This window comes from Vreelandella titanicae (assembly GCF_014697095.1).
Lineage (GTDB): Bacteria > Pseudomonadota > Gammaproteobacteria > Pseudomonadales > Halomonadaceae > Vreelandella > Vreelandella titanicae.
In genome coordinates this window covers 4,305,227-4,362,897 of record NZ_CP059082.1, presented here as the reverse complement: position 1 = coordinate 4,362,897, position 57,671 = coordinate 4,305,227, and the positions used below count along the sequence as shown (strand labels likewise).

Annotated in this window: 52 protein-coding genes (1 of these 52 cut by a window edge); 26 read left to right on the top strand and 26 right to left on the bottom strand. The window is 54.1% G+C overall.

The genetic code is table 11. The features are described 5' to 3' along the window. Positions 1-383: 383 nt before the first annotated feature. The 3 genes from istB to HZS52_RS20170 all read right to left on the bottom strand — a co-directional run bounded on the left by istB (position 384) and on the right by HZS52_RS20170 (position 2,983). On the bottom strand, positions 384-1,190 hold the full coding sequence (istB, locus tag HZS52_RS20180; RefSeq protein ID WP_141224426.1) for an IS21-like element helper ATPase IstB: 807 nt from the start codon (positions 1,188-1,190) through the stop codon (positions 384-386). Beyond that, a complete protein-coding gene (gene istA, locus HZS52_RS20175; RefSeq protein ID WP_190372911.1) occupies positions 1,187-2,368 on the bottom strand; it encodes an IS21 family transposase in 1,182 nt (393 codons plus the stop codon). The genes istB and istA overlap by 4 nt, the downstream gene beginning before the upstream one ends. 153 nt (positions 2,369-2,521) lie before the next feature. Beyond that, positions 2,522-2,983, bottom strand: a complete 462-nt coding sequence (locus HZS52_RS20170) for a hypothetical protein (RefSeq protein ID WP_190373488.1) — start codon at positions 2,981-2,983, stop codon at positions 2,522-2,524. Between the two features lie 227 nt (positions 2,984-3,210). Here HZS52_RS20170 and HZS52_RS20165 point away from each other — a divergent pair, with 227 nt between their 5' ends. Both HZS52_RS20165 and hutC read left to right on the top strand, forming a co-directional pair. Further along, positions 3,211-3,519, top strand: coding sequence for an Arc family DNA-binding protein (locus tag HZS52_RS20165; RefSeq protein ID WP_035539112.1), 309 nt, complete (start codon positions 3,211-3,213; stop codon positions 3,517-3,519). Positions 3,520-3,906: 387 nt separating this feature from the next. Next, positions 3,907-4,620 (top strand): histidine utilization repressor, encoded by a 714-nt coding sequence (hutC, locus tag HZS52_RS20160; RefSeq protein WP_190373487.1) that lies wholly within the window; start codon positions 3,907-3,909, stop codon positions 4,618-4,620. An 85-nt stretch (positions 4,621-4,705) separates the two neighbouring features. Here the strand turns inward: hutC and HZS52_RS20155 are convergent, their stop codons facing one another. After that, positions 4,706-6,028: a YjiH family protein gene (locus tag HZS52_RS20155; RefSeq protein ID WP_190373486.1), complete on the bottom strand. Its 1,323-nt coding sequence runs from the start codon at positions 6,026-6,028 to the stop codon at positions 4,706-4,708. Positions 6,029-6,342: 314 nt separating this feature from the next. On the opposite strand from HZS52_RS20155, the gene hutI reads away from it, so the two are divergent. The 5 genes from hutI to HZS52_RS20130 all read left to right on the top strand — a co-directional run bounded on the left by hutI (position 6,343) and on the right by HZS52_RS20130 (position 13,297). Next, the gene (gene hutI / locus HZS52_RS20150) at positions 6,343-7,557 is read left to right on the top strand and encodes an imidazolonepropionase (protein WP_190373485.1); all 1,215 of its coding nucleotides are present in this window, start codon (positions 6,343-6,345) and stop codon (positions 7,555-7,557) included. Continuing rightward, positions 7,547-8,494: a formimidoylglutamase gene (gene hutG / locus HZS52_RS20145; protein ID WP_190373484.1), complete on the top strand. Its 948-nt coding sequence runs from the start codon at positions 7,547-7,549 to the stop codon at positions 8,492-8,494. Before hutI ends, hutG begins: the two co-directional genes overlap by 11 nt. A gap of 83 nt (positions 8,495-8,577) precedes the next feature. Further along, a complete protein-coding gene (gene hutU, locus HZS52_RS20140; RefSeq protein ID WP_190373483.1) occupies positions 8,578-10,257 on the top strand; it encodes a urocanate hydratase in 1,680 nt (559 codons plus the stop codon). Positions 10,258-10,322: 65 nt separating this feature from the next. Next, a complete protein-coding gene (hutH, locus tag HZS52_RS20135) occupies positions 10,323-11,858 on the top strand; it encodes a histidine ammonia-lyase (protein WP_190373482.1) in 1,536 nt (511 codons plus the stop codon). A gap of 92 nt (positions 11,859-11,950) precedes the next feature. Further along, a complete protein-coding gene (locus HZS52_RS20130) occupies positions 11,951-13,297 on the top strand; it encodes a Na+/H+ antiporter family protein (protein WP_190373481.1) in 1,347 nt (448 codons plus the stop codon). Between the two features lie 1,616 nt (positions 13,298-14,913). Here HZS52_RS20130 and HZS52_RS20125 read toward each other — a convergent pair. Further along, the gene (locus HZS52_RS20125; RefSeq protein WP_223827975.1) at positions 14,914-17,490 is read right to left on the bottom strand and encodes a bifunctional diguanylate cyclase/phosphodiesterase; all 2,577 of its coding nucleotides are present in this window, start codon (positions 17,488-17,490) and stop codon (positions 14,914-14,916) included. 221 nt (positions 17,491-17,711) lie between these two features. Between HZS52_RS20125 and HZS52_RS20120 the strand changes: the two genes are divergently transcribed. Then, complete coding sequence (locus tag HZS52_RS20120; protein ID WP_190373480.1) at positions 17,712-19,445, top strand: PilZ domain-containing protein; 1,734 nt, start codon at positions 17,712-17,714, stop codon at positions 19,443-19,445. 18 nt (positions 19,446-19,463) lie between these two features. Here HZS52_RS20120 and HZS52_RS20115 read toward each other — a convergent pair whose 3' ends face one another. Next, the gene (locus tag HZS52_RS20115) at positions 19,464-19,646 is read right to left on the bottom strand and encodes a hypothetical protein (protein ID WP_190373479.1); all 183 of its coding nucleotides are present in this window, start codon (positions 19,644-19,646) and stop codon (positions 19,464-19,466) included. Between the two features lie 235 nt (positions 19,647-19,881). Between HZS52_RS20115 and HZS52_RS20110 the strand changes: the two genes are divergently transcribed. After that, on the top strand, positions 19,882-20,370 hold the full coding sequence (locus tag HZS52_RS20110; protein ID WP_190373478.1) for a CreA family protein: 489 nt from the start codon (positions 19,882-19,884) through the stop codon (positions 20,368-20,370). A gap of 15 nt (positions 20,371-20,385) precedes the next feature. Here HZS52_RS20110 and HZS52_RS20105 read toward each other — a convergent pair whose 3' ends face one another. Both HZS52_RS20105 and HZS52_RS20100 read right to left on the bottom strand, forming a co-directional pair. After that, entirely contained in the window at positions 20,386-20,961 is a 576-nt protein-coding gene (locus tag HZS52_RS20105; protein ID WP_022524075.1) for a CAP domain-containing protein, read from the bottom strand. Beyond that, positions 20,942-21,430: a pyridoxamine 5'-phosphate oxidase family protein gene (locus HZS52_RS20100; RefSeq protein ID WP_022524074.1), complete on the bottom strand. Its 489-nt coding sequence runs from the start codon at positions 21,428-21,430 to the stop codon at positions 20,942-20,944. The genes HZS52_RS20105 and HZS52_RS20100 overlap by 20 nt, the downstream gene beginning before the upstream one ends. Before the next feature lie 258 nt (positions 21,431-21,688). Between HZS52_RS20100 and HZS52_RS20095 the strand changes: the two genes are divergently transcribed. Then, positions 21,689-21,943, top strand: coding sequence for a putative hemolysin (locus HZS52_RS20095; RefSeq protein ID WP_022524073.1), 255 nt, complete (start codon positions 21,689-21,691; stop codon positions 21,941-21,943). 46 nt (positions 21,944-21,989) lie between these two features. Here HZS52_RS20095 and HZS52_RS20090 read toward each other — a convergent pair whose 3' ends face one another. From HZS52_RS20090 to HZS52_RS20060, 7 genes are all read right to left on the bottom strand, one after another. Next, positions 21,990-22,307, bottom strand: a complete 318-nt coding sequence (locus HZS52_RS20090; protein WP_190373477.1) for a hypothetical protein — start codon at positions 22,305-22,307, stop codon at positions 21,990-21,992. A 117-nt stretch (positions 22,308-22,424) separates the two neighbouring features. Continuing rightward, positions 22,425-22,706 carry an amphi-Trp domain-containing protein gene (locus HZS52_RS20085; protein WP_161463505.1) on the bottom strand — a complete coding sequence of 94 codons (282 nt, stop codon included), beginning with the start codon at positions 22,704-22,706 and terminating at the stop codon, positions 22,425-22,427. Beyond that, entirely contained in the window at positions 22,703-24,037 is a 1,335-nt protein-coding gene (locus HZS52_RS20080) for a metallophosphoesterase (RefSeq protein WP_223827974.1), read from the bottom strand. Before HZS52_RS20080 ends, HZS52_RS20085 begins: the two co-directional genes overlap by 4 nt. A gap of 27 nt (positions 24,038-24,064) precedes the next feature. Next, positions 24,065-24,757, bottom strand: coding sequence for a histidine phosphatase family protein (locus HZS52_RS20075; RefSeq protein WP_190373475.1), 693 nt, complete (start codon positions 24,755-24,757; stop codon positions 24,065-24,067). Further along, the gene (locus HZS52_RS20070) at positions 24,757-25,866 is read right to left on the bottom strand and encodes an HprK-related kinase B (protein ID WP_190373474.1); all 1,110 of its coding nucleotides are present in this window, start codon (positions 25,864-25,866) and stop codon (positions 24,757-24,759) included. The genes HZS52_RS20075 and HZS52_RS20070 overlap by 1 nt, the downstream gene beginning before the upstream one ends. Next, a complete protein-coding gene (locus HZS52_RS20065; RefSeq protein WP_190373473.1) occupies positions 25,863-26,789 on the bottom strand; it encodes a GAK system ATP-grasp enzyme in 927 nt (308 codons plus the stop codon). The genes HZS52_RS20070 and HZS52_RS20065 overlap by 4 nt, the downstream gene beginning before the upstream one ends. After that, a complete protein-coding gene (locus HZS52_RS20060; protein WP_190373472.1) occupies positions 26,782-28,242 on the bottom strand; it encodes an aminoglycoside phosphotransferase family protein in 1,461 nt (486 codons plus the stop codon). Before HZS52_RS20060 ends, HZS52_RS20065 begins: the two co-directional genes overlap by 8 nt. 258 nt (positions 28,243-28,500) lie before the next feature. Here HZS52_RS20060 and HZS52_RS20055 point away from each other — a divergent pair, with 258 nt between their 5' ends. The 3 genes from HZS52_RS20055 to HZS52_RS20045 all read left to right on the top strand — a co-directional run bounded on the left by HZS52_RS20055 (position 28,501) and on the right by HZS52_RS20045 (position 31,841). Beyond that, positions 28,501-29,736 carry a GAK system CofD-like protein gene (locus HZS52_RS20055; protein ID WP_223827973.1) on the top strand — a complete coding sequence of 412 codons (1,236 nt, stop codon included), beginning with the start codon at positions 28,501-28,503 and terminating at the stop codon, positions 29,734-29,736. 34 nt (positions 29,737-29,770) lie between these two features. Continuing rightward, a complete protein-coding gene (locus tag HZS52_RS20050; protein WP_051052095.1) occupies positions 29,771-30,760 on the top strand; it encodes a GlxA family transcriptional regulator in 990 nt (329 codons plus the stop codon). Between the two features lie 97 nt (positions 30,761-30,857). Further along, positions 30,858-31,841 (top strand): ABC transporter substrate-binding protein, encoded by a 984-nt coding sequence (locus HZS52_RS20045; protein WP_190373471.1) that lies wholly within the window; start codon positions 30,858-30,860, stop codon positions 31,839-31,841. 68 nt (positions 31,842-31,909) lie between these two features. Here HZS52_RS20045 and HZS52_RS20040 read toward each other — a convergent pair whose 3' ends face one another. The 4 genes from HZS52_RS20040 to HZS52_RS20025 are packed head-to-tail and all read right to left on the bottom strand — an operon-like array spanning position 31,910 to position 35,068. Next, on the bottom strand, positions 31,910-32,728 hold the full coding sequence (locus HZS52_RS20040) for an alpha/beta hydrolase fold domain-containing protein (RefSeq protein ID WP_190373470.1): 819 nt from the start codon (positions 32,726-32,728) through the stop codon (positions 31,910-31,912). Between the two features lie 14 nt (positions 32,729-32,742). Further along, positions 32,743-33,198, bottom strand: coding sequence for a thioesterase family protein (locus HZS52_RS20035; RefSeq protein WP_190373469.1), 456 nt, complete (start codon positions 33,196-33,198; stop codon positions 32,743-32,745). Further along, on the bottom strand, positions 33,198-34,151 hold the full coding sequence (locus tag HZS52_RS20030; RefSeq protein ID WP_190373468.1) for an L-carnitine dehydrogenase: 954 nt from the start codon (positions 34,149-34,151) through the stop codon (positions 33,198-33,200). The genes HZS52_RS20035 and HZS52_RS20030 overlap by 1 nt, the downstream gene beginning before the upstream one ends. Further along, positions 34,148-35,068, bottom strand: a complete 921-nt coding sequence (locus HZS52_RS20025) for a beta-keto acid cleavage family enzyme (RefSeq protein ID WP_022524059.1) — start codon at positions 35,066-35,068, stop codon at positions 34,148-34,150. The genes HZS52_RS20030 and HZS52_RS20025 overlap by 4 nt, the downstream gene beginning before the upstream one ends. Positions 35,069-35,353: 285 nt before the next feature. On the opposite strand from HZS52_RS20025, the gene HZS52_RS20020 reads away from it, so the two are divergent. Next, the gene (locus tag HZS52_RS20020) at positions 35,354-36,631 is read left to right on the top strand and encodes a PQQ-dependent sugar dehydrogenase (protein ID WP_190373467.1); all 1,278 of its coding nucleotides are present in this window, start codon (positions 35,354-35,356) and stop codon (positions 36,629-36,631) included. 99 nt (positions 36,632-36,730) lie between these two features. After that, positions 36,731-37,048: a c-type cytochrome gene (locus tag HZS52_RS20015; protein ID WP_159176567.1), complete on the top strand. Its 318-nt coding sequence runs from the start codon at positions 36,731-36,733 to the stop codon at positions 37,046-37,048. A gap of 55 nt (positions 37,049-37,103) precedes the next feature. Here HZS52_RS20015 and HZS52_RS20010 read toward each other — a convergent pair whose 3' ends face one another. From HZS52_RS20010 to HZS52_RS19995, 4 genes are read right to left on the bottom strand one after another with little or no spacing between them, the layout of a single operon-like run. Further along, a complete protein-coding gene (locus tag HZS52_RS20010; RefSeq protein ID WP_190373466.1) occupies positions 37,104-38,276 on the bottom strand; it encodes a lipocalin-like domain-containing protein in 1,173 nt (390 codons plus the stop codon). Beyond that, a complete protein-coding gene (locus HZS52_RS20005; RefSeq protein ID WP_190373465.1) occupies positions 38,273-40,774 on the bottom strand; it encodes an ABC transporter permease in 2,502 nt (833 codons plus the stop codon). Before HZS52_RS20005 ends, HZS52_RS20010 begins: the two co-directional genes overlap by 4 nt. Then, positions 40,771-41,436: an ABC transporter ATP-binding protein gene (locus HZS52_RS20000; RefSeq protein ID WP_190373464.1), complete on the bottom strand. Its 666-nt coding sequence runs from the start codon at positions 41,434-41,436 to the stop codon at positions 40,771-40,773. Before HZS52_RS20000 ends, HZS52_RS20005 begins: the two co-directional genes overlap by 4 nt. Before the next feature lie 40 nt (positions 41,437-41,476). Further along, a complete protein-coding gene (locus HZS52_RS19995) occupies positions 41,477-43,030 on the bottom strand; it encodes a sensor domain-containing diguanylate cyclase (RefSeq protein WP_190373463.1) in 1,554 nt (517 codons plus the stop codon). Between the two features lie 355 nt (positions 43,031-43,385). Here HZS52_RS19995 and HZS52_RS19990 point away from each other — a divergent pair, with 355 nt between their 5' ends. The 11 genes from HZS52_RS19990 (at position 43,386) to HZS52_RS19940 (ending at position 55,287) form a co-directional block, all read left to right on the top strand. Further along, positions 43,386-44,117 carry a GntR family transcriptional regulator gene (locus HZS52_RS19990; RefSeq protein WP_022524054.1) on the top strand — a complete coding sequence of 244 codons (732 nt, stop codon included), beginning with the start codon at positions 43,386-43,388 and terminating at the stop codon, positions 44,115-44,117. 106 nt (positions 44,118-44,223) lie between these two features. After that, positions 44,224-45,183 (top strand): C4-dicarboxylate TRAP transporter substrate-binding protein, encoded by a 960-nt coding sequence (locus HZS52_RS19985; protein ID WP_009287701.1) that lies wholly within the window; start codon positions 44,224-44,226, stop codon positions 45,181-45,183. 95 nt (positions 45,184-45,278) lie between these two features. Beyond that, complete coding sequence (locus HZS52_RS19980) at positions 45,279-45,773, top strand: TRAP transporter small permease (protein WP_022524052.1); 495 nt, start codon at positions 45,279-45,281, stop codon at positions 45,771-45,773. Further along, positions 45,770-47,059, top strand: a complete 1,290-nt coding sequence (locus HZS52_RS19975) for a TRAP transporter large permease (protein WP_022524051.1) — start codon at positions 45,770-45,772, stop codon at positions 47,057-47,059. Before HZS52_RS19980 ends, HZS52_RS19975 begins: the two co-directional genes overlap by 4 nt. A 36-nt stretch (positions 47,060-47,095) precedes the next feature. Next, entirely contained in the window at positions 47,096-48,517 is a 1,422-nt protein-coding gene (uxaC, locus tag HZS52_RS19970) for a glucuronate isomerase (RefSeq protein ID WP_223827972.1), read from the top strand. A 30-nt stretch (positions 48,518-48,547) separates the two neighbouring features. Continuing rightward, positions 48,548-49,759, top strand: a complete 1,212-nt coding sequence (manD, locus tag HZS52_RS19965) for a D-mannonate dehydratase ManD (RefSeq protein ID WP_041157987.1) — start codon at positions 48,548-48,550, stop codon at positions 49,757-49,759. 14 nt (positions 49,760-49,773) lie between these two features. After that, on the top strand, positions 49,774-50,796 hold the full coding sequence (locus HZS52_RS19960) for a Zn-dependent oxidoreductase (protein WP_190373462.1): 1,023 nt from the start codon (positions 49,774-49,776) through the stop codon (positions 50,794-50,796). Between the two features lie 86 nt (positions 50,797-50,882). Next, positions 50,883-51,851, top strand: coding sequence for a TRAP transporter substrate-binding protein (locus HZS52_RS19955; protein WP_190373461.1), 969 nt, complete (start codon positions 50,883-50,885; stop codon positions 51,849-51,851). Positions 51,852-51,946: 95 nt separating this feature from the next. Next, entirely contained in the window at positions 51,947-52,525 is a 579-nt protein-coding gene (locus HZS52_RS19950) for a TRAP transporter small permease (protein WP_190373460.1), read from the top strand. A 2-nt stretch (positions 52,526-52,527) separates the two neighbouring features. Then, on the top strand, positions 52,528-53,808 hold the full coding sequence (locus tag HZS52_RS19945) for a TRAP transporter large permease (protein WP_022524046.1): 1,281 nt from the start codon (positions 52,528-52,530) through the stop codon (positions 53,806-53,808). Positions 53,809-53,811: 3 nt separating this feature from the next. Continuing rightward, positions 53,812-55,287: a mannitol dehydrogenase family protein gene (locus HZS52_RS19940; protein ID WP_190373459.1), complete on the top strand. Its 1,476-nt coding sequence runs from the start codon at positions 53,812-53,814 to the stop codon at positions 55,285-55,287. 72 nt (positions 55,288-55,359) lie between these two features. Here the strand turns inward: HZS52_RS19940 and HZS52_RS19935 are convergent, their stop codons facing one another. The 3 genes from HZS52_RS19935 to HZS52_RS19925 all read right to left on the bottom strand — a co-directional run. After that, on the bottom strand, positions 55,360-56,859 hold the full coding sequence (locus tag HZS52_RS19935) for a sodium:solute symporter family protein (protein ID WP_190373458.1): 1,500 nt from the start codon (positions 56,857-56,859) through the stop codon (positions 55,360-55,362). Between the two features lie 157 nt (positions 56,860-57,016). Beyond that, positions 57,017-57,409, bottom strand: a complete 393-nt coding sequence (locus HZS52_RS19930; protein ID WP_022524043.1) for a RidA family protein — start codon at positions 57,407-57,409, stop codon at positions 57,017-57,019. Beyond that, on the bottom strand, positions 57,406-57,671 hold the 3' portion of the coding sequence (locus HZS52_RS19925; RefSeq protein WP_190373457.1) for an N-acyl-D-amino-acid deacylase family protein. 1,222 nt of this gene lie beyond the right edge of the window; the window shows 266 of its 1,488 coding nt (coding positions 1,223-1,488); the start codon falls outside the window, past its right edge — the gene reads right to left on this strand; it ends in the stop codon at positions 57,406-57,408. The genes HZS52_RS19930 and HZS52_RS19925 overlap by 4 nt, the downstream gene beginning before the upstream one ends.

The window sequence follows — 57,671 nt, the reverse complement described above, 5'->3', positions numbered from 1 at the left end:
GATTTTGTGGTATGGGTAAGTGTGTGCTTTCAGGTAATAACTTTCTTCGCTTATATTCTTGAGTTGCTTTCGCAAGCTGAAAGCGATGAGGATTCATGCTCCCAGTACCAAGATCAGGCAAGCCTTTGCCGATGCATTTGATACGGTAGTTCTCGGTCGGCGGGGATTTACCAGCTTTAGGTGTGATGTTGACCGGTTCATTGAATCAGGGCAGGGGATCTATTGCTTGAATGGATGTTGGCCTGTGGAGTTGCGGCTAGCTGCATGCCAGAGCTTGAGCTTGAAAGAGGGGCTGGAGCTTACCTTTTTTCACCGACCTCCTTCGGCTGTCAACGTCAATGAAGGATGTCCGCATTTCATCACTCTAGATTGTCCCGTTTTTATCAGTGCTCTTTTATCGGAACAGCGTCAGGTTCGTTTGAGGTGGTGTCCTCCTTCGTCGTCGGTGTCGTCACTAAGCCAGCACGTCGTTTGTCCTTCAGTCGATAGCTCTCGCCTTTGATGTTCAGGGTGGTCGAGTGATGCAGTAGCCGATCCAAGATAGCCGTGGCAATGACCTGGTCGCCAAAGATCTCGCCCCAGTCCATGAACGATTTGTTCGAGGTGAGGATCGTACTGGCCCGCTCGTAACGCCGGTTGATCAAGCGGAAGAACAGACTGGCTTCTTCGCGCGTCATCGGCAGGTAGCCCATCTCGTCCAGTACCAGCACCTTCGGGTACGTCAGTTGCTGGAGCTGTCGATCCAGGCGGTTTTCCTGTCGGGCACGCATCAGCGTGCTGACCAGCCGGTCTAACGTCATGAACAACACCCGGTGGCCGGCTTCTGCCGCCTTCACCGCCAACGCCACGGCGAGGTGCGTCTTCCCGACGCCAGGCGGCCCGAGCAGCACGACATTTTCACTACGCTCGACAAAGCCCAGGCCAGCCAGCTCACGCACGATCTTGTGGTCGATGCTGGGCTGGAAGCTAAAGTCGAACTGCTCCAGGGTCTTGATCCACGGCAGTCGGGCCTGCTTCAGACGGGACTCCAGGCCCTTCTGATGACGCCCGCCCCATTCCTGCAACAGGGCCTGTTCCAAGAACTCGCGGTAGTTCAGGTCTTGCTTACTGGCGTGCTCACAGAGGCTGTCGAGCGACGCCTGAAGGTGCTCCATCTTCAGGCGATCAAGTAGCTGTTCCAGGGCCATCACAGCACCTCCTCGTAGACGCTCAGGTCACGCTGCTGCACGGAGAGCGTCTGCTGCCACAGGGCAGCATGATGTTCCGGCACGGTGTGCCAACCTGCTTGCGGGGCCTGTAGGCGGTGATAGGCGATGGTGTCACCGGCGGCGGTGTACACCGTTAGCTCATCGTCCAGGCTGAGCCGGATCACCACCGCCTGGCCGCAATAGCCGTCGGGCACGCTGTAGCGGTTGCCACGGACTTCGATGTAGCCGTCCCAGCCGACCTGGCGAAGGTCATGGTAGCGGGTATCGAAGTCGGTGGCCGGTAGCCCCTGAAGGGCCGTCGCTTCAGCCATAAAGCGCTCCAGCGGGATTTGCCGGAACTGCCGCAGTGGCCGCTGATCGGCCACGCGCTCCAGCCACAGCTGGAGCAGCTGGTTCAAGTGGGCGTAGCTCTCGAACGCCCGATAGCGCTGGAAGAAGTGCTGCTTTACGTAGCCCACCATGCGCTCGGTCTTGCCCTTGGTGCGCGGGCGTTGCGGGCGGCACGCCTTGGGCGCGAAGCTGTAATGGTTGGCCAGTTGCAGGAAGCCAGCGTTGAAGATCACGCGGTGGTCCCGGTCATGCTTGAGCACAGCAGCCTTCTGATTATCGACCAGTACGGTGCGCGGTACGCCGCCAAAATAACGGAAGGCCTGTACCAGCGCCTCGTAGGTATGCTCGGCATCTTGGCTAGGGGCCGCCCAGGCATGGAACCGCCGTGAGTAGCCCAAGGTATTAACCGCAAAATTGACCTTGCAGCGCTGACTAGCCACAACGGTCTCGGTCTCGCCCCAGTCATGTTGGAGCTGGAAACCAGGCGGGGTCTCGAAGCGGACGGTCTGCTTGCTGGGCCGCAACGACCGCTTGGGCTGGATATAGCGTCGCACCATGGTGCTGCCACCGGTGTAGCCCTGTTCACGGATCAGTTGGAAGATCACTTCGGCGTTCCAGACATTATCGGCCAGCAACTGATCGATGACGGGTTTGAAGGGATCCAGCTTGCTTGCTCGCAGCTTGGTCGGCCGCCCGGTGTGCGCCTCCTCACGGGCTAGATGGCGCCGCACGGTGCGTTCACAACAGCCAATCTGGTGCGCAATGTCCACGAGATGGGCGCCTCGCTGGTGAAGTTGCTTTATCATGAGAAAGTCCTCTCGGCTTAGCATGGCGCGATCTCTTGTGGTTTGGTCACCAACAAGGAAAGGTCATGCGGGTCGGGGGGACAATCTATTTTGATGATTTACGGACTTATAGCACCGGCGTCGACACGGCCAATAGCAACGACAACCCCATATGACCCAGGGAGGTAGTACGGAAAATTATTCCTTAGGTTTCAAGTCGCCAGTGATGTGGCAAATCGACTCCGTGGTATTTTCCAGTTTTACGGTGTTGTCTTGTATGTGGCCTCCGAGTGGTAGGTTAGTAGTATGTCTGCTGTGCTTAGCCTTACGCGTTAAGCCGTTAATTTTTATGCCACAACTTAGCTGTTGTATTAATAAGACCTTGAAAAGGCTGTTTAGCTTTCCTAGTTGCAACTGTAATTCTGGATAATTACCCAGCACGTTGTAAGCTTTGGAAATCAGCGTCATTGCTTGATCAATATTCTTGATTTTTTCTTCTACTTCTTTTTCTGTGGTGGATTTATTGTCCATTGGGGCAAAGCTAATAGCTATATGTGAAATGGTTAGGGCTAGGTATACCGCCTCTTCGTCGGTAGACATTCCGTTTTGAATTAACTCACACATATTCTCTAGGTCATGAATATAGCTGGCATTATGCATAGCTTTTTTCCTTAAGCTGCTTCATTTCTCGTTCCACCTGACTCACTAGCCATTTCAGGCGAAGCACATGTTCTGAGCTTTGCTCTAAAACCATGGTTTTAGCTCTGTCTCAAGCTGTCTTTTGAATTGTGTAACCTACTGGATTTGCCAAAGGAACCCAATGGGTCCCTAATGGTACCCGATGGGTGCCATTGCTGTAAAGAACCGGTCTGGTTCATCATTAAGAAATGACAACTCACGATACCCACACACAGTACAAACTCCGTATGCCGCCCGAGTTACGGGACTGGTTGAAAGAGGCTGCCGACACTAACCATCGATCCATGAATGCTGAGATAGTCGCTAGGCTGCTCCGCACGGTTGAGCTAGATGGTCGAGAAAAAGCACTCGAAAGGGTGGGGTATGAGGAGAAGGAAACCATGCCGAACAGCGATTATAGAAACCTCAGCGAGGTGAAGCGTCAGCTAGAGGCTGCAATGAGTCAGCTTGATCGGGAGTTGCGCCACCTGGAGGCAAGCCAGCAAAAAGGTGAGTGAGGTTGGTACAAGCTCCACATGTCCAAAGGTTTTGGTTATTCATGCTAAATGATGGAGATAGCGATCTGAGCTTTGTTCAGGTCGCTTTTTATTATTTGGCGTAAAAGCTGAAAAGGTTCAGACGCGCTAGATAATGTGCTTTTTCCCCATTCAAAATAAATGAATGACTCGAAGCTATCAACGATCTCCTCCAGACCGCGAGAACACGTACAGGTTAGCGAAGTGAAGTGAACCAGCTTCATTGTGATGCAGCACAAGCAGCCGTGGGTGGCGTTTGTGCTACACACATGATTGGTCAATGGCGTTGACCTGGCGGCAGTGTGCTTTGTTAACCAAGGCTAGTAAGATGTCTGTATAGACAAACGGTCTTAATCGAAAAGGAGATTCATGACTAGTCCTCCTCTCTACCAGCAGATCCGTCAACATCTGTTGGATAAGATTCAGTGCGGTGATTGGCAACTGAATCATCAGATACCTACGGAAGAGCGGCTGGCGAAGGACTTTGGCGTAAGCCGGATGACGGCCAATAAAGCCATTAGAGATTTAGTGCAGCAAGGGTACCTGGTACGTCAACCCGGTGTCGGAACCTTCGTTACCGACCGTAAGGTAGAGTCCTCCTTGGTGGAGGTATACAACATTGCCGAAGAAGTGCTTTCGCGTGGGCATCGGTACAGCAATAAAGTCATCACCCAAGAGGCGATTGAAGCAGACGATGAAGTTGCACTGCGGTTAGGCGTGAGGCTTGGGAGCCGGGTGTTTCATACCCTCTTGGTGCACTATGAGAATGACATTCCGATTCAGCTTGAGAACCGCTACGTTAACCCACGCTGGGTGCCGGATTATCTTGATACCGATTTTTCACGCCATACGCCTAACGAGGTGCTGGTCGCCGCTTGTCCCATGACGGATATGGAACACATTGTTGAAGCGGTGCTCGTGGATGAGCAAACCGCCAAATGGCTAAGTATCGATACCCAGACGCCTTGCTTGAGCATGGTGCGGCGTACCTGGTCGGAAGAGCATTTGATAAGTTATGCCCGCCTGATCCATCCTGGAGACCGCTATAAATTACGCTCCTCCCTGCAAAGAAAAAGCGCTTAAATTGAAGTTAAGCAAGAGTCCAGCGAGGCCGATTTGTTCGACCTCGTGGCATCTCGTTAATGGGGGTATTCAACTGGACTGGGATTCAACTGGTCAGTGACTGCACCAGGTAGCCTGAGGGCACCGCAAGTAGCAAGCTCAAGGCAACGCGAATAAACCATACGATTAGCATGCGGCCTACTGAAAGCGGAATGCTGGTCGAAAGAATGCAGGGTATGGAAGCAGAAAAGAACAGCACGGCGGAGACTGACACCACGCCAGCAGCGAAACGGGCGACGAATTCGGCCTCGGCCATCAGTAGCGCCGGTAAGAACATTTCTGCCAACCCGGAAGCAGATGCCTGCGCTAGCGCCGCAGCGTCATCCAGCCCCCAAATGGCGACAAAGGGGTAAAACAACCATCCCAACCATTCAAATAAAGGCGTGTATTTGGCGATGAGAAGCCCGAGCAGCCCTACCGACATGATCGAGGGTAGGATGCTGATGGCCATTATCAACCCTTCTTTAAAGTTGAGCGCTACGCTGCGATGAAGGCTGGGCGCGTTGGCGGCAATCTCCGTGCCTGCTTGCCAGGCAGTGCTCAAGCGTTTCCCCGCGATGGCCTCCGGTTCTCCGTCACGCTTATGGTCATCCATGTTTGCCAGAGGCGGCAGCCGCACCGTGATAGCCGTGACGATGAACGTAATCACCAGGGTGAGCCAGAAGTACAAATTCCAAATGCTCATCAGGTCCAGCGTACGGGCCACGATGATCATGAACGTTGCCGACACCGTGGAAAAACCAGTGGCAATGATGGCGGCTTCCCGGGCGGAATACTGCCCCGCTTGATAAACCCGGTTGGTAATCAATAGCCCGATCGAGTAACTACCTACAAACGAAGCCACGGCATCGATTGCCGAGCGCCCAGGGGTTCGCCAAATGGGCCGCATGACCGGCTGAACCAGTACGCCAATCAATTCCAGCAACCCATAGCTGATCAACAGTGCCAGGAAAATAGCGCCGATTGGCACAATCAAACCTACCGGAATCACCAGTTTCTCGAACAGGAAGGGCAACATGTCCGGTTCGTGCAGAAACGCAGGACCCCAACCCGTTAACGCCATGACGGCAACAACGACGCCAATGATTTTCAGCACGGTAAAAATGCTTTCGGTTACTGTTCGCCGCCAATAGCCTTTGTACAGAGGGTAGGCAGCGCCCGCGACGATCATTACTAACGCATAAATGCCGCTGTATTCGCCCATCAACGAGCGCAGTCCGGTGACCATATGATCGAGCAGGATAGTGCTCCGCCCCGCTATTTCGATGGGAACAAAGAAGATCAGGATGCCCAGAGCGCTAGGCACAAACAGTTTAAAGATGGTGGCAGCGTTGGTTCGCTGCTTAGTGGGCGGGTCTACGGGGTGCATGGGGGCGCCTCTCGTTGTTTGGTTGTCATCGCTATGACCTTGGTTTCTTGTCATGTATATACAATAAGCTACCCCTATGTGGCATTTACGTATAGCGCTTTAAAAATAGACATTAGTCTAATTTGGTAGTCGCCATGTACTTCTGATCCGCTTCTTTTTATTCAATTAACCAATTGTTAAATAAATGTTTTATTTTATTTTTTGAGTTTTTGTTAGGTTTTTATGGACGCCTGTTTTGTTGTTTCACTGCTTGACGAAGGATTAGAGGGTGGGCTTAATTGTATATACATTATGTTTGCTCCAAGGAGACCTCCATGGCTAATAACAAACGTCGCTACATTTGGCGCGATATCAGTGTCTTCGATGGTCTGAAAACGTTGCCGGAGCCCATGGCCGTCATTACTCAAGGTGAGCGTGTTGTCACCATGACGCCCATGGATGGCTTCGATGAGTCACAGGCGGATGGTTGCCATGATATGGGGCGGGGCGGCGTGATGACGCCCGGTCTGGTGGATTGCCATACGCACTTGGTTTTTGGCGGCGCCCGCGCGGACGAGTTCGAGGCGCGTTTGGAAGGCGCAAGCTATGAAGACATTGCCCGCCGTGGCGGGGGCATTCTGAGTACCGTTTTGGCGACGCGGGAAGCGAGTGAACAAACGCTCTTCAATGCCGCTTTGCCACGTCTTAAAGCGCTGGTTGAGGAAGGCGTCACTACGGTCGAGATCAAGTCGGGCTACGGGTTAGACGTGGCTAATGAACTGAAAATGCTGCGGGTGGCCCGGCGTCTAGGTGAAGAGTTGCCAGTGCGCGTGTTGACGACACTGTTAGGTGCCCATGCCTTGCCGCCGGAGTATCAGAACGATAGCGACGGCTATATCGAGCTGGTCTGCAATGAAATGATTCCTGCCGTAGCGGCCGAGGGGCTGGCCGATGCCGTCGATGTCTTTTGTGAAAAAATCGCCTTTTCAGTAGCGCAGTGTGAGCGGGTTTTCAAAGCCGCCCAGGCTCATGGTTTACCCATCAAAGCGCATGCCGAGCAGCTCTCAAACTTGGGGGGGGCCGCGATGGCAGCCCGCCACGGCGCATTGTCAGCTGACCACATTGAGTATCTCGATGACGCCGGTATTGCTGCCATGCGCGAAGCAGGCAGCGTGGCCGTCATTCTCCCCGGTGCTTTCCACACCCTGCGTGAAACGCAGCAGCCGCCCATTGCGGGGCTGCGCGAAGCGGGTGTGCCGATGGCTGTGGCTACCGACGCTAACCCAGGCAGCTCGCCGATATTTATGCCCACGTTAATGCTCAACCTGGCTTGTACGCTGTTCCGCATGACGCCCCAGGAAGCGTTGGCGGGGATGACCGCCAATGGAGCTGCCGCGCTAGGGCTGAAAGGGCAGGGGCAGCTTCACGAAGGCGCGGTGGCTGATTTGTGTATCTGGGATATTGAGACACCCGCTGAGCTGGCATACGCGGTGCAGCCAGGCCGCCTACGGCAGCGCGTCTATCAGGGGGAGTTGACCCATGGCCGCTGATACGCCCATTGATATGTCGCTCTGGCAGGGGCGCACTGATCCTGAACCCGATAGTGACCGTTGGCACCAGCGTATTGAGCCGTTAGCCAATAACGCCGTGCCGGGGTGTGCACTGCTGGGCTTCGAAAGTGATGCAGGTGTTGCGCGCAATCAGGGCCGCACCGGCGCTGCTGAAGGCCCTAATGCGTTACGCCGTGCGCTGGCGCCGTTGGCTTGGCATCGCACAGCGCCTGCTTACGATGCTGGCAATGTGCGCTGTGTTGATGATGGGTTAGAGGCAGCGCAACAGACGCTTGCTGATCGGCTGACGTCATTATTAACCGCTGGCCATCTGCCCATTGTGCTGGGTGGCGGGCATGAAGTGGCCTATGCCAGCTGGCTGGGTCTGGCGCAGTTTTTTATGCCAAAAACGGCGCCACCGCGGATTGGCATCATAAACCTGGACGCGCACTTTGATTTGCGCGATCCAGCGCATATTCGCTCCTCAGGCACCCCCTTCGCCCAGATTGCCGATAAGTGCCAAGAGTGGGATTGGTCGTTTCGCTATGCCTGCCTGGGGGTAAGCCGCGCTGCTAATACGCGCGCCTTATTTACCCGCGCCGCCGCGCTCGGAACACTGGTTCGGGAAGATCGCGAGATCGATGCGCTACGCCTTGATTCTATCGTTAGAGACATGCAGCGCTTCATCGCCAAATGCGACCACCTTTACCTAACCATTGACCTGGATGTGCTCCCTGCTGCCGAAGCCCCTGGCGTCAGTGCGCCTGCCGCACGCGGTGTTTCGCTTGCCTTGATTGAGCCGCTGATTGAAGCAGTGCGTGACAGCGGCAAGCTTCGCCTGGCGGACTTGGCAGAGCTCAACCCCAGCCTGGATATCGACAGCCGTACCGCCAGAGCGGCGGCTCGTCTTGTGCATTTGCTGACCTTAGATAACTGAATTTAGAAAGTTAACCCTGAATGACTGACCAGGGCACCGCTCTAGACCAACGAATAACGAACAGAAACACAAGGAATGACGCCATGCCAACCAACGATAAACGTCACGATGCTTCACGTAAGATCATTGCGCCGACCGGCACCGAGCTCAGCTGCAAAAGCTGGCTGACCGAAGCGCCGCTTCGCATGCTGATGAACAACCTTCATCCGGATGTAGCCGAAAGCCCCGAGGATTTAGTGGTGTACGGCGGTATCGGCCGCGCTGCCCGTGACTGGGCGTGCTACGACAAAATCGTCGAAACGTTACAGCGCTTGGAAGATACCCAGACGCTACTAGTGCAGTCTGGTAAACCCGTCGGCGTTTTTGAAACCCATAAGGATGCGCCCCGGGTATTGATCGCTAACTCCAACTTGGTACCCGCCTGGGCTAACTGGGAGCACTTCAACGAACTGGATCGCAAAGGCTTGATGATGTACGGCCAGATGACGGCGGGTTCTTGGATCTATATCGGCTCCCAGGGCATTGTGCAAGGCACCTACGAAACCTTTGTTGAGGCGGGCCGCCAGCACTATGACGGTGAGCTTAAGGGGCGTTGGATTCTGACCGCCGGGCTGGGTGGTATGGGCGGCGCTCAGCCGCTGGCGGCTACGTTGGCCGGTGCCTGTTCACTGAATATTGAGTGTCGGCAGGCGAGCCTCGACTTCCGCTTGCGTACCCGCTACCTGGATGAACAGGCTGACAACCTTGATGACGCCCTGGCGCGTATTGAGCGCTATACCACCGAAGGTAAGGCTATCTCTATCGGCCTGTGTGGTAACGCCGCCGATGTGCTGCCGGAACTGATTAAACGCGGTATCAAACCAGATATGGTCACGGATCAGACTAGTGCCCACGACCCATTGCATGGCTACCTGCCTTCCGGCTGGACATGGGAAGAGTACGTGGCGCGGGGCAAGTCTGAGCCTGAAGCCACCGTGAAGGCGGCCAAGCAATCGATGGCGGTGCATGTGCAAGCGATGCTCGACTTCCAGAAAATGGGCGTGCCCACGTTTGATTACGGCAATAACATTCGGCAGATGGCAATGGAAGAAGGGGTTGCTAACGCCTTTGATTTTCCGGGTTTTGTGCCTGCCTATATTCGTCCTCTCTTTTGCCAGGGCATCGGCCCCTTCCGCTGGGTGGCGCTCTCCGGGGATCCTGAGGACATTTATAAGACCGACCAGAAGGTCAAAGAACTCATTCCCGATGACCCGCACTTGCACAACTGGCTCGACATGGCGCGCGAGCGGATTAGCTTCCAAGGGCTGCCAGCACGCATTTGCTGGGTGGGGCTTAAAGACCGTGCCCGCCTGGGGCAAGCCTTCAACGAAATGGTGAAGAACGGCGAGCTAAAAGCACCGATCGTTATTGGCCGCGACCATCTCGATTCGGGTTCCGTTGCCAGCCCCAACCGCGAAACCGAGGCGATGATGGATGGTTCTGACGCCGTTTCCGACTGGCCGTTACTCAACGCGCTGCTAAACACCGCAGGCGGTGCCACATGGGTGTCGTTACATCATGGCGGTGGGGTTGGCATGGGCTACTCCCAGCATTCTGGCGTGGTGATCGTGTGTGACGGCAGCGATGATGCCCACGCCCGCTTAGGCCGTGTGCTGCGCAACGACCCGGGCACTGGCGTGATGCGCCATGCCGATGCTGGTTATGACATTGCTAAACAGTGCGCCAGTGAAAACGGTCTTGATTTGCCGATGCTTAATCAGTAAAGCCCGCACAAATACAACAGTTGAGAAGGTGGGATGACCACCTTCCTGTCTCTAAAGGCGAATAAATGAAACATCTAGAAATTCAGCCCGGCAAAATGACCCTTGCCCAAGCCCGTCAGATCCACGAAGCGCATGTGCCTGTCACATTACCGGAAAGCGCCAATGCGGATATCCAGCGAAGCGTCGATTGCGTTAACCGGGTCGTCAGTGAAAACCGTACGGTCTATGGCATTAATACGGGATTCGGCTTATTGGCCCAGACCCGCATTGCCAACGAAGACCTTGAATCGTTACAGAGTTCCCTGGTGCTCTCTCATGCTACTGGCGTGGGAAGGGCGATAGACGACGCTCTGGTGCGTTTGATTATGGTGCTTAAGGTCAACAGCCTGGCGAGAGGCTTCTCCGGCATCCGCCGTGAGGTATTGGATGCCCTGGTGGCACTGATCAATGCCGAGGTTTACCCGCATATTCCGCTTAAAGGTTCGGTGGGCGCTTCCGGTGATTTGGCACCCCTGGCACATATGAGCGTTGTGCTGCTAGGCGAGGGCAAAGCCCGCTACAAAGGTGAGTGGATTTCCGCCGAAAAAGCATTAGAAATCGCTGGCCTGGCGCCAATCACGCTGGCACCCAAAGAGGGCCTGGCGCTGCTTAATGGCACGCAGGTATCGACCGCCTATGCCCTGCGGGGGCTATTCGACGCCGAAGACCTGTTTGCGGCGGCGACGGTATGCGGTTCACTAACCGTAGAAGCCACTTTGGGGTCACGTTCACCCTTTGACGCTCGGATTCATGAAGTGCGTGGCCAGCGCGGCCAAATTGACGTGGCCGCCGCTTATCGCCATCTACTCGGTGAAAAGAGTGCCGTCGGCGACTCCCATGCCAACTGCGATAAAGTCCAGGATCCCTACTCGTTGCGCTGCCAGCCACAGGTGATGGGTGCTGTATTAACCCAGATCCGTCAGACAGCCGAGGTGCTCGCGGCGGAAATCAACGCGGTTTCTGATAACCCGCTGGTATTTGCCGAGCAGGATGACATTATCTCCGGCGGTAATTTTCACGCTGAACCGGTGGCCATGGCCGCTGACAACCTGGCGTTAGCTATCGCCGAGATCGGTTCTCTTGCCGAGCGTCGTGTCTCTTTGATGATGGACAAGCACATGTCGCAGCTACCGCCATTCCTGGTCGAGAACGGCGGGGTCAATTCTGGATTTATGATCGCCCAGGTTACCGCTGCGGCGCTGGCGAGTGAAAATAAAGCCTTGGCGCACCCCCATAGTGTCGACAGCCTGCCTACCTCGGCTAACCAGGAAGACCATGTCTCAATGGCGCCTGCTGCCGGTAAGCGGTTGTGGGAAATGGCGGAGAATGTGTGCGGCATTTTAGCCATCGAATGGCTGGGGGCGTGCCAAGGGTTGGACATGCGCCAGGGCTTGACCACTACCCAGCCGCTAGAGCAAGCCAGGCAACTGCTACGTGCGCGCGTTAGCCACTACAAGCAGGATCGCTTCTTCGCGCCCGATATCGAAGCCGCTAGCGAACTGATACGTGAGCGTACACTAACCCCACTGGCGCATCCGCATACGCTGCCAAGCCAGGTTTAAGGCGTTTTATGCTTCCCTATGGCGCTAGGTTGTGACGACCCAAGGCCATAGGGAACGCACTATTTACCATCTAACAACAAAGTAGGCTTTTCATGAATGCTATCGTTCTGGCTATCCTGGTGATGGTCGGCTTGAGTCTTGCGCGCGTTTCGGTTGTGTTTGCGCTTATCGTTGCCACGCTGGTCGGTGGGTTGTATGCGGGCATGCCTATTGGCGAGATCCTGGACGCCTTTAATGAGGGGCTGGGTAATGGCGCCACCATCGCGCTCTCTTATGCAGTGTTAGGGGCGTTTGCCGTTGCTTTATCCCGTTCTGGTATCACCGAGCTGCTGGCCAGCCGAGCCATTAGGCGTTTCCAGTTAGACGAGTCCGGGGGGAGCCGCCGCACGGTTACCTATACGCTGCTTGCAGCGCTGTTAGCCGCGGCAGTCAGCTCGCAGAACTTGATTCCTGTCCATATCGCTTTTATTCCAGTACTGGTGCCGCCGCTGCTAAAGCTGATGAACCATCTGAAGCTTGACCGGCGACTGGTGGCTTGTGTGATTACCTTCGGTATCACGGCGCCCTATATGTTATTGCCCGTAGGTTTTGGGGCGATATTCCTGAATGACATACTGCTCGCGAACCTCAACGAAAGCGGCGCGGCGCTGGGGTTGGAAGTGACCCGTCAAATGGTGCCACTGGCGATGGCGATTCCCATTGGAGGAATGGCATTAGGGTTAGCGGTGGCGGTGTTTTGGAGCTATCGCAAGGGGCGTGACTACCAAGATCGTGAGCTGGCCCATGGTGATAAATCGCCCCAAGAGGCCGCGCTTTCTCTAGCCGGATGGCAAAAGGCCATGCTGGTTATTTCCCTGGTAGGTACGGTTACCGTGCAACTGATGACGGGCTCGATGGTACTTGGCGGCATCTTTGGGTTTGCCTTGCTCTCCATGAGTGGCGTTTTCCGCTGGCATGAGCAGGACGGTATCTTTACCGAGGGGATGCGCATGATGGCCCTGGTCGGCTTTATCATGATTTCAGCGGCTGGTTTTGCCAGTGTGATGCAGGCCAGTGGCGAGGTGGAAGGGCTAGTGGCGAGCTCTGCCGACCTTATCGGTGACAATAAAGGGCTGGCCGCATTGATTATGCTGCTGGTCGGTCTTTTTATCACCATGGGCATTGGCTCTTCGTTTTCGACCATTCCCATTATTGCTTCGCTCTATGTGCCTTTGGCATTGAGCTTTGGCTTTTCACCCATGGCGACAGTGGCATTGGTAGGCACGGCCGCCGCCCTGGGCGACGCTGGCTCACCCGCTTCAGATTCCACTCTAGGCCCCACCGCAGGCCTTAACGCCGATGGGCAGCATGATCATATCTGGGATAGCGTGGTGCCTACCTTCCTGCACTACAACATTCCGTTGATTGTGTTCGGCTGGGTTGCGGCCATGGTGCTTTAAATCAGTTGAAGGGCTCTGCCCGTATTACGATTGCGGCGACAATGCTGCCTAACCATTTGCCCTTGTATGACCAACGCCCCGCCTTTGTGCGGGGCGTTGGCGTGTTAGGCAGGTAGATGGGTTGCAAATGATGAAGCTGAGATATGAGTTGGTATATTTCGTTTTATTTTACTTAAATTAAATTATTTAAAATCATGTTGTTATGTGATTTTTTAGACTCCTCCGAGGGTGCGCCAACGGGCTATCCGCGAATTATTCTCCTGACTTTTTCTCCTTAACATCTAGTGATGATGTGCGTTGGGCAAGTATTTGCCTGCTTTGATGCGTAATAGCTATGTAGATATTGCTCCCACCCCCATACTGCAGCCACGAATAATAATTAAAGGGAAAGCCCGTGCTTATCAAAGCAATGATGTTGATGCTAGCGCTATGTTTCTCCAGTGTGGCGAGCGCTGAACAAACGCCCGACATGTCTGGTGAATGGGTAACCCAAGCCGAACTGATCGTGAGCGGTGAAGAAACCGAGTGTGACCTAGTGTTTGATACGATACCCGAAGAGCTTTTATTTGCTGAGGGGGGATGCTGTCGCACCTGCTCCAAAGGAAAAGCATGCGGTAACTCATGCATTAGCCGTAACTATACCTGCCATCAACCGAGAGGCTGCGCTTGCAATGGTTAGGTCAAGGCATTAGGCGGCGGAACGACGCCCAAGTGCACTTCAGCCAAACCCTGACACCGCTGCGCGCTGCTCCCGCGGGTGCGCCGTAGGCTTACCACGCGCTGCGAAACCCACCGACTTAGCTTCGTGCACATACCCGTAGCGCGAGGTAACGAAGAACGCGAGTTCAGCGAGCGCTCGCAGGCACCCGCGAATGGCGGCGGAACGACGCCCAAGAGCACTGAACCAAAGCCAAACCTCGGCACCGCTGCAAATGGAGTATGTACCGAGCCTGGACGACCTGGATAGCGCACAAGCCTAACCCAGCCATTCAACAGCTTATGGTCAACTCCCCGCCTTTGTGCGGGGCGTTGGTATGTTGGGCGGGAGTAAGGAGGGCGGAAGGGTAGTCAGCCTTAAACAAGCGCCTACAGGCCTTCATGCGGCGATGTTGCCAACCATCCACCCCCACACCGGCCGCGACCCACGCCACGCACTCGTCACCCCGCCCGCGCGCTAAATGTAGTGGTTTTTATGCACTCCCACATCAGCCTCCAAACCGCGCCACTGCTGGGCTGGCTGGTGAAAAATGGGTGCATGAAAATCATGCGAATTCATGCGGGGTTATGCGCTTTACGTGGGTGATATGGTGAGCAAGAACCTAAAACTAAGCCATCGATAGGTAGATAGCGGAGAAATAAATTCTTGATAAGGCCTGTCAGGGCAGTGGTGTTCCAGTGAGCGACGTCACAGAGTGGTCTAAAGTCTCAGATGTTAGGGTTGTACAGGCGTAGGGAAATGATGAATACTGATTAAATATAATGAAGTGGAGATGTGGTGGGCGGTCCCATTATTACGAGGTAACCGCTACGTAATGTTAATGTGGGTAATTTGGAAGCAAAGTAGTCAGATCCTCCGGAACGGCATCACGCGTGTGATAGGTGGCATGTGGCATGGCTTAATCTTTGGCAGCGGGCAATATATCTGGGAGTGCTACCACGGCATCCCTTGGCATAGGCCTAGCGAATAGGAAACCTTGCAGAAAATCGCAGTTACGACGGACTAAATCCTGCTGCTGCTCTCGCTCTTCAATGCCTTCTGCCACCACGACCAAGTCCATGTGGTGGGCCATGGTGATAATTCCCTCCACAATAGCGGCGTTATTGCGGCTGGTTGCTATGTCTTTGATGAATGCTCTGTCGAGCTTCACTTTGTGAATAGGCAGGTCGCGCAAATAGCTTAGGCTTGAGAAGCCTGTTCCGAAATCGTCTAGAGCCACCTTTATGCCCATCGACTTAAGCTCATTGATCAACTCAATGGCCTGCTCGGCACCGTCTAGCAACACGCTTTCGGTCACCTCAAGTTCAAGAAACTCCGGGGGTAAGCCTGTCTCAGCTAACACCAGTTGGACTTCCTCTAGAAAACCATCACGCCGAAACTGAAGTGATGAAATATTGACGGCCACCGGCACCACCCGTTTATCTGCGGCAAGCATAGCTGCAAAATCTTGGCAGGCGCGACGCAGCACCCAGCGACCTAGTGGGATAATTTGGCCCGTTCGTTCAGCCAGTGGAATGAATACACCTGGCGAGATCATTCCTTGCAAGGGGTGATGCCAACGGATCAGTGCTTCCAGGCCTCGTATACGGCCGTTGACTGCCTCCACGATGGGCTGATAATACAGCTCGAACTGCTCTTGATGCAGTGCAGTATGCAGGTCATGGCGCAGTAGTACGGCCTCTTCAGTGATCCGTTGCACATCTCCCTGATACCAATTCCAGGTATTTCGACCCTGTTGCTTGGCCTCTCCCACAGCCAAACCAGCGCGCTGCATTAGCTCATGGGCATGTTCAACGACACCGCAGTTGCAGGCAATGCCAATGCTGGCACTGATGTGTAACGACTTACCATCAATCTGGAAAGGTAGTACGAATGCATCCAGAACACGCTCCGCAAACACGCTGCCTGCTGGACGACCTTCCAGGTTGGCAAACACCAAAGCGAACTCATCGCCGGTTAGACGGGCTAAGGTATCGCTCGGCTCGATTAGAAGCTGAAGACGCTCAGCCACCGCGATCAGCAATAAGTTACCGATGTGATGCCCCAGTCCATCATTGACCGTCTTAAAGTCATCCAAATCAAGATGCATCACCACTACCATGCCTTGCGACTGTTGGGCGTGCTTGAAGGCGTCTTCCAGGCGTTCATCCAGCGCCGTACGATTAGGTAACCCCGTGAGTAGGTCATGAGTCGCCTGGTACGCGAGTTGCGCTTCCTGTTCTCGATGCTGGGTGATGTCCTGCTGGATGCCAATGTAATGGGTGCAAACGCCTTTTTCATCGAATACTGGGCTGAGCGACAGATAATTCCAGAAAGACGTGCCATCTTTACGGTAATTGAGTAATGGTGTTTCAACCGATTGCCGCTGAGCAATTGCTTGGCGAATGGCCAGCACTACTTCCCGATCCGTATCTGGCCCCTGCAGGAACCGGCAATTGCGGCCCAGTGCTTCCTCTTGGTTATAGCCAGTGAGGCGATAGAAAGCATCGTTGGCATAGATCAGTGGCATATCAGGCTTGCTGGCATCCGTCATGAGCACCCCATTGGGGGTCGCCTGTATGCCTCGTTCCAGCAAACGCCGAGAAGCCTCTGCCTGTTTATGTGCCGTAATATCTTTGCAAATACCGTAGACGCCGACGATTTCACCATCAACAGACACGGGGAAATTAAGGATTTCGAGATTATAGGCATATCCATCATGGTGTCTGCCCATGGTCTCATATTGGCAACTACCGCCCCGTTTAGCGATATCAAAACTAGCCTGAGTTAGCGCCTGATAATCAGACTCAATAAACTCATTAAAGTGATGACCGATTAGCGCTTCTGCCGGGTAGCCGGTAATTCTTGACAAAGCAGCGTTACCGCGCTGGAATCGCCCGTCTAAATCAAACTCATAAACACCGTCAGGGTGGTTCACAAATAGCGAGCGGTGCCATTCCGACAAGCTTCGATGCTGACGTGAGTCACGATCACGGACGATGGCTAACGCGACAAGTGAAGCTGCCAAACGCAAAAAGTTTTCATTCGTTTCGCTGGGGCTGCAGGGCTGCCTGTAGTAAGTGCCGAAAGTCCCTAACAACTCGCCATTGGCCGTCATCACTGGGCTTGACCAGCAGGCGCGCAACCCTTCTTGCGCTGCTGCATCGCGAAACGCTAGCCATCGAGAATCTGTACGTATATCTTCGGTAATTACCTGTTCCTGCCAGTAGGCAGCACATCCGAAAGAAGCTGCATCAGGGCCAATCGGTACTTCTTGAAGTTGATGTTGATAACGATGAGAGAAGAGCTGACTCGGGTAGAGGCTTAGCGACTGTTGACCAGGATTGAAGCGCATGAATGCCACTATGGCCTTAGGCGGCAGCATTATTTCAATCCAGGCGGTGATGGCATCCAACGTTTTCTCAAGAGGCGCTTGTAGCGCAATCAGTTCATGCACTGCTTGCTGAGCTTCCATCATCGAGTGGTCGTTATACAAAGCAACATCCCCATTTTAATTGTTCGTGCACTAGAAAACTGAATTAAATGTATTACCTATTTGATCATAGTAGGGCCTTGTTAGCATTAAACAATATTAAATGTAAAACATTGCAAACATAGTTGTAGCTTTGCTGCTGAAAGTGTATATATTCGCCGAATTAATGAAGCAAAACCTATATTTCAAATAAAAGATAAGAATTATTTACCGAGGCACTTAAAATGGCTGCTCCAGCCCTATACGAAAATCCATCGGCAAGCGTGATTCGCTCACTGCTCCAACACACTCACGAGCTATCCATTTATGTCAAGGACATGCCCTACGCCTTGAAGGCAGAGGTGATTGAATTGAATCTGGGTAGTGGACGTATGGTGCTTGAGGTGGAGTACGCTGGATCGGATATCGAACGCTACGTAGCCACCGGTAGCCTGAGCTTTGATCTGGAGGCATTAAAAGGTCCTCACGATAACGAGCGCGATACCTACAGCCTCAGCAATGTGGCCGCCAAGCTGCTTAAGGCAGACAGTACTCTGTATCGACTGGAGTGCCAGCTACCGGAATCCGTTTTCGTTAAGGAGAACCGAGGCGCCGTTCGTATCCCGTTCATTTTGGGTATGCAGACACGTGTTGGCATCGAAGTTTATCTGCATGAACTCAATGTGCCGGGTAGGCTTCGAAACTTGTCTATTGGTGGTTGCATGGTCGATATTGATCTAGCTGACAGCATTGCGATAGGTGTAGACAAGGAAGTGCCTGGGGTAATGCTGGAATTTCCCAACGGCGATAGTTTTTTTGCCGAAGGCATCATTCGCCATATACGTCCCTTTGGTAACCAGGGCTACGCGGCCGTTGGCATTCAGTTCATCAACCTGTCGACATCCCAGACTGAAGCCTTGTTTCACTATGTCAATGAGTCAGAACGAGAGGCCGCTTACCGTACTGGAACGAACGACAAAATGCTTTACCACTCACCGTTGTTTATTCCAGGTATGAAGGAGAAGAAAATTCAGCAACGAGAAGCTCAGGAACGTGATAAGCGTTCTCGTCAGTCGCCCATGGAGCGCGGCGTGATGGACGTAGCGCATCAGCTGCAAGTGGGGCTGATGTACATGAACACTCGGCAACTGTTCCCGATTGGAATTTTTTACGATTGCGTCGATACCCTGCGCTATCTAGCGGAGCAGGATCGCAAGACGTTTCTCTATGCGCTCGCGTTTCTTCGCGATGAGTCAGACTGGGTAAGACACGCAGTGCAAGTCGCTGGGCAACTTGCGGATATACTGTTGATCCGCGATCCGCATGACCCTCGGGTGCGGGAGGCGGTACTCGGTGCCTTGCTGCATACCTTAGGCAAGCCCATGCTGATCAGCGCGGAGTTACCGACGCTCAAGGCAAACATGACACCCGCCCAGAAAGCGATTCTTAGCGGCCACGTAACAGCGCTGCAAGAAAAGCTTAGCGAGCTTGGCTGGGAACCAAGTCCCACCTGTCGCGAAGTCATCGAGAAAGCCAATGAGCGCCTGGATGGCTCCGGCTACCCAGCAGGGAATCGCGGCGAACAGCTATCCGACCTGGTGCGACTAGTGTCGGTGATCAAGGCGATTAATAAGCTACTCCATGCGCGTAACGGAGAGCCTCCACGCCCGCCGCTTGACGCCTACCGCAGGATTCATGAAACGGGCACGGTTTACGACAAAACGGTACTGGTTGAGTACATCCAAATTTATGGCCTGTACCCTATTGGCAGCCTGGCCAGGTTTTCGGGTGGTTTTCTTGCCTGGGTTATGGATATCAATGGCAAAGGTATGCCGAGCCAAGTTAACGTGGTCAAAAACCTACGTTTCCCAGATACCAACATCAATAGCGTCATCACCGAAGGTGACTTGTCACAGATCGGCAAGCTAGAGGGCATCGTTAACCCTTCGGATTACGGGGTGAAGGCGCTAAAAAGCTAGATATACTAGGCTTTAAGGTCAATGATCTGAGTTATCGTCAGGCCGCTGCTCTGTTGTATGACGCGGTGTGTCCTGGTGGTGTTGAGGTGTCCGCTTTCCAGAATTACGATCCCGAAACTTACTCCAGGCGGATTTGGCTTTCTGTTGGTTTTCTGGCTTACGCAGCCAGTTTGCGGCTGCCATCATTATCCACTTTTTCATGCGAACCTCCTGGTTCCTTTTAAGAGGTGTATATGCGTCTTACCATTTGGCCTATATCCTAACCATTTAATGTTGACTCATCTTTGTAACATTACAAGGACGTTCTGGTACTATTTTATAGATGCTCTTAAAAGTTATCTGAAGACATAAATTTGGTTCGGTGTCTCCCCCTGATAGAGTAGTGATGCACTTCGCTTGCCCCCACGTGGCTGACCATTGCCAAGGAAGATACCCCATGTTTTTCCCAAAACGCGTTGCCCTCACGTCGCTCATTATGGTGTTGGCGCTATTGCCTCCCACGCTATTCGCTCAGGATGCCCATATTGGCAGCGTGCGTACTGAGTTCAAGCTGCTGGGCCCGAACAACACCATTGAAGTGGAGCGCTTCGATGACCCGAAGGTTCAGGGCATCTCCTGTTATCTCTCTTACTCACAGATTGGCGGGATCTCCGGTGCGGTGGGGCTTGCTGAGGAGGCCAGTGAGGCGAGCGTGGCGTGTCGGCAGACGGGGGAGATTGTCTTCGACCCTGCGGAAGTAGAGGAGCAAGAGGTGATTTTTAGCCAACGTCGCTCTGCGCTTTTCAAGAATATGCGCGTTGTGCGCATGCATGACGCCGAAACCCAGACCTTTGTGTACCTGACCTATAGCACCAAGCTGGTCGATGGCTCGCCTAAAAATGCGATTACGGCTGTGCACTACGGTGAGTTAGGAGGCGGGCAATAATTGACTCGTGTGCGCTTAGCGTGGGTTGCCTAGCGTTTGTGTCCAGTAGGTTGAGTAGCGCGCCTCCGAATCCTCGGCTTTTGCCATGCCCATCTCGGTAAAGGCGTCATTCATGATGTTGCGGCAGTGGCCGGGGCTGTCTAGCCAGCCTTCCACCACGGCTGAAACGGAGGTGTGGCCAGCGGCGATATTTTCACCCACGGCTTGCCACACGTAATCCTGGTTACCCACACGCTGCTCAATACCTGCGCCTTCCGGGCCGGTATGGCTAAAGTAGTCATTCTCGGCCATGTCCTGGGAGTGGCTTTTGGCCGCTGCTTCCAGCTTGCAACTCCATGCTAACGGCCCTACGGCCTCAAACTGCTGGTCACCGCATTGTCGCGCTTGGCTACGCGCCTCGTTGATTTGAGACAGCATTGCCTGCTGCTGATCGTTGAGTTCGCATTCGCCCTGTGGGGGAGCATTATCACTCTGGGACTGATCAGTGGCCCATGAGCTGGATGAACCCATGAGCAGCATGATAACGGTCAGGCCGTAAAGCGCCCCGGCAGCGGGGCGCTTGGGAAGGAAGTTACCCACCGAACTTTTCATTCTCGCCAAGGTTCGGCGTGGCGTCCTTTTTGAGGTTGGCTTTGGCGATTTCGTAGAGCTGGAATGTTTTGCTCTCTTTGGCTTTCCAGTGCTCCCCCATCTGCACTTTAATTTCTAGCAGGGCGACGTCTGGGTCATCTTTACCTTCCGGGAACCAAGCAGCGATGAAGGGGTTCCAGTATTTTTCGATCAGTTCGCGGTTATCTGTCAGGTTGGCTTTACCCGATAGCGAAACGTAGACGCCATCTTCCTGGTCGGAAAAGCTCAGGCACACATCGTGGTCGCTTTTGGTTTCAAATACCTTTTCGGCACTGCGGCGGGTGAAGAACCACAGGGTGCCGTCGTACTCATCTTGCACCAAGTGCATTGGCCGGGCGCGCGGGGTGTCGTGATCCAACGTCACCAGCATGCCGACTTTGATATCTTTGATCATCTTCCAGATCTTCTGCTTATGTTCCGGGCTGGACATAGCGTCACTCTCCTTATGAATACGATCCTGGCCTTATAAAATAGATACTGGCCTTATGAATTCAATACTGAAAATAGCCATGGACAATGCTTGTACATCGAAGATGACTAGCTATAGCCTAGCTACCATTTTCCATATCAGCAAACGCTCTATGGAATCATCATATCTCTTGCCCAGTAACATCCTGCTTGATGTGTCCGCGGTTACTCACCAGAATCAAAGTGACGCTGAACTGTATGCTCAGGGAGGGAGGTTCCAATGCTTACAGGATCTATATACCGCTACGGCCCAATGACAGTGCTACTAATGCTCGGCGGCTGTGCCACGGGCGGTGGTGACCCCAATTCTCAAAACCAGATGACCCAATACGCGGCTGAATACTGCAGAAGTGTCGGTGGGGAGAATGAAATTCGCGAAAGCAGCCTAGGCACTGGCCGCTATTGCCGCTTGCCTGATGGCCGGGTTGAAAATGAGTGGAAGTTATACCGTACCGAGCATCTCGATAATGACTAGCTGGCACCTTTGATGCCACCCAGGCCAGCCACTGGGTGCCAAGGGCCTAGCTGTTTTTGGCTGTATGCCTTTTTTTAAAGCCAATCATAAGCGCTAGCAGCCCGCACGCCAGTGCTGGCAGCAGAACATCAAGCACTGAGTCTAACGTCCACCCACGCCAGACGCCCTCAAACATACCGACCGGTAGCGTTTCGCCCCATGCCCAACCTCGTTGGATGCCTAGCCTGTATTCGTGCTGAGCGATCTCGCGGCCAAGCAGTATTGCCACCGGGATAACACCCGCCACGCGAGCAGAAACAAAGGGCAATAGTGAGAGCTGAATGATCAAAGCGATAACGACGTGCTCTAAATGTGTGACGTCCATTTCCACGCTCCCATAGTCTTTCTCCCATAGCTTTCTTTCGTGAGCCTAAAGGGCTCTGGCACGAACATGGGCATCATACACCCACATTCATGTGGGTAGGGCTCGGGGAGGCAGCTCTTAACGTTTACCCGCTTTTGTTTTAATTTTGGGAGGCGTATCGGAAAGCTCTTTCTCTTTGGTGCGCCATTTAATTTTTACTTCCACCTCCTGTTTATCGCCTTCATCACTGGCGCGCAGGGAGACTTGCAGTAACTGCTGGGGGGAAAGTACCAGCTCTCCTTCACTTTCCTGAAAGGCTAATTCGCCTTTATTGATCGCATTTGCCAGGGTAACCAGTAACTCTTGGGTTGACTGACGATCCAGCAGGGAATCGTGGCTGAATTTCGTTTTTGACTTCATTTAGCGGGCTCCACCAGTTTTCCTTTGCGGCCGGGCTTGAATACTTTTGCCTGAGGGTAATCGCAGCTAAGGCCGATCACCCCACGGTTTTTGTCGATTAACGTTACCCCTACACCGTAGCCATCGAGCCCCTCATTTTTACGCGAGTGAGCGTCCAGGGTGATATCGGCTTCGATATGGATAAGCCCGTTTTTGAGCGTGACCCGCTGGCCAAAGTGTTGGTTGATATGGCCGTGAACCAGCACCTGAATGCCCGCTCGGCGGGCAACGTAGGCGCCGCGCGGCGTAAGGGGAAGATCGGCTTTACGGTATTTGGTTCTAAAGGTATTGGCCAAAGAGCCATAATAAAAGCTGAACAGGTTTTGGTGCATTAGGTTTTTTTTGAAAGCCCGATTGGCATGTTTTACGCCGTACTTGGCCAGCAGTTCGGCCATATGATCATCGAGTCCGGCATGCAGAAACAGGAAGGAACCGCGCTTTTTAACCAACTGCATGCGGCGGAAAAACCAGCTAAATTCCCCCGATTTGTTAAGAAATAGCGAACGACACTTCATCGCGGCGGCGTAGACTTGGGTGAGCGACAGGCCGTTTTTTGCACAGTGCGCCTCGAAGCTCTGCGCCTTGGTGGTCATCTTGCTGATTTCACGCTCTATACCCTCGGGGGTGAGAAACCCGGCGGCATAGAAGGGGAAGTTTTCGAACCAGTCGTTGCCTGGAAACAGCGCCTGTCGGCACGCCTGCTCGGACGGTAATCCTTTGTCCCACTGGGTATCGGCCAGGTATTGATCGAATACCTCTTTAAACAGCGGTATGACCTTCTTGCCCATGCGCACAAAGAGATGTTGGCTACCGGCGTCAGTGTCGCGTTCCAACGATAGCAGCCCCATCAGCAAGCGGAGATCATGGTTACCGGCCAGCAGAGTGATATCTGCTTTGAGGCGGTATAAATGGGCCAGGCTGCGCAGCATCATCAGATTGCTGGGGCCTTTGTCCAGGCAGTCTCCGCCCACCACGATTTCGGCTTTTTTACCGAATTTCGTCAGTGCATATTCACATAGGTGGGAGCCTTCGCGTTCGATGACGCCTGCAGCAATTAGCGAGGCTTCAAATGCCTCGGCGTCCGCATGGGGGTCTGAGATGAATGCCACTGGCTTTTTGGGCCAGGCGAAGCATTTTTTGCGCGAGCGCTTAACAAAGGTGCTTAGCGCCTCATCGTGATTGACCGAGGTCGCGTCATCGGGCCAGGGCGCCCACTCTGTCGGAAGGCGCGTCAAGATGGCGTTGTGATACGGTTGTTTGCTTACCTTTGGAATAACATTGAACGCGGTCATAGAAGCCATCTTATTCATCGCTATCGTCTAATCGAGAGGGTCTGCTGGCTGGCGCTGTTTCCAGTTTCCGTACAGTCGGTGCCAGCCTTGGTTATGCCGCTCGAAAACGACCGGATGACCATGAAACATACTTAACCGTTTAATATCGCTGAAGGGTATGACATTTAAATGATAGCCCGCGTGGCGAATAGAGGCGCCGTGGCCCACTACCAGCTGTAGTCGTTTAGCCCCCTCAAGTCGCGGCGGTATATCTAAAAGTGCTTGTAAATGTGCAGCGACCCTTGCGCCTGCCTCCAACAGGGATTCCGCGCCGTCGAAGGGCAGCCTGAAATCGCTGGCTGATTTCCAGCCCTTAGGTAAGGGCTCAAGGCGAGGGTCGAGGGTGACGATCCGTTCTATTTCTTGAATGCTCAGATTGGCCAGCGCCCCAACGCTGCGTTCACAAAGGGCCGAAAAGCTGCGCGAACGGGGTGGCTCCGCAAACAGCGGCGTTAGCTCTTCGCGGAAGATTTCGGCCGTTTGCCAGGCTCTTAGCAGCGTCGAGCAGTGTATCTCCGCATTGAGCTGATAGCCTGAAGTAGTTAGCCACGCGCCGAATCGCCGCGCCTGCTCTCGAACGTCCTCCGCACCCTTTTCCGTGAGCGGGTAGGGCTGCAGGGCGCTGGGTGTATCCGCCAGTTGTGAATATTCACCGTGCCGAATCAGCGCCAGTGCCACCATCAGAGAATACCTTTGGCTTGGAGCAGCGCAATGGCACGCTCAAAATCGATGGTACCGGTGAGGCGCAGCACTTCAACGCTCGCTAGATGTTCGGCATAGATCTTGGCAGATTGGGCTTGCTCGGTGGGAAAGTGGCCATCCACGTGCTGAAAAAATGGCCCTGGGCTTTTGCGTAAGCCCTCAAGCGCCTCAGGTGTTTGGGTGCTATCCACGCTACTCAGGGCTGTCGGGGCGGTAGCGTCTAATGCCCAGTCCAGCAGTATCAGGTGTTTGAGCGTGCCGGAGAGAGCGGTTTTACCCTCGCCATAGGCGTTAGGAATCAACACATCGTACTTCTGCTCAATATCCCATAGCTGGCTTTTGGGCATGTCGGTAAATCGGTCGCGCTCTTCAGTAGGCAATATGTCGCTCAAACGCGGGGAGTTGATCAGCGTGCCTGGGTTAACGCGGGGGTGCTTGGCGACACCGAGAACGCTTACCTGGTCGTTTTCGGGCTTAAACAGAATCCGGTCATTGGAGAGAAAGCGCGCCTTTGCGGTTTCCAGCGCTTTCAGCATTAGCGTCGATTTACCACCACCGGAGCTGGCGGCAATGGCCGTAACGTTTCCATCGATATCAAAGGCCGAGGCGTGGCCGAGCAGGTAACCATGGCGCTGATGGTGATTGAGAAACTGGTTGTTAATAAAGTTGATGACTTGCGATGAGTGCTTGTTTAACTCGCCAATCGCAGCTGGCGCCGTTAACGATTGGAACAGCACCATCCCCGTGCGTACTTTATGAATCCAGCGCCCTTGAGGCGTATCCACGTAGGCCTCTTTCAGCCCCAGAGCGCTGGTTTTGGCCCGTGTTACCGCTGTCCACTCGCGGCCGCTGGTATCCGCTTGCTGATCCAACAGCCATACCGGTAGTTCTGGCTGGTCAAGGGTATGGACTTCTTTCGGGAGCAAACCAGACGCCGTTAAACCAGCATAGTAAACCTCAAGATGGTCAAGAATGGCTGGGTGGTCGGCCAGCACGCGAATTGTTAAACCATTGAACGTCAGCGGTAACGCATAGGTGCAGGCGGCCTTTGCCTGATTGATTTGTTGATTATCAAAAAGGTTGATCATTCACCTGCCTCTGTTGTCTCTGTCTCTGCTGTCTCTACCTCAAGCTGGCTAAGCACATAATCACACAGCTTCTCAGCAGCATCGATACCACAGCCTTTTTTCGCGCCGCTAAATCCGCCAAAGGCCGAGACCTCAAAGACCACGGGCCCTTCATCAGTCAATGCAATGTCTACAGTGGTAAAGCTTAGGTCGAAGCATGACTGGGCTTTTAGGCCAAGCTCAATCAGCTCAGGGCTTGCATCGAAGGTTCGATATTTGCCCCCGCTGTGTATCGTTGTATTCCACGACTTGTCATCGCCAACACGGGCATAGGTGCACAGGTACTTGCCGCCTAGAAATACCATGCCAAGATCCTGGCCGCCCAGGTTGACGAACTTCTGAAGGTAAAAAAGGCCATGCTTAGCCTTAAATTTATTCAGTATTTGGGTATTGGCTTTAACACCATCTGCCGCTTTTAACACCACCATGCCGCGGGCTTTGGTCGAGTAGAGCGGTTTTAGGATCGCCTTTCCGAACGCCTGGACCGCCTCCAGCGCCGCATCAGTGCTCTCGGTTACTCGTGTGGCGGGCAGTGGGATACCGCCGGATGCCAGGGCGGCGGTGCCCTCAAGACGATTAATTAGGCGCCCCACCTGGCTTGGCGAGCTGAAACAGCGCACCCCGTCCGCTTCAAGGGTTTTGAGCATGCGCAGTCGGTCGTCGGCGGCAGGGGAGTAGGTTTCGCTTATTTTTTTGATGATCACCCCGTCAAGCGTGTTGAGCAGGGTGTCTCGATAACGCAACTCGCCGGTTTCAAGTTCCAGCACTACGTCAGCCATATCGACGACGCAGCGGTAGCCGGTGCGCTGTTCCAAATGATTCGCCAATACCTCGGTTGACCATTTGCCAGGTATCCCAATGACCGCAATTCGCTTATTAATCACTAAAAATATCCTCTAGGGGAAGCCTGTACTTCTCTATTTTCTCAGGGGGTAGAAGTGTTATGGCCTCTAGCAGGTAGCTCGCTCTAAGGGCGAGTCGGTTGGCAAAACGGTTGTCGTAAATAAAGCGCGTAGAGGTGGCAAAGGAACGCCCTAGCGCGATGGCTAGCCGCGCATCAAAGCTTACATCGTTATTCTCTTTGGCGAACCGGCGTGCAAACTGATAGAGCTGTCTGATCAATCCCATTAGTTCGGCTCTAGGGGCCGCATCCATAATGGGCAGCCGATAAATTGACGCCATCAGAACAGATAAATCCTGAACATAATCAGAATAGGAAGCGCGGTGCAGGTCGATAAAGTAGATGCGATTTTTGAGTTCGTCATAGATGAGGTTGTCGACGTTAAAGTCGCCGTGGATCAGCACGGAAAATGGCGCCCTAAGCTGACGCTCTAGGGACTCTACGCGATCGATCAACTCATCAAAACTGGGGCGGGGCAGTCCGCAAATGGTTTGGTGTGTATGAAACAGTGTCGGGTGCGTGTGGCGGGTTTCGGGCATGCGTTTACGCAACTGCTGCATATACTCGGGTTGAGCCGGCTCGTTAGTACGTGATGTCTTCCAGATCTTTCTCAACGTCCGTTGGAGTGTGTGGGCAAGTTGCTTGGCGGATTTCCACTGGTCGTTTAACAGTAGTGACTCAAGCGTTCGGCCGGGAAGGTGTTCGATCACCATTGAACCCAGCTCATCCCCCTGCTCGACATGGTGCGAGAGAACCGTTGGAGCCACCTTCGGATAGACCCGTTTCCATTGATCTACCCCGTAAAGTTCTTCAATGACTTTCTGGCTTTCACCCTCTTTGTAGACTGCCATCATCTTGCCAGAGGTGGCGTGCTCGGCTCTCAGTGTGGCAATGGTGCTGCCGCTGCGGGTAAGCGCCAGCCGCTCAACGGTAAAGTCGTCATTCTGGGCGGTCATCGCGTGGGCGGCATTTTTCAGTTGCTTGTAGTTTTGCAAGCGTACGGCAGGGCCGAAGTTGGCGGCGAGTAGGGCGTCGGCAAGCTCCGAAAGCAGATGGATCATACGGTTAAGCTGAAAATCCACCACGGCGCTGTTACGCATGCCTGAAGCGTCCTGCTCAAAAGCAGTGGTTAAGCGGGCGGTTATTTTGGGAATTCGGCGTCCAATTTTCAGGCCTTGGCGAGTGTTTGCATCATCGATATTAATGATCACCAGCTTCAATGATTTACCCACCAGTCGAATGAGCTTGGCGTACTCTTTTCGCGATTTATCGGGAAGCTGCTTTAGGGCCTTGATGGCGGTGAATTCAAGGCAGGATTGGCCTAACTGGTCAAGTAGTCGGGCTAAGCGCTCAAGGGATTTGGATTGTTGAAAACCCTGCCCATCGACTTTGCGTCGCTGCACATCCATGGCGACGGCGAGCTCAACTTTCTCCACCAGCGTGTTCCTATAGCCTGTGCGATTGATCAGGCGCCGAGAAACGGATTCACTTGGCTGAGTCACATAAACTTCAACTAACTCGAAGTGATTTTCAACTTCGAATCGTAGAAAATAGAAATGCTCCAAAATCGACGTATTGATACGCTGCCTCACCAAGATAACGTGCGCTTAGGTGGTTACTGCTTCTGAGAGTCAACAGTATAAGTAACAGTGCCATCTTTTACGTTACATGTTTCTTACAGTTCAAAGAGTTGTATGAAAAAAAGACGTTTTATCGGTACCCGAATGTGTCTGCCCCGTGAGATTGGCAAGGGGCGGGATCTGCGTCTGGCCAGATACCGAAAAGCCCCCGAGCTAGGGCCGAAAATACTCTTCTTTAGTGGCGGTACGGCACTGAGACATTTTTCTGAGGTGTTGACGGACTATACCCATAACTCTATTCATCTGGTTACCCCTTTTGATTCAGGAGGCAGCTCGGCAGAGTTACGCCGGGCCTTCGCGATGCCTGCGGTGGGCGACCTAAGGGCACGCCTGCTTGTTCTGGCTGATGATTCAGTCACCGGGCACCCTGAGGTGGCTGCGCTTTTTTCACATCGGCTAGTAGCACAGGGGTTGGAAGACGCGGCGGCAAAGGCAGCACTTGAGCAAAGCCTGCAGGCCCTTGTCAGTGCTAAGCACCCGCTGCTCAAGGCAATTGCTGAGCCCATGCGGTCACTGATCCAGAGCTATATCGCCGTATTCTACAAACATATGCCCAATAATTTTAACCTCGCTGGAGCCAGTGTCGGGAACCTCATCTTGACCGGCGGCTATCTGATTCATGATCGCTCCCTGGATCCGATCGCCTTTCTCTTTGGCCAACTGATCAAGACCCGCGGCACCGTTCGGACAACGACGGATGCCAACCTTCAACTGGAGGTATTGTTAGAGAGCGGTCGAACGATTATTGGCCAACACTGCTTTACCGGCAAAGAGACGGCTCAAATCGATTCGCCTATCAGAGCGATAAAATTATCAGGCGAGGCGGACGATATCGATACCTTGGATGCCTCCAAAGTATGTAAAGAGACCCGTAAGCTCATTGATTCGGCAGAGCTGTTGGTTTTCCCGCCGGGCAGTTTTTATAGCAGTGTCATTGCCAACCTGCTGCCCAAGGGGGTTGATAAGGCATTGGCTAAAAACCCGTCACCCAAAGTGTATGTGCCCAGCCTGGGCACTGATCTTGAAACGCTTGGCATGACGTTGGTGGATCAGGTGCAAGTGCTCAATGAGCATTTGTCTGGCACACTCGAACCCTTATCGTCTAAGCGGTCTTCAATCGATTTTTTACTGTTTGATTCGCAGCTTCTGAGTGTTTCGGCTGATCAGATTGAGACGCTACGCGATGAAATGGGTATTCAAATTATTGATCTAGACCTTGCGCCGGAGAATGCTGATACCCAACGTTACGATGACGTTAAGCTGGCTGAAGCGCTGCTTGGGTTGACCTGACACCGATATACTCTAAATGACCTTGGGCATTGCTATGCGTCTTAGTTACCAGGGCCCGCTGCCTGAAATGGTGGGGTTTTTGCTACTGCCGCAGTATTCGATGATGGCCTTCTTTGCAGCGGTGGAGCCGCTGCGAATTGCCAACCGCATTGCCCATCGACCGCTGTTCGACTGGACGTTGATTAGCGCTGATGGTGGGCCGGTGACGGCGTCGAACGGTATGACCTTGATGGTGGATCACGCAACGGCGGATGTTCACCATTTGCCCTCGCTGGCGGTATGCAGCGGTTTTACCCCCGAGGCGCATCTTACCCGGCCGTTAATGGCCTGGCTTCATCAGTTGGATCAGGCCGGTTGCTGTTTGGGGGGCATCGATACGGGGGCATTTTTGCTCGCCGCCACCGGGTTGTTAAAGCACGAGCGGGTGGCACTGCACTGGGAGAGTCTGCCCGCGTTTCGTGAGCGTTTTCCGGGTATTGACACTACCGATGAGCTTTACGAGTTGGGCGAGCGGCGCTTCTCCTGTGCGGGTGGGGCAGCGGCGATGGATATGGCGCTGGAAGTGATTGCCCGGCGGCATGGCGCAAAGTTGGCTATCGATGTCTCCGAGCAACTGATCCATGACCGAATTCGCACCCGCAGCGATCAGCAGCGCATGGCGTTGGTGAAGCGCTTAGGCACGCATAACCGGCGTGTTGTGGAGGCGGTTGCGCTGATGGAGCAGAACCTGGAAGAACCGCTCCCCCTTGACGAGATAGCCAGCCAGGTAGAGGTATCGGTGCGCCAGTTGCAGCGTCTGTTTGAGCAGGAGCTAAACGTGACCCCGCGTCAATGGTATTTGCAGCTGCGTGTTAAGCGCGCCCGGCGGCTGCTGGCCGAGACTGACTTAGCGGTATTAGAAGTGGGCGTGGCCTGTGGGTTTAGTTCGTCGTCGAGCTTTGCGCGTACGTTTCGTGCGCATTACGGCTACTCGCCTCGGCAGGTGCGTTCTGCCATAGCGGAGAAGGCCTTTAAAGCGCAATGAGTGTCGCTTAATGTCTGATAAGCGTCGCTTAGTGTCTAGTGATAGGAGAGTAGCCGCGCATACTAGCTAAACCCAACTAATAAAGAGGTATAGCCAAATGTCGGTCACAACTAGCTTCGCCACCACTAGCTCTGCCACTACCAGCCCTACCACTACTAAGACGCTGTCGTTGACAGCGGGCTTTTTACTCGCTGCGTTTGCTGCCACACCCGCCATGGCAGAGCTTGATGAACTGCGCTTTGGGGTGCCGCCGTGGCCAGGGGTGACGGTAAAGTCCGAAGTGGCGGCCCAGCTGCTTGAGACCATGGGGTACGAGACCCGACAGCAAGATTTAGCCGTGAGCGTTATCCTCGAAGGCTTAACGCGAAACGACTTGGAAATCTATCTAGGCGGCTGGTATCCCGTTCAGACTGATATGGTCGAGCCCCTGGTGGCCGACGGTAAAGTCGAAAAAGTGGTTTCCAATATCCGCGGCGCCAATTCCGGGCTAGTGGTTCCCCAGTATGTTTACGATGCAGGCGTCACCACGGTGGCTGAGCTGGCAGAGCATCACGACCGCTTCGATGGTGAAATTCAGGGGATTGAAGCGGGCACCGGTATTAACGATGCGATTCTCAATGCCATCGATAATGATCTTGCGGGGCTGGACGATTGGCAGCTCCGCGAAAGCTCGACTTCGGCCATGCTGGCCCAGGCTGAGCAAAAAATGGCTGATGAAGAGTGGGTGACCTTTGTCGGCTGGGAGCCTCACTGGATGAACGTGAGCTTCGATCTGGCCTATTTAGCCGATAGCGATGATGCAGGTGTGGCCTCCATTGAAAGCACGGTATGGACGATTACGCCTGCCAGCCTGGCGGACGAAGCACCTGAGGTTCACCGCTTCCTGTCGCAGTACGTGGTCGATATCGAAGATCAGAATGACTGGGTGCACGAGTACAGCTACGAAGAGCGCCCGGCGGATGAAGTGGCTAATGAGTGGATTGGCAACAACCTGGATACCGTTGCCGAGTGGCTGGAGGGTGTTGAAACCCGCGATGGGGAATCCGCCATTGAGCAGGTGCGGGCCCAATTTAGCTCTTAATAGTTAATAGCACGGCTCTTAATCACACGATTCGTAAAGCCTAAGCTGCGATTAACGCCAAACAGCGCCTAATTAAGGCGCTGTTTTAGTTGTTGGCAAAAGTCCTGCCAAGCCGCACTCATATCGGGTAGCAGCGCGTGGGCGTGAAGGGCGGCATGAACCATGTTCGGGGCGCAGCGATAGCCTATCGAGGCACCTTCCTCACGCCAATTGGCTATTGCGGCTTCGATGGGGAGTGTCAGTGGATCCCTCTCCACGGTCAGCATTTCAATGCTTGCGGCAGGAGGGCGGCGATCACGCTGGGTAGCAATGATGTCAGGACACTGTTGACGAATGTCGAGTACATCATCCCGTGAAAGTAGCGGCGCATCTTCTCCCAAGCATTCAAGGGAAAGCGCGCCAACGGTTGGGTAGATCAATCCTAGCGGCGGCGCTTCATTCTGCTGATGGGCAAGGTCAATGGCTATTCGTCCGCCCGCGCTGTCACCCACCAGCGCAACAGGATAAATCGCTTCTAACACCGTACGGCAGTCTGCCAACATGGTGGGGTAATCTACCTCTGGTGCCAGCCGATAGTTAACGCTTACCACTTCACGCTCAAGCATCTGGGCTAGGCTGGCGGCGGGGCCATGGTGGCTCTCCGCTGAGCCGATGGTAAAACCGCCGCCATGGATAAACAGCACGCAGCCGGACGTTTGCTGCTGGGGAGTAAAACGGCGCACGCTAACACCATCCACAACGCTATTTTCGATCCGCATTCCCGCCGGGTTAGGTGGGGAGAACGTTCGGCAAAGCTTGTCGTAGGCGCGCCGCGCCTGTGGCAATGGCAGATCCTCCATCACGGCCAGCCCGGCGCTAAAGCGCTGAATGAAGTCGTCCACGTTCATCGCTACTGTAACCCTTAGCGCCGAATACCAATGGTGCGGCCAGCAAGCTCGGGCCAAGCGTCTTTATGGGCTTGAGGTAGTTCTGTCACGCGATTTGCGACCGCTTCTGGAAACGGGCTTGGACGCCCAGAGGCTTGTTTCATGCCCATCAACATCTGTTCGCTGGTCGCTATCAGGTTGCCTTCGTCATCGAACAGGGTGAAAAAGACGTGCAGGCGCTTTGTATCGCTATCCAGTAGCGTCAGGCTGACGTTCAGGGCTTGGCCCTGGTGTGCCTCGCGGCGGTAGCAGAGGTGCGTTTCCAGAGTATAGATCGTGTAGCCATAGTGTTCTCGGCCCGCCTCATCCAACCCAATGGTGTCGATAAGCGCCTCGCAGGCCAGAGAGAAGACGCGGGCGTACTCCGCGTCGTTCATATGCCCGTTGTAGTCGACCCACTCGGGAGCGACGTGGGTTTCATAAATAATCATTAAATGCGCCCCTGTAAGCCTTCGGCTTCCGGCCAATATTTTTGCACCACCTCGAGCAGCTCGACTAAAAAGTCATCCCGGCGCCGGTCAAGGGTGGCCACTGATCGTCCTGCCGCTTGATGCTCACAGCCCTCGACGACTTTATCAATCAGTTCATCGGTGAGTTCCGGGGCCTCCAGCTTGGTCCAGGGCAGTTTAAGCGCTGGGCCAAACTGCTCCAGCATATGGCGCATGCCTGGCTCGCCGCCCGCTAGGTGGAAGGTTAAGAACGTGCCCATTAACGGCCAGCGGAGTCCACAGCCGTAAACCACGGCGGCATCGATCTCTTCGGTGGTCGCTACGCCATCGTTAACCAGATGCAGGGCTTCCCGCCACAGCGCCTCCATTAAGCGGTCGGCGATGTGGCCCTCAATTTCACGGCGAACCACCAGTGGGCGCATGGCGAGCGCCTGATACAACCCTTGGGCGCTGGCGATCTGTGTGAGCCGGGTGGCCTTACCGCCAACAAGCTCGACCAATGGCAGTAAATACACCGGGTTGAAGGGGTGAGCGACGATCACGCGCCCAGGCGCTTGTTGGCACTGCTGCTGCAGGTCGGTGGGTTTAAAGCCGGAGGTAGACGAGCCAATAATGATGTCCGGTGAGGCAGCAGCGTCAATCGCGGCTAAAATCTCTTGTTTTAGCGGTAGGCGCTCGGGCACGTTTTCCTGAATCAGGTCAGCGCCATCCACGGCTTTTTTAATCGTATCCGCAAAGGTTAACCGCTCAGGGCTAGCATCGGGTGCTAAACCGAGCTGGGTTAACGAGGGCCAGGCATTGTCGATAAACGATTGGGTACGCGCTGGCGCCTTGGGATCTGGATCGAAGGCGACGACGTCCCAGCCTTGAGCAAGGGCGCGGGCAATCCAGCCGTTGCCAATCACGCCGGTACCAATAACAGCTAAGCGGCTCATACATCACCTCCGACTGCGTTACCCATGATACGTCCGGTCATCGGGTCGCGTAGTTTGAGATGAACGCGGGTTTCTGCAGGCGTCATTACACGGGCGCCGAGGTTCTCAATAATGGTCGAGGCTTTTTCGACCAGTTGGCCGTTATTGGCCAACACGCCTTTCTCTAAAAACAGGTTATCTTCCAAACCAACCCGGGCGTGGCCCCCCAGCAGCACCGCCTGGGCGACCATGGGCATTTGATGGCGGCCAATGCCAAAAGCGGCCCAGTTAGCGTTGGCAGGGAGTTTGTTGCGCATGGCCAGCATCGTTTCAGTGTCCGCTTCAGCACCCCAGGGAATACCCAGACAGAGCTGATAGAGCGGGTCGCCATCAATCAAGCCCTCTTGCTGAAGCTGGCGGGCAAACCAGACGTGGCCCAGATCAAAGCACTCCAGCTCCGGCTTAACGCCTGCGGCCTGAACTAGGCGGGCGTGTTCACGCAGCCAGTCTGCGGGGTTTACGTAGACCATATCGCCAAAATTGAGGCTGCCGCAGTCCAGCGTACACAGCTCGGGAAGCAGCTCGCCGACCGGGGCGTGACGCTCGGCGGGTGTTTGGATATCGGTTCCTGGGCCGCCGCGCGTTGGGTCGGTGGCATCGGGTATCCAGTCGCCGCCGCCACCAGCGGTGATGTTCATCACAATATCCACATCGGCCTCGCGTACGCGCTCCATCACTTCGCGGAACTGCTCAGTAGAGTGGCTGATGCCGCCGGTCTCCGGGTCGCGAACATGGATATGCGCGATGCTGGCCCCGGCATGCGCCGCTTCAATGCAGGAAGCTGCAATGGCCTTGGGTGTAACAGGCACATTGGGGTTTTTTGCGGTGGTATCTCCCGCGCCCGTCACGGCACAGGTAAGAATGACATTGCGGTTCATGGCGTGCTCTCTAGTCAGCAGTTTATTCGCTTACTAGTGTGTCGCCGTGTGCAGACATTAGTTGTCATAAAGCGACATTCGCTATACATAAGATGCGATTTTTGAGCTTCGTTAATTAATCTACTCCATCTCATTCCTAACGATGGGGATTACTCACTTTGAAATGTGCTGATTAGAAACTTGGTTAGCGGGAAATATTGACCGCCATGGCTGCCGATCTAAACTAAATAAGCCCATAGCAAAGCTGATAACAAGTACAAACAACGTTATGAAGGAGTGCCTTCAATGTCCTATAAACCCGTTCTGCGGCCGCTATCTACGTTCATCGCTTCTGCGGTGATCATCGGCTTACCCGCTGTTGCGACTGCCAATGAGCCTGAACTCAGCCAGACTGAGGTGTTAACCGGTCTTGAAAACCCGTGGGATATGGCCTTTCTGCCTGATGGGACGATGTTTTACACCGAACGTTGTCGAGGGCTGTCGGTACGGCTACCCGATGGTGAGGTAGAGCACCTGCTAGGCATGGAAGGCACGGACGAGTATGCCACCACCGCCGATGATCTTGTCTGCGAGGGGCAGGCGGGGATGAACGGTGTGGCGGTCGACCCCGATTTTGACGAAAACCGGACAGTCTACGTTTACTCTGCTTCTAACATGTCTGAGCCACGCACCAATCGTGTGCTGCGCATGACGGTAAACAGTGAGTTTAATGAGGTATCGGATCGTACCGACATTGTCGAGGATATTCCGTACAAGCCTGCCGCCACCGACCATCCGTTCGGCGATGCTGGCGCCCATAATGGCGGACGTATCCGCTTCAGCCCGGAGGACGGTTACCTCTACGTGACCACCGGCGATAACCATAACAGCGAGATTCCTCAGTCTCCGGAGCTGCTAGGGGGCAAAGTTCTGCGCATTGACCGGGATGGCGAGGCTGCCGAGGGTAACGAACCGCCTGAGGGCTTTGATCCGCGGATTTATACCTATGGTCATCGCAACGTACAGGGCATTACCTTCCATCCGAACACCGGCCAGCCAATCGTAACGGAACACGGCCCCTGGCATTCGGATGAGATCAATGCGCTGGTCAATGGTGGTAACAGCGGCTGGGATCCGAAACCCAATATGGCTGGCCGCGGCGATTGCCCAGATGATTACTGCGGTTATGAGCCTAATCAGACCGAGGGGATGGATCCCAAAGAGCGTGCGGCCTATATGCCGGTGACCGACACCGAAACCTACCCTGACGCTATGCAGCCTGCCTGGAAAAATGATGGGCTTTCTCAGGGCATCTCTTCTGCCGAGTTTCTGACCGGTGAGCAGTGGGGCGACTGGGATGGCCGTCTGATTGTGGGTTTTATGGGCATCGGTTTTGGAGGCACCCCGGTAGGACAGCGCATTAACCTGATTGATATTGCAGAGGATGGTCTTTCGGTCAATGACGTTGCCGAAATGCCGTTGCCCATGGGGGCGGCTCGTTTCCGGTCGATAGTGCTGGGCCCTGATGGTGATCTTTATACGGCAGTTGATGAAGGCAGTATTTACCGCATCACACCGGAGTGAGCTATTGGCAGCCGCGCTGGCGTATGCCTGTGCGGCTGCGCTGTCTTCAAGCCGTCTTAAGCTTTTTGATCAAGATCACTCCAATGGGAAAAGGTCACTATGAAGGTATCACTGTTTTGCGTTATTGCGACGGCGCTGCTAATGGGGTCGGCTACTTTGCAGGCGGCAGATAAGTCGACGGGAGAAACACTCTATGCGGACGCCTGCGCCCAGTGTCACGGCCCAAATGCACAAGGGATGGCTAGCTTTCCATCGCTTAGTGGTCGGGACGCGGAGTATATTACTTCTCGCCTTGAAACGTATCGGGCCGGTGAAAAGGTGGGGTCAAACTCCTTTCTGATGATCCCCAACGCCACTGATTTGTCCGACGATGATATCGCCAACCTCGCCGCTTACATCGCAGATAAGGCTGAGTGACTCAGCCCTTTGTATTAGCCCCTGTGTATTATCGAAACAATTCGCCATTAATTTGTTAATACCCTGTCATTTCCAAATAACCCTCGCCAAGCGGTTCGCCGCTGGCGCGGTCGTTGACCACCACTTCACCTTCCCAGTAGGGCACGCTGGTGGTCATCCAGCGGTTGGCGTGGGGCGCTTCGATGTTGATGTCGATCCCTACTGACGGTATTTCCAGCCGCCATTGGGTGGGCACATTGCGACCGGCGACAGCCGACGTTGCCAGCGGCGTTAGGGTAATGTCATCTGATGCTAAGGGGGTGGCGTCGCCTTGGGGAGTAATCCAGGTGCCGGAGCGGTAGTCGGCGTTTTGAGCGGAGCCACCACGTAGTTGAAACGCCATCAGCTTGTGGCCGTCATTAAGGTGAATCGAGAACCAGTCCCAGCCTGATTGGCGGGCATCAAGCAGTTGGCTGCTCCACTCACGATCCAGCCAGCCGCGTCCGCTAACGGTTTTTGTCTCGCCGTTAATGGTGACTTCGCCGTTTATCCGCCAGAAGGGCTGACTGTAGTACATGGAGCCCTGGCCATTGGCGGCTTTCTGGCTAAAACCCTGTTCGCCGTGAAGCACCAGCGGCCCCTCTGCAGTCAGTTCTAAACGGTAGCCAAAACGCGATGCACCCTCGCCGCTGTAGGCGGTTAGTGTAAGGTGATTAAAATCGCTGCTATCGGCTTCTTCGTTAGCTTTAAGCTGCCAGTCATCCAGCCAGGCATGAAAGGGGCTAATCATTACGCCTGCTTGGCTGTCCTGGGGAGTGTTCAATGAGGCCTGTGAATGGCTGCGCCCGAAACGTTCGGCCACCTGGTGTTGCTTGCCCTGGGAGATCGCCATATGGGCCATCCACAGTTGATCGGCTGCCCAAGGAGTAGGCGCGGGGCGTTCGCTGGGTGGCATCAGCGCCTGGCGAAATAGCGTCCACTGCAGGCCGACGGGCTCTCCTGCGGTATCTTCAAGGTTGGCGGTGATATACCACCATTCAATGCGGTAGTCCGGGTGGGCGGCGTGCTCTTGTGGAAAACTGAGCGGCTGATTAGGCTCGGCATGCCTAAAACCATCGGCGTCTTGTTCTAAACCGGCAAAGCCTGTGCTGTTGGTTTCGGTTTGATTCTCTTCGCTACAGCCGAAAAGTGTCAGCGCCACAGTGGCTATCAGTAGAAGACGCAAGGTTAGTCGAAGCCTTAAGCTCATTGATTGGCCTCTTCTGCTAGTAAGGCCCGCGGTGAGGCGCGCCAGAAACGCAGCGTGGGCAGGGCTGCTGCCAGGAGTGCCACACCAACGGCGGTGGCCAGAGTAACGGCCATTTCCCCAGGAAATAGATAGAGCGGTAGTCGCCAGCCGAAGGCGGCCACATTAATAATCGCCACTAATCCCCAGGTAATCGCGATACCCAGTGGAATGGCCAGCAGGCCGGTGGCTAATGCGGCACCGCTCAGTTGTGCCAGATTTAATTGTGCCAGCTGTGCTCGGGGAACGCCCAGCGCCCATAGCGGCGCTAACTGTTGGCGTCGGCTGCGTGCCTGGGTCAGCAGGCTGGCGAGCAGCGCTAGTGCCGCTACCGCTAGGGTTAATGCATTGAGCGCGCGGGTAATGGTAAAGGTACGCTCAAAAATCTCGGTGGCAATACGCTTGATCTCGCGTTGATCGCTCAGCGCATCGCTACCGAGGTCAAAGCGTTCGAGCAGGGCAGTACGCAGGGCATCAACATTGGCATCGTCACTCAGCACTAACCCTATGGAGCTAGGCGGCGCATCAAAACGCGCGGCTAGCTGGGGCGATGCCATTAGCACCTGCCCGCTGGGGTTGCCGTAGTCGGGATAAATAGCGGCGATGGTCAGCGTTTCATTGGCGCCAGGCGCGTTCAGCGTCAGGCGATCACCGGGGGAGAGGTTCTCTGCAGTGGCAAGTTGCTCGTTAATAAAAATCGCGCCATCACTAAAGGCTACCCAGGCGGATGAGCGGTCTTGTTGGGTTGCCAGCAGCGGCCAGTGCGGAGTGAGTGATTCGCCAGGGGTAATGCCGTAAAGCTCGATAGGCGTGCCTAAAGAGCGGCTACCTTCCGGCGTTGTAGCGGCCTGTAGTGTTGCATCGCTGCGCCGTGTGAGCAGGCGCTCGAAGACCTCTGGGCGATCAGCCAGCCAAGCATCAATATCCGCATATTGCTCGGCGGGGGCATTCAAGTAGAGCGGGGCGACCAAGCGCTGATCGAGCCAGTCTAAAAACGTAAGGCGAAAGCCGCCGACCATGCTACCGACCCCCAGATTGGTCGCCAGGGCGATAAGTAGTGCCATCATGGCCAGTGACAGCCTAGGTAGCTGAAGCTGCATATCCGCCAGTGCCCAGTGAATAAGTGGGCGCCGCCGGGCGAGGTACGTCAGCGCTTTTAGTAGCAGTGCTAAAAAGGGCGGCAGCCACAGGGCGCTAGCCAGAAGTAACGCCGCTACCAGCGTAAAGCCTGTCACTAATCCATCGCCAGGGGGCTGAAAGCGAAGCCAAACATACAATGCTAGCGCAACGCCCATCGCGAAAGCGCCGCCGATGCTCATTAGCGATAATTGGCGGCGGTAACCGCTACGCCAGGCCTGCATCTGACCTAACTCCAACATGTTTAAGCGGGCCGCGCGCCATAGCACGCCGCTGCCTGCCAGCAGTAGTCCGCCAAGGCTAACCGCCAGCCCACCGACCCAGTAATGCCAGGGCAGGTTGAGCTCTTGCCCGATGCCTGCGCCATAAAGTGAGCCCAGGGTTGCCGCGACATCGGGCAGTAACAAACGTGCCAGCCATACGCCGCTGGCAATACCGGCAAGCGCTCCGATTAGGCCGAGCAGGAGCAGCTCTAAGCTGAGCGCTAGCACTAAACTGCGCCCTGATACACCCAGCACTCGCAGGGTGCGCAGCATGCCCAGGCGTTGCTCCAACGCTAGGCCTAGCGCTGCTTGAACGATGAATAGCCCCACGACCCAGGCAAGTAGCCCCAGTGCGGTAAGGTTCAGGTGAAAGCTTTCGGTCAGTTGACCAGGGGAGGCAAGCGTGGTGGCGCGGGTGAGCGTTAATCCCGGTGGCGCTTCAGTGAGTGCCCCCGGGGCGGCCACGATGCGCGTAAGCTGGTCACCGCTTTCAAGCAACCGCGCTGCGGCGGCAATATCCATGATCAGCGTGTCCGGCGGTAGTGCTGGCGCTAAAACGAGCGGCGGGAGTGTTTTCCCATCTGCCAAGGTCGGGGTGGCAGCCGATGCATTTTCGCGCGCTATCTCCAGGGCTGCCAGGGCGTCAGGCGCTACGCGTGTTTGCCACGGGGGCGTTAGAAAGTCGCTTAACGACGCGGAGGTGTTGGCTTGAGCCAGCGCGTTATCGCTGGAAAGGGTCAGTGGGTCAATGCCGATCAGGGTTAGCCGGGTACCATCTTGGGTAACGACTTCACCCTCTAGCATGGGCGAAACGGGCAAGCCTGCTTGGCGCAGGGCGTGATACTCGGCACGACTGAATGGCGTGCCATCGCGCCGCTCAAGTTGATCCAGCTGGGTGTCAAACAGCGCATCGGCGCGGGCGTAGCTGTCTCGCGCGGTAGCGTTGATCGCTTGGATACCACTCCATAGGGCACTAGCCACCCATAGGCCGAGCAGCAGCATAATCAGTTGGCCGGGGTGGCGCCGGTAGTGGCTAAATAGCGTGGATAGCACCCGGATCATGGTGCTGCGTCTAGTAGACGGCCGTGGGTCAGGCGTAGGCAACGGTCAAGCGGTGCCGCCACTTGGGGGCTGTGGGTGACAATGAGCAGGGCGCACTGAGTTTCGTGAACCAGGCTCAATAGCAGTTCAAGCACTTCGCCTGCGGTGGTTTCATCCAAATTGCCCGTGGGTTCATCGGCAAGCAGCAGAGGTGGGCGCGGCGCCAGAGCACGACCAATAGCTAAGCGCTGCTGCTGCCCACCAGAGAGCTGCTCCGGGTAACGTGTTTCCATGCCACTCAGCCCAAGCCGCTCAATTAAGTGGTCTGTCCAGTCGGCATCGTCGCGATTGGCTAAGCGCGCCTGTAAGCGCAGATTGTCGATGACCGTTAAGCTGGGCACCAAGTGGAATTGCTGGAAGACTAAACCCAGTTGCTCGCGGCGTAGCTTGGCCCGTGTGGGCTCAGGTAGAGACGCGACATTCTGGTTTTCGAAGCTAACTGTTCCTTGGTCGGGAAGATCTAAACCGGCGGCAAGATGCAGTAGGGTGGATTTGCCGCTCCCAGATTCTCCCATTAGCGCCAGGCTTTCTCCTGCCGCGAGACGAAGGGAGACATCGTTGAGCACGTTCAGCGGCCCTTGTGGCGTCGTGTAGGTTTTATGTACCTGATGAAATTCCAGCATGGCTGCCTTTGTTGTCCATTAAGGTAGAGGCTAGTTGATGCTAGTTTGGAGCCCCTGGTGCACCGCGCTCCCCATATACTGCTATTCCACCCCTGCCCGTGCGTTTAATGAAATACATACTTTTATCCGCGGCATCAATAAGCTCGCCCGCATCGCCAAATCCGCCGTCGTTCAGGCAGGCAATGCCAATCGAAACGGAGACATAGATAGGGTGCGGGTCGTTGTGAGCCATGGGCGTTTTTTCTAAACGCTGGGCAATACGTTTGGCGAATACTTGAGCTGCCTGGGCATCTTCATCTGGCAAAATGACCAGGAACTCTTCGCCTCCCCAGCGCCCCGCAAGATCGCCTTCACGAATAAGCGACTGCAGCGTTTTGCCGAATTTTTGCAGCACGTTGTCGCCCATTTGGTGGCCGTATTGATCGTTGAGCTGCTTAAAGTGGTCAAGGTCAATAAATACCACTGACATGATGCGAGACTGTTCCTGGCACAAGACAAAGCGCTTATGCATCTGCTCTTCAAGCCAGGATCGGTTGGCAAGACCGGTGAGCATATCGGTTCGTGAACGCTCTTCTAACTCTTCTTGTCGTTGACGCAGGGAGGCGAGCTCTACTTGTTGCGTTTCAAAGCGCGCTTTGAGCTGTAACGTCTGTTGAAACAACAGCTGTTGGGCCTCGGCAAGCAACGATTCGTTATCCTGCAAAGGGGGGGCCGTCATTTGCAGCATGTCCGCCAGCGCTGGCAACTGTTCCTGAATATTCTCTAACAAAAGCCGTAATGAGATCGCATGGGCACCCTGGTAGGTTTCAAACTCTCGTATTACGGCGACGAGCGACTGCGCAGGATGTGAAGAGAGCCAGGCGTCGGCGATGGGCCCAGACAGCTGAATGCAAAGCCTATCGGCGGCGGTAATGTCGTACTCATTGTGGCTATCGCAGATACGCTGAGCGAGCGGTGTTGGAACACCCCATTTGGCAGCAAGCCAAGCACCTACTTGAGAGTGATCGCAGCCAAAAAGGCGCTGTTCCGACTCGGATAACTGTCGATGAGAGAGTGCGGCTTCAGCATACAACTCATGGCTCTCTTTAGGGTATGTTGCCCTTAAAGCCATGATGCCAATGTCTTGTAGTAAGGCGGCAGTGAAAACGGGCCCCGCCATGTCCGGGCAAAGCTGTATGGCAAGGTGTCGTGCTGCTAACGAGGCGATGATAGAGCGCATCCATACCCGCTGGTAATGGGCGTCAATACCTCTGTTTTGAAGCAGGCTGAAGCTCATTACCGCTGCCAGCGTGGTGTCTAACCCCAAACGTGCCGTTGCTTCTTGGCACGCATGTACCTTTATATGACTACGTGAGAAAAAAGCGCTATTGGCAAGGGTAATGATACGCATGCTCAAGGCAGGATCACGCTCGATAGCATTGGCGTAGTCGTTTACCGACGGATGCTCAGTACGTGCCACTTTTAAAACGTTAACGGCGACAGCAGGGAGGGTAGGTAAGTTTGGACACTTGAGTAGATCAGCTATCAAAAATAACGGTAATTCTGTCGTTAAGACCAGGTCTTTCGAATTATCCTTTGCCTGGATGGCCTGCATTATTCTCTCCTTACGCGTATTTAGCTTGCAGCAGCCGTGAGCCATCCATGGCAATTGCCGTATTGGGCAGTATTCAGTCGTTTGTCTCAAACCATTTTAGGTGATTCGTCTGCTAAATACTCGCGTTTGAATGCCGATTTTATTACAGCTCAAAGTTCAAAAAATACGCTAAACCGAGAGGTTATGTAAGATATTTCTCAGAACCAGCTAAGAAGTTGGCTATTAGATGTCCGGCGCGACATGCGACTAAAGGGTATAGCGATGAGCCTTTTTTTATCTCAATTCAACTACCATACTAGTCATATCAGCTTCTGGCGCTAATCGTCTCGGGCTTCTCTAATTAGGATCAGGTGCAATGCACACGACATTACAAACGCTCTGGCAGGGAACCCACGAAGGGGAATCGGTTCGCCAACGGCTATTTCATGTGCTGAGGCAGTCGATTATTCAGATGGTACTGGCGCCGGGGCAGGCGCTATCGGAAAAGGAGCTTGCCGACACTTTTTCGGTGAGCCGTCAGCCAGTGCGGGAAGCTTTCATAAGGCTCTCAGAGTCAGGCTTGGTGGAAGTTCGCCCTCAAAGGGGAACCTATGTTGTACGCATTTCGCGCCAAGCGGTGCTAGAGGCACGATTTATTCGTGAGTCGCTTGAGGTGTCAATCGTACGCGAAGCCACCAAGCAACCCCTTCAGTCTGGCGTGCTAATGGAGCTTAACGAGCTTATTGATCGACAGCGTAGCTGCATCGAGCGACAAGACCATGACCGCTTCTTCTTTCTTGATGAAATGTTTCATCGCACCTTGGCATTGGCTACGGGACAAACCATGGCGTGGAATGTGATTGAAGACGTCAAAGCACAATTAGACAGAGTACGGTATTTGAGTATTCCTGATTCTACGCCTATTCCGAAATTGGCCGATCAGCATCAGGCCATCGTGGATGCGATATCTGCTGGAGATACTGAAGCGGCAGTTCAGGCAATGAGTATTCATCAATGTGAAATACTCCACTCTCTGCCTGAATTAGAGCATCGCTTTCCGGAGCTGTTTGAAGGTGTGAGCATGAATGTTCATGCGCTAACTATATAAAACCCACTAATGAGTACAACAACGCTGCACAAGTTGCATGAAGTAGATCCAGCCAGAACTGGCTGGTGAATTATCAACAATAAATAGATGTCTTTAGGAGCCCTACATGAAACTCACAAAATTACTGCCTGCTGTTGCATTGGTTGTCGCAAGCCATTCGGCTCACGCTGCTTACCAGCTTAATGTCTCAATTGCGTTGAGTCCTCAGGATCCCATTGCTCAGGCGATGGAGAGCGCTAAAGAGGCGATTGATGAGCGCTCAGAGGGAGAGCTGACCATTCAGATTTTCCCAAACAGCCAGCTTGGTTCTGACGAAGACGTGATCGAACAAATTCGTAGTGGTGCCAATATCGCGATCTTAGTCGATGCGGGGCGTTTATCAGAGTATCAACCTGAGTTGGGTATCTTAAGTGCCCCTTATTTAGTTGAAGACTATCGTGACTATGACCAAATCACAACATCTCCGCTTTACCTTGATTGGGTCGAAAGTATGGCAGAAACCAGTGGTTTACGATTACTCAATTATAACTGGTTTCAAGGGTCACGGCAGATGCTGACTCAAAATGAAGTGAAGACACCTGATGATTTGAGTGGTGTGCGTGTGCGGACTATCAACTCACCAGTATGGGTGAAAACCGTCGAAGCGATGGGCGCTACTCCAACACCGCTGCCTTGGTCAGAAGTTTACTCAGCGCTACAGCTAGGGTCGATCGACGGGGCTGAAGCACAACTAACCGCCGCTGAAGGCCAAAATCTGCATGAAGTTATTACTCATGTGGCACTAACAAACCATATTCATTTGATGACCGGTATTGCGACTTCTGAACAGTGGTATCAAGCATTACCTGATGAGCTGCGCTCTATTCTTGATGAAGAACTGCTAAAAGCTGGCGAAGCTGCTAGTCAAGCAACCGCAGCGGCTCAAGCCTCAGTGCGCGCGCGGATGGTAGCGGAGGGCGTTACGTTTTCTCAAGTGGATATGGGCGTATTCAGAGATCGAATGGGCAGCGTTTATGAAGAGCTAGGTTACAACCAGTATCGTGATCAATTGCTTTCTTCAGAGTGAGTCTCAGCCTTTGCCCATTAGGGCAAGGGCTTCTCTTTTTTCCTCTTTGCTATTACTTAACTGTCCGGATGCCCGTATAGGGCGAGGAATGCTGTATGTGGCATTGGTACGATAAAGGTGAGGAGTGGCTGGCTATTATGCTACTCGGTGGTACCTCTCTCACCATGTTAGTTAGCTCAACGGCTAGGGCAATAGGAAATCCTTTTGCAGGGGGCGCTGAGCTTGCACAATTTTTGTTTATTTGGACTGCTGTATTAGGGGCTGATATTACCCTGCGCCAGGGAGGCCAGGTGCGAATTGATGCCCTTGTCATTCGTTTACCTCTTAAGTTACAGCTCATGATTACCAGCCTATGTGTTGGGATGATGATGCTCTTTCTGGCTCTTTTAATCTGGTATGGCTTCGTTCTAGCAGCTTCAAACTGGCAGCGTCCCATGGGAGTGGCAGGACTTAGTTATGGGTATATCACTCTGGCACTTCCTGTCGGGGCATTGTTAATGATGCTTTCACTGGTACGCCGCTTGTTCGCTAAGGGCGTCATCGGGAGTTTGGTTGTTGACGATGATGACATTGTGGAGGAGGCGCTATGACGGCAGCTCTGTTATTAGGATTCGGTCTGCTTCTCATGGCGATAGGTATGCCCGTTGCCTTTGCTATTGGAATTGCGGGTTTCTCCTATTTCTTATTGCCAGAAACATTTTTACCGACAAGCATTGCCGTCCAGCGCATTGTATCTTCGACGCAATCATTTCCACTATTAGCTGTGCCGTTGTTTATTTTCATCGGCCATTTAATGAACGCCAGCGGTATTACCCCCCGTTTGGTTCACCTTTCTACTCTATTAGCAGGATGGATGAGCGGTGGTTTAGCCCAGGCAAGTATCGTGTTGAGCACCTTAATGGGCGGGGTTTCCGGTTCTGCCGTGGCGGATGCCGCAATGCAATCCAGGGTGCTGGGAAAAAGCATGATCAAGGGAGGCTATTCAGCGGGGTTTACTGGGGCGGTGCTCTCTATTGGGGGGCTGATTACTGCGACCATTCCACCGAGTATCGGTTTGATCCTTTACGGCTATCTTGGCGAAGTTTCGATAGGGCGGCTATTTATCGCAGGCCTCGTGCCGGGCTTCTTGCTAATGGTGGCGCTGATGCTGACCACTTACATCATGGCTAAAAGACGGGGCTATCAGCCAGTAAGGGAGCGGTTGCCCACCGGCCGTGAAGTGCTTAAGGCCCTACGTGGCAGTATCTGGGCAATTCTCTTCCCCGTATGGCTCTTGGTGGGTATTCGCTATGGACTTTTTACCCCCTCCGAAGCAGGTGCTTTTGCGGTTGCTTATGCCTTGTTGGTGGGCTGCGTAATACACCGAGAAATGGGTATTAAAGAGATACTTAATGCCATGCGTGCCAGCGTAAGAGATATTGGCATGATAATGCTGATTATTATGTTCTCAGGCATTATTGGTTATGTCGTCTCTTTCGAAAGGGTGCCGCAAACAATAGCAGAGCTAACACTTGGCGTATTCTCTAGTCATATAACACTGTTGCTGGCAGTTTCCGTAATACTTGTTTTTCTAGGTATGTTGTTAGAAGCCACGGTTGTTGTCATGTTGTTAACCCCTATCTTGGTGCCCGTTATTAAAGCCGCAGGTGTTGATCCTGTTCATTTTGGGCTGTTAATGATGACGCTGGTTACGTTCGGTGGCATGACACCTCCTGTGGGTATTTCAATGTATACCGTGTGCGGAATATTACGATGCTCTTTTTATGAGTATAGCCGTGAGTTACTGCCTTTTGCCTTTGCTGTATTTGTGGTTGTGCTGGGCATTCTCTTCTTCCCCAATGTAGTGCTGTTTTTGCCTAATTTACTACTGGGCTAAATCTACCTATGACACTCTCATAATGAAGGAGCGATGATGAAGTTTAATGATAATGTTGAGTTCATGGGCAAAGACTTTCTGTTAGAAAATGAAGCAGCCCGACGGCTTTATCATGAGCACGCAGCGATCATGCCAATTTGCGATTATCACTCGCACTTAGATCCAGTCGAAATAGCTCATAATACCCAGTTCGATAATTTAACCCAGCTATGGCTAAAAGGGGATCACTATAAATGGCGTGCAATGCGCTGCGCGGGTGTTGCTGAGCAGCGTATAACCGGAGATGTCAGTGACCGAGAACGCTTTCAAGCATGGGCTGAAACCGTACCCGACTGCTTAGGCAATCCACTCTATCATTGGACGCATCTTGAGCTTAAGAAGCCGTTAGGGATCGACAATATTCTCCTCTCTGCACAGACAGCTGAGGAGATATGGCACCTATCTAAACAGCGGCTAGCAACTCCACAGCTTAGTGCTCAAGGGATTTTGGAGCGCTTTAACGTGCGTACTATTTGTACCACGGATGATCCTGTGGATAGCTTGGAAACCCATCAACGGCACGCGAAGGCGAACGCTGGGCCGACTATGCTGCCGACATTTCGAGCTGATGCGGTTCTCAAAATAGAACAGCCAGCGTTTGTCGATTATCTCGCTACGCTCGAAGTTGCCAGTGGCGTGACGATACAGCGTTTCGATGATTTGCTGGCTGCTCTGTACCAGCGTCTCGAACATTTCGAAAGTTTAGGTTGCTGCCTTTCCGACCATAGCCTTGAGAAGCCCGTTTTTGTTGAGCCTCCTGCAGCTTATGAGCTGGATCGGATACTCGACCGCAGAAAGCGCGGAAATGAACTGAGTAGTGATGATGTGCACGGCTTTACCACAGCGGTGCTGCTATGGCTCGGCAAGGAGTATGCACGCCGGGGCTGGGTCATGCAGCTTCACATTGGCGCTTTGCGCGATTTAAGCCAGCGGGGGCGTCGTGACATAGGCGCTAACAGTGGTTTCGATGCGATTGGCGATATCACCTACGCAGAACCTTTAGCGGCGCTGTTGGATGCGCTGGATAGCCAGCATCAACTGCCGCGCACCGTGCTTTATAACCTTAACCCGCGGGATAACGAAATGCTCGCTGGGCTGGCCGGTTCCTTTCAAGGTGATGGAATCCCCGGAAAAGTGCAGTTTGGAGCCGCATGGTGGTTTAACGACCAGCGTGATGGCATGGAACGCCAGCTAACTACCCAGATGCAGTTTGGTTTGCTGCGCCACTTTGTGGGCATGCTGACTGATTCTCGTAGCCTTCTATCGTTTTCTCGTCATGAGTATTTTCGGCGTATTTTTTGCCAAATGCTGGGGACTCAAATGACCCGCGGCGAGTTACCCAACGATATTGACCGAGTTGGCGAGCTGGTTCGTGCGGTGTGCTACCACAATGTGCAGCGCTACCTATTTGAGCGTTAACTTCTTTTTACTTCTTGTGATGGATTTACCATGATCATTAGCGATGCATATTTAATCGTAACGTCCCCAGGCCGCAACTTTGTCACGCTGAAAATTGTTACCGAATCAGGAGTGTATGGGATCGGCGATGCCACATTAAATGGCCGCGAGCTGTCGGTGGTCGCCTACCTGGAAGAACATGTGTTACCAACATTAATTGGTCGCGATGCTAGCCGCATTGAAGATATCTGGCACTTTCTGTATCGCGGCGCTTACTGGCGGCGTGGGCCAGTAACGATGACGGCTATTGCAGCAGTGGACGTAGCCCTATGGGACATCAAAGCAAAGCTTGCGGGCATGCCGCTTTACCAGCTGTTGGGTGGTAAGAGTCGCGATCGGGTGATGGTCTACGGTCATGCGACAGGGCGTGATATTGAAGCATGCCTAGAAGAGGTCGCCCGCCATGTGGATGAAGGCTACAGAGCGGTACGCGTTCAAGCTGGTGTGCCAGGCATTGCCAGCATCTATGGTGTCGCCAAAAAAGAGGGTGAGCCCTATGAACCTGCAGATTCTGATTTGCCCGCAGAGCATGTGTGGAGTACCAGCAAATACTTGAATCATGTACCCAAGCTGTTTGCTGCCGTGCGTGAACGTTTTGGTGATGATTTACACGTGCTACATGATGTTCATCACCGCCTGACGCCCATCGAGGCTGCTCGTTTAGGCAAAGAAGTTGAGCCCTACCATCTCTTTTGGCTTGAAGACTGCGTACCGGCTGAAAATCAGGAGGCGTTTGGTCTTATCCGCCAGCACACCACCACGCCGCTGGCCGTAGGTGAAGTCTTTAACAGCCTGTTTGACGCCAAAGCGTTGATCGAGAATCAGTGGATTGACTATATACGCGCCACTTTAACCCACGCCGGGGGGATCACCCACGTACGGCGCATTGCCGATTTGGCGGGTCTTTACCACGTGCGTACCGGCTTCCACGGGCCAACGGATCTTTCGCCGGTTTGCTTGGGGGCGGCGATTCACTTTGACACCTGGGTACCCAACTTCGGCATCCAGGAGTATATGCCGCATACCAGCGCCACTGACGAGGTATTCCCCCACGATTATCGCTTTGAGGACGGGCATTTCATCGTTGGTGAAAAGCCGGGGCATGGTGTTGATATCGATGAACAGTTAGCCAAGCAATACCCCTATAAGCGTGCCAGCCTGCCGGTGAACCGACTGGAAGACGGTACCCTGTGGCACTGGTAAGGAGAGTTTCGTCAATGAAAGCATTTCAGGTCAAAGCGCCACACGACTACCAAGTGGCTGATGTTGAAGTTCCTGAGGTTGCCAGCGGGGAGGTGCTTGTTCGAGTGGCCTTCGCCGGTATCTGCGGCTCGGATATGCATATTATCCATGGCGACAACGCCTTTGTGCGCTTTCCGCGTATCACTGGTCATGAGTTCGCCGGAGTAGTGGAAGCGGTAGGGGAAGGGGTGGCTGACGTAGTTGCTGGGGATCGCGTGTGTATTGACCCGGTCATCAGTTGCGGCACCTGCTACCCATGCCGCATTGGGCGCCCCAACGTGTGCAGTTCGCTTGAAGTGATTGGCGTGCACCGTAATGGTGGTTTTGAAGAGTTTGTCGCCGTTCCTGCCGCTAATGTGCATCACTTACCCGACCATATTGGCCTAGACGCCGCTGCCTTGGTTGAGCCCTACACCATTGCGGCTAATGTGCTTGACCGTATGCAGCCACACCCCGGCGACCGGCTAATGATTTTGGGCGCGGGCGTGATCGGCATGACGATTCTGCAGATGGCTTTGGCCAAGGGTATCGAAGAGGTCATTGTTACGGACGTTATAAAGGAACGACTTGCCGTCGCGAAACAGCTTGGTGCCACGCAGGTATTTAATAGCCGCGAGCAGGATGTGGAAAAAGAGGTGCTTGCCTTAACCCAGGGGGAAGGCGTACCGCTGATTGCCGATGCGGCCTGCGTGCCAGCGCTGTTACCGCAAATGCTGCGTTTAGCGTCGCCAGCAGGGCGCATTGGTCTACTGGGCTTTAGCGTTCAGCCCAGCGAGCTAGTGCAGTTAGAGGTGATTAAGAAAGAGCTGACCCTGGTCGGGTCGCGGCTCAACAACCGTAAGTTTCCGGAGGTGCTTGAGTTAATGGCAAGTGGGCAGTTGGATCCGTTGGCGTTAGTTAGCCATCGGTTGCCGCTAAGCGACATGCCCAGCGCCATTGACATGCTTGATCACCGGCCAGAAGAGGCCCGTAAGGTACTGATTCAAATCAGTGCTTGAGGGGTGCTACTCCAACCCACGCCAACCCACGCGAAATTAATAGCTGCAATAAACAACTAACAACACCCGTGTGCAGGAGAAAGACAATGATCAAACAACTTATCACCAGCGCTGTTATTGGGGCCGCCATGCTAGGTAGCCACTCATTAATGGCGGCAGATTTCACCCTGCGTTTTGGCCATTTAGCCAATGAGCAGAATATTTGGCACCAGGCCGCCGAGAAGTTCAAAGAGGAGGTCGAAGCAAACTCTGACGGGCAGATTGAAGTACGCCTCTACCCCAGTGAGCAGCTTGGCAACGAAATGGACGTGATCAACAGTATCCAGCTTGGCACGGCGGATATGACCATTACCGGTGAAAGCTTACAGAACTGGGCGCCGAAAGCTGCGATGATGGCGGTACCCTACGCTTTCCGTGACGCTGAGCATCTGCATGCCGCCGTTAACGGAGAAATCGGTGCTGAGATTGAAGCGCAAATCACGGAGCGCACTAACTTGGTTCCCTTGGCATGGTTTGAGCGAGGCCCACGTGAGTTGACCTCCAATCGCCCTATCCGCACGCCTGATGAGCTTGATGGGCTGCGTCTTCGCGTGCCTAACGTGCCGCTGTTTGTCGATACATGGCAAGCAATGGGCGCACGGCCTACCCCAATGGCGTTTAGCGAAGTGTTCACTGCGCTGCAGCAAAACACCCTGGAAGGTCAAGAGAACCCGCTTAGTCTGATCGAAAGTGCCAGCTTTAATGAGGTGCAGGACTACGTCAACATGACCGGCCATGTGCGCAGCTGGATCTACGTGGTGATTGGCCGTAACCAGTTGGAAAGTATGCCGGAAGAACTTCAGCAAGTGGTGCGAGACGCTGCTCAAACGATGCAGGAGTATCAAGCCGAGCTTTTCGTTGATGATCAAGCACGTCTTGAGCAAGCGCTACAGGAGCGTGGCATGGAGTTCGTGGAAGTCGACGTTGATGCGTTCGCAGAGAAAGCTCGCCCCGCCGTGCTTGAGGCCTTAACCGAAGAGCAGCGTGAACTCTTTGACGCTATCCAAGACCTGTAGGCTTGGATTTGTGGTCAATTGATAATGACGATGGGCTGGCCGTGCGCCAGTCCATTTTCTAACGATACAAGCAGCTTGCCCATGAGGATACGGTTATGAACTCGGATCACAAAGCGCTTGAACAGCAAGCGTTGGAGAGTCTGGATTCAATGTCGGTGGTGCCTAAATTTAAAGGCCCCATTGGGCGCGTCATTGGCTGGGTGGACACGTGCTTTCTGACGTTGGCTGTTACGGCGCTGATTGCGATTGCCGCCACGGTACTGCTGCAAATTTGTTCACGGCTATTTTTGCCGTTTTCGATAGCCTGGACCGAAGAACTCTCGCGCTATCTGTTTATTTATATGGTGGCACTATCTGTTGGTGTGGTGCTGCGACAGAACCGAAACATCAGCGTTGAGCTTTTCCATCATCTACTGGGGCCGCGCATACAGGCAGCCTTTCAAGTGTTGATCTGTGCGCTGATTGGCCTGTTTGCCTTTTTGGTGCTGCCTTACGCTTGGCAGTATGCGCAAAACGGCGCTTGGCAAACCTCGCCCACGCTGCATGTTCCCATGCTGTATATCTTTTTCTCAACGGTAGTCACCTTTGCGCTTCTCCTGGTTTATAGCTTGCTGGGGTGTCTTGAGGGAATTATCGCAATGTGTCGCTCCTCTGCCTCCCTTCCGGAGTCGTAAGCATGGAAGTTATTATCCTCTTTAGCGTTTTCTTGGTTTTGCTATTGGTGGGAATGCCCATTGCGTTTGCGCTGGGGTTAGCCTCGCTCTCTTATCTGCTGCTTGAAGGCATTTCATTAACCATCGTGCCGCAGCGCATGTATGCGGGTATCGACACCTTCGTGCTGCTGTGTATTCCCGGCTTTGTGCTGGCCGGCAATTTAATGAACGTGGGCAATATCACTGATCATATTGTGCGTTTTTCCAATGCTCTGTTAGGCCACATTCGCGGCGGTCTTGGCTTGGCCAATGTGGCAGGGTCGATGATTTTCGGTGGTATCTCCGGCACGGCGGTTGCAGATTCAGCCAGCATCGGTTCGGTGATGATTCCCGGTATGGCTCGCTCAGGCTATGACAAGCCGTTTGCTGCTGCGGTGACCGCCGCCTCGTCAACCGTTGGGCCGATTATACCGCCCAGCGTACCCATGATCATTGCCGGTTCGCTCAGCGGGATTTCGGTCGGACGGATGTTCCTGGCAGGTGCCGTACCGGGGCTTCTAATGGGCCTCGCCATGATGATTACGGTGTATATCCTGGCCGTTCGGCGTGGATATCCCAAAGAGCAGCGGGTACCGTTTTTGCAGCTGCTGCGCGAAGCCAAAACGGCCTTCTGGGCACTGCTGATGACCGTGATTATTCTCTACGGCATTATTGGCGGGTTCTTTACCCCTACCGAAGCTTCTATTGTGGCTTGCCTCTATGCCTTGGTCGTCGGCATGTATGTGTATAAAGGCCTGTCGTGGAAAAAGCTTCCGGCGATTTTGTCAGACACCGTATTAACCTCTTCGGCACTACTGCTGATGGTGGGGTTAGCCAACCTGTTTGGCTGGATACTCACCAGTGAGCAGATCCCTCAGATGATAGCCTCACTGATTCTCTCCATTAGCGATAACCCGCTCATTGTCTTACTCATCCTTAACCTGATTCTTTTGTTTGTTGGCGCTTTTATGGAGACCATTGCCGCGCTGATTATTCTTTTCCCGGCCTTGGTGGGAGTCGCCACTGGCGTGGGTGTCGATCCGGTTCACTTTGCGGTAATCGCGGTGTTGAACCTGATGATTGGGCTGACAACCCCGCCGGTGGGGGTCTGCCTATTCGTGGTAGCGGGGATTGGCAAGCTACCTATGTTGACGGTGGCAAAAGCCATCGTGCCTTTTTTACTGTGCAACTTGGCGGTACTGTTGTTGGTGACCTATGTCCCCGCGATTTCGCTTTGGTTGCCTAACTTGCTGATGGGAGAGTAGTTGATGATGGCTCCAAAGCTTATTGAAGCAAAGCCAAGAAGTGGTCGGATCGGGATTGTCCATCTGGGGTTAGGCGCTTTTCACCGCGCCCACCAAGCGGTCTATTTAGAACGTTATCGTCAACGCAGTGGCGATGGTGAGTGGGGCGTCTGTAGCGCGAATTTGCGCTCTAGCGTTGGTTTAGTCGACGGCTTACGTGCGGCAGGGCAGCGCTATCATGTAGCGGAGTACGCCGACAGTGAGAACATTACGCTGCGGGAAATTGGTGTGATTGAAGAGTCCCTTTTCTCGGGCCGTGATGGCGCGGACGAAGGTATGGATAGCTGGGGCCGAGACCGAGAGGCGCTACTGGCGCGAATGGCCTCTGCGGATACCCGTATCGTGACGTTGACGGTGACTGAGAAGGGCTACTTTTTAAACCCCGCCAGCGGTGAATTAAACGCCGATGACCCGATGATCATCGGTGATATTGCCTCGCCCCAACAGCCGCGGACGGCCCCCGGATTATTGGTAGAAGCGTTGGCCCAGCGGCGTGAGGCTGGCATTGCCCCCTTTACCGTGCTCTCTTGCGACAATATGCCAGATAACGGTAAGCGGACACGCCAGGCGGTGGTGCAACTGGCCGAGCATCGTGACGCAGAACTGGCCAGTTGGATTGCCAGTGAAGTAGCGTTTCCCTGCAGCATGGTGGATCGCATCGTCCCCGCGATGACCGACGCCGACTTTGAGCGCTTAGCGGCATTGGGTGTTTCCGATCCAAACGCCGTGGTATGCGAAGCGTTCACGCAGTGGGTGGTTGAAGATAACTTCCCTCAGGGGCGACCCGGCTGGGAAGCTGAGGGGGTGGAGATGGTGGCAGATGTGGCACCGTTTGAAACCATGAAGCTGCGCATGCTCAATGGCAGCCACTCCTTGCTTGCCTATCTTGGCGCGCTTGCAGGTATCGAAACGGTTTATGACGGCATCAATCACGTCGAGCTTCGGGCGCTGTTGCGCCGATATATGCTTGAAGAAGCGGCACCTACACTTGAGATGCCCGAGGGAATCGATTTAGACGCTTATGCTGACTCGCTGCTGGCACGCTTTGCCAATGACAGTTTGCGTCATCGTCTGCAGCAGATCGCTATGGATGGTAGCCAAAAGCTTCCACAGCGCTGGCTTTCCGGCGCGCTGGAACGTAGTGCTGCTGGTCAAACTTCGCCCTGCGTGGCGCTGGGAGTGGCGGCCTGGATTCGCTATACCGCGGGTCAAGACCTACAAGGAAATAGTTACCCCGTGGATGATCCGCTAGCCAAGCGCTTTGCAGAGCTGCACCAGATGCATGGTAGCGATCCTCGCGCGCTGGTAGCGGCCTATTTAGCCATGGACGATGTGGTGCCAAACGCATTGGCACAAGACGATGCGTTTGCACAGGCGGTGCTGGTGGCATATCAAACACTAACCCAGGGCGGGCTGCGTGAGGCACTAGCGGGCTTATAATCCCGTTAAGTTCAAAACCCCACTGATTGATTCAATCAGTGGGGTTTTTTATTGCGCACTAATGGCTAACGATTAGCGAGGTGCAGCGGGCGCTTCAGCGTTCGTGAGAGTCGGTTCGGGCACTTGCTCCATACGCTTGCGCTCTTGGTCAAGAATTGCCAGTGCCTGGGCAGAAGTCACGCGTGAGGCGGGCGTCACTAGGCTTACAATCACACCCGCTACCAGCGCTACTAGCACAGCGGGGATGCTTGGGTTACCCCAGAAGGCTGTCCAGTCGCTATTGGCAATAATCGTTAAGGAGGTCACCGAGGCGCAAATTAACGTGGCGATGGCACCCTGCCAGTTATAACGTGACCAGAAACGGCCCAGCATGGCACTCACAAACAGCCCTGACAGAATCGTCGAGATCATGCGGGTGATGTAAGTGATGACATTGTCTGAGGCCAGCGCGAACAGCAGCGCCAGACCAATGGTTGCCACTAGCGCAATACGCGAGAAGCGCACTACATTTCGCGCTGAGGGCGTGCGGCCCGTTGCCAGCACATATAGATCGCGAATCAGCGTGGAAACACCGGCAATGGCATCGGAGCTCGCGCTAGACATCGTAGCGGAAAGACCCGCTACCAATAGCAGTAGTCCTAATCCTAGGGGCATAATTTCAGTGGCCAGGAAAGGGAAGGCGAAGTTGCTATTTTCAAGCCCAGGGTTAAGGGCGTGGGTGGCCATACCAATAATCGCGGGAATGATCGAAAAGCCCAGGTAAAGAACACCGGTGATTAAAAACGAGCGGCGTACCGATTTGACTGATTTGCCTGAATAGATGCGCTGACGAAAGGAGGGCGTAGCAAGCACGCCAATGGCAATGACGGCAGCCAGTGACAGCGCTGGCAGCGCACCAATTTGACCAATACCTAGAAAGCTAGTGGCCCCCGCATCCATACCTGCTGTTAGGCCTGAGAAGCCGCCAACCTCGATCAGTGCCAATATTGCCATTAAGATAAAACCAGCGAACAGCACGACTGCTTGAATGGTGTCAGTCCAGATAACCGCAAAATACCCTCCCACCACGCAGTAAATGCCGAAGCCTAACGCCACCAGAATACGTGCGGTGGTTAGATCGATATCCGCCATCCAGGAAAGGTAGAGACCACCGCCAAGAATATGTGCTCCCAGCCAGCCTATACAGGCAATATAGATAAGTAGCGCGACCACATTACGTACCAGCCGATTCGCACCGACGTAATAGGCGAGTTCCTCACTCATGGTCATAAAGCGAAGTTTACGTATGGGAGCAAAACAGACCGCGAGCAGTAGAATACCCACGGCGCCTCCAAGCCCGTATAAGGCACCCGCCCAGCCGTTGGCGTAACCGAACCCAACGGCGCCCATGCTGGAGCCGGTGCCCACCATGGTCGCCACTGTAGTACCCACGGTAAGGAATAGCGGCACGCTTCGCCCACCGAGTAGGAAGTCGTCGCCGTTGCCCCGTTTGTGTCTTGAAATCCACCAGCCAAACACAAGCATGGCGACAATGTAGAGCACGAAGGTAATAAGGAATAGTTGGCTGTTCATGTTAACCTCTTATCGTTGTTTATCCGGCCGTTGCCGCGGCCGAAGGTAGGCAATGGAAGCGATTACCGCGGGGCTTTTTATCCTAATCACGCGGTAATCTGGCGCTGCGCCCTTGCCGGGGTGCGGCGCTTTTTTTTGGGTACTTAAAGCTGGGTGTCTAGACGCGATCAGCGCGGAAGCACTTCACGTCAACCTCGACTTTGCAATCCACCACCAGGTCTTGAACGCTGCAGATGCGTGCTGGTGGGTTGTCGCCAAAGACCTCCTTAAACACCTTGTTGAACGAGGTGAAATAGCGCGCATCGGTGAGCACGGTGGTGACATGCACGACGTCTTCAACGCCGAAACCTGCTTCTTGCATAATGGCCAGGCAGTTATCGAAGGCGAGGCGGGTCTGCTCAACAATGCCGCCTTCAACGACTTCGCCGTCGGTCATGGGTGTTTGTCCGGAGACGTATAGCCAGCCACCTGCCTCTACGGCGCGGGCAAAGGGCAGTTTCTGACCGCCGGTGCCTACGCCGCCTTCCGTGCCGTATCGAGTAATGCTCATGATGTTTGCTCCTTGTTGGGTTGAAAGGTGGGGATCGATTGAGAAATGCGCTCTGTTCTGCGCAGCATCCGGCCAGCGCGTTGGTCTGAAATTGCGCCTTGGTGATAGGCGATTTTGCCGTTCACTATGACCATTTCGATGCCTTTAGCGGCCGCGATGGGGGTCTCGTAATTGGCCGTATCTTCAAGCATCGTCAAATCAAAAAGGGTGAGGTCTGCGTAGGCGCCTATGCGGATCACGCCGCGATCCGTTAAACCGAAAT

Bases quoted from the DNA above. Each gene is read 5' to 3' on its own strand.
- HZS52_RS20155 (WP_190373486.1), bottom strand. From the start codon at position 6,028: ATGCACCCCGTAGACCCGCCCACTAAGCAGCGAACCAACGCTGCCACC.
- HZS52_RS20110 (WP_190373478.1), top strand. From the start codon at position 19,882: ATGTTTTTCCCAAAACGCGTTGCCCTCACGTCGCTCATTATGGTGTTG.
- HZS52_RS20075 (WP_190373475.1), bottom strand. From the start codon at position 24,757: ATGGTGGCACTGGCGCTGATTCGGCACGGTGAATATTCACAACTGGCG.
- HZS52_RS20010 (WP_190373466.1), bottom strand. From the start codon at position 38,276: ATGAGCTTAAGGCTTCGACTAACCTTGCGTCTTCTACTGATAGCCACT.
- HZS52_RS20035 (WP_190373469.1), bottom strand. From the start codon at position 33,198: ATGATTATTTATGAAACCCACGTCGCTCCCGAGTGGGTCGACTACAAC.
- HZS52_RS20030 (WP_190373468.1), bottom strand. From the start codon at position 34,151: ATGAGCCGCTTAGCTGTTATTGGTACCGGCGTGATTGGCAACGGCTGG.
- HZS52_RS19980 (WP_022524052.1), top strand. From the start codon at position 45,279: ATGTGGCATTGGTACGATAAAGGTGAGGAGTGGCTGGCTATTATGCTA.
- HZS52_RS19955 (WP_190373461.1), top strand. From the start codon at position 50,883: ATGATCAAACAACTTATCACCAGCGCTGTTATTGGGGCCGCCATGCTA.
- uxaC (WP_223827972.1), top strand. From the start codon at position 47,096: ATGAAGTTTAATGATAATGTTGAGTTCATGGGCAAAGACTTTCTGTTA.
- HZS52_RS20055 (WP_223827973.1), top strand. From the start codon at position 28,501: ATGAAAAAAAGACGTTTTATCGGTACCCGAATGTGTCTGCCCCGTGAG.
- HZS52_RS20090 (WP_190373477.1), bottom strand. From the start codon at position 22,307: ATGGACGTCACACATTTAGAGCACGTCGTTATCGCTTTGATCATTCAG.
- HZS52_RS20080 (WP_223827974.1), bottom strand. From the start codon at position 24,037: ATGACCGCGTTCAATGTTATTCCAAAGGTAAGCAAACAACCGTATCAC.
- HZS52_RS19960 (WP_190373462.1), top strand. From the start codon at position 49,774: ATGAAAGCATTTCAGGTCAAAGCGCCACACGACTACCAAGTGGCTGAT.
- hutG (WP_190373484.1), top strand. From the start codon at position 7,547: ATGGCCGCTGATACGCCCATTGATATGTCGCTCTGGCAGGGGCGCACT.
- HZS52_RS20015 (WP_159176567.1), top strand. From the start codon at position 36,731: ATGAAGGTATCACTGTTTTGCGTTATTGCGACGGCGCTGCTAATGGGG.
- HZS52_RS20115 (WP_190373479.1), bottom strand. From the start codon at position 19,646: ATGAAAAAGTGGATAATGATGGCAGCCGCAAACTGGCTGCGTAAGCCA.
- HZS52_RS19935 (WP_190373458.1), bottom strand. From the start codon at position 56,859: ATGAACAGCCAACTATTCCTTATTACCTTCGTGCTCTACATTGTCGCC.
- hutI (WP_190373485.1), top strand. From the start codon at position 6,343: ATGGCTAATAACAAACGTCGCTACATTTGGCGCGATATCAGTGTCTTC.
- HZS52_RS19950 (WP_190373460.1), top strand. From the start codon at position 51,947: ATGAACTCGGATCACAAAGCGCTTGAACAGCAAGCGTTGGAGAGTCTG.
- hutC (WP_190373487.1), top strand. From the start codon at position 3,907: ATGACTAGTCCTCCTCTCTACCAGCAGATCCGTCAACATCTGTTGGAT.
- HZS52_RS20020 (WP_190373467.1), top strand. From the start codon at position 35,354: ATGTCCTATAAACCCGTTCTGCGGCCGCTATCTACGTTCATCGCTTCT.
- hutH (WP_190373482.1), top strand. From the start codon at position 10,323: ATGAAACATCTAGAAATTCAGCCCGGCAAAATGACCCTTGCCCAAGCC.
- istA (WP_190372911.1), bottom strand. From the start codon at position 2,368: ATGCTAAGCCGAGAGGACTTTCTCATGATAAAGCAACTTCACCAGCGA.
- HZS52_RS20085 (WP_161463505.1), bottom strand. From the start codon at position 22,706: ATGAAGTCAAAAACGAAATTCAGCCACGATTCCCTGCTGGATCGTCAG.
- HZS52_RS20170 (WP_190373488.1), bottom strand. From the start codon at position 2,983: ATGCATAATGCCAGCTATATTCATGACCTAGAGAATATGTGTGAGTTA.
- HZS52_RS19995 (WP_190373463.1), bottom strand. From the start codon at position 43,030: ATGCAGGCCATCCAGGCAAAGGATAATTCGAAAGACCTGGTCTTAACG.
- HZS52_RS20040 (WP_190373470.1), bottom strand. From the start codon at position 32,728: ATGAACGTGGACGACTTCATTCAGCGCTTTAGCGCCGGGCTGGCCGTG.
- HZS52_RS19945 (WP_022524046.1), top strand. From the start codon at position 52,528: ATGGAAGTTATTATCCTCTTTAGCGTTTTCTTGGTTTTGCTATTGGTG.
- HZS52_RS19975 (WP_022524051.1), top strand. From the start codon at position 45,770: ATGACGGCAGCTCTGTTATTAGGATTCGGTCTGCTTCTCATGGCGATA.
- HZS52_RS20120 (WP_190373480.1), top strand. From the start codon at position 17,712: ATGGCTGCTCCAGCCCTATACGAAAATCCATCGGCAAGCGTGATTCGC.
- manD (WP_041157987.1), top strand. From the start codon at position 48,548: ATGATCATTAGCGATGCATATTTAATCGTAACGTCCCCAGGCCGCAAC.
- HZS52_RS20165 (WP_035539112.1), top strand. From the start codon at position 3,211: ATGACAACTCACGATACCCACACACAGTACAAACTCCGTATGCCGCCC.
- HZS52_RS20070 (WP_190373474.1), bottom strand. From the start codon at position 25,866: ATGATCAACCTTTTTGATAATCAACAAATCAATCAGGCAAAGGCCGCC.
- HZS52_RS20100 (WP_022524074.1), bottom strand. From the start codon at position 21,430: ATGTCCAGCCCGGAACATAAGCAGAAGATCTGGAAGATGATCAAAGAT.
- HZS52_RS19940 (WP_190373459.1), top strand. From the start codon at position 53,812: ATGATGGCTCCAAAGCTTATTGAAGCAAAGCCAAGAAGTGGTCGGATC.
- HZS52_RS19930 (WP_022524043.1), bottom strand. From the start codon at position 57,409: ATGAGCATTACTCGATACGGCACGGAAGGCGGCGTAGGCACCGGCGGT.
- HZS52_RS20105 (WP_022524075.1), bottom strand. From the start codon at position 20,961: ATGAAAAGTTCGGTGGGTAACTTCCTTCCCAAGCGCCCCGCTGCCGGG.
- HZS52_RS20130 (WP_190373481.1), top strand. From the start codon at position 11,951: ATGAATGCTATCGTTCTGGCTATCCTGGTGATGGTCGGCTTGAGTCTT.
- HZS52_RS20050 (WP_051052095.1), top strand. From the start codon at position 29,771: ATGCGTCTTAGTTACCAGGGCCCGCTGCCTGAAATGGTGGGGTTTTTG.
- HZS52_RS20095 (WP_022524073.1), top strand. From the start codon at position 21,689: ATGCTTACAGGATCTATATACCGCTACGGCCCAATGACAGTGCTACTA.
- hutU (WP_190373483.1), top strand. From the start codon at position 8,578: ATGCCAACCAACGATAAACGTCACGATGCTTCACGTAAGATCATTGCG.
- HZS52_RS20000 (WP_190373464.1), bottom strand. From the start codon at position 41,436: ATGCTGGAATTTCATCAGGTACATAAAACCTACACGACGCCACAAGGG.
- HZS52_RS19985 (WP_009287701.1), top strand. From the start codon at position 44,224: ATGAAACTCACAAAATTACTGCCTGCTGTTGCATTGGTTGTCGCAAGC.
- HZS52_RS19990 (WP_022524054.1), top strand. From the start codon at position 43,386: ATGCACACGACATTACAAACGCTCTGGCAGGGAACCCACGAAGGGGAA.
- HZS52_RS20005 (WP_190373465.1), bottom strand. From the start codon at position 40,774: ATGATCCGGGTGCTATCCACGCTATTTAGCCACTACCGGCGCCACCCC.
- HZS52_RS20045 (WP_190373471.1), top strand. From the start codon at position 30,858: ATGTCGGTCACAACTAGCTTCGCCACCACTAGCTCTGCCACTACCAGC.
- HZS52_RS20025 (WP_022524059.1), bottom strand. From the start codon at position 35,068: ATGAACCGCAATGTCATTCTTACCTGTGCCGTGACGGGCGCGGGAGAT.